Source organism: Sphingobium cupriresistens LL01 (genome assembly GCF_001046645.1).
GTDB classification, from domain to species: Bacteria; Pseudomonadota; Alphaproteobacteria; order Sphingomonadales; family Sphingomonadaceae; genus Sphingobium; species Sphingobium cupriresistens.
Window position 1 is genome coordinate 404,392 of record NZ_KQ130436.1, and the last position, 55,300, is coordinate 459,691.

General features: G+C 64.1%; 60 protein-coding genes and 2 pseudogenes (2 of these 62 running past the window's edge). 31 read left to right on the plus strand and 31 right to left on the minus strand.

Annotation, left to right across the window (positions count from 1 at the left end; translation table 11 throughout):
• Window positions 1–979 carry the 5' portion of an acyl-CoA dehydrogenase family protein gene (locus V473_RS18410; protein ID WP_066608472.1) on the minus strand. Its footprint begins 182 nt before the window's first position, so 979 of the gene's 1,161 nt are visible here — the first part of the coding sequence; it begins with the start codon at window positions 977–979; its stop codon lies off the left edge, out of view.
• 102 nt (window positions 980–1,081) lie between these two features.
• Complete coding sequence (locus V473_RS24180; protein ID WP_216628558.1) at window positions 1,082–1,477, minus strand: MarR family winged helix-turn-helix transcriptional regulator; 396 nt, start codon at window positions 1,475–1,477, stop codon at window positions 1,082–1,084.
• A gap of 175 nt (window positions 1,478–1,652) precedes the next feature.
• Between V473_RS24180 and V473_RS18420 the strand changes: the two genes are divergently transcribed.
• Window positions 1,653–2,672, plus strand: a complete 1,020-nt coding sequence (locus tag V473_RS18420) for an NAD(P)H-dependent flavin oxidoreductase (protein ID WP_066608477.1) — start codon at window positions 1,653–1,655, stop codon at window positions 2,670–2,672.
• Between the two features lie 46 nt (window positions 2,673–2,718).
• On the plus strand, window positions 2,719–3,969 hold the full coding sequence (locus V473_RS18425; protein ID WP_082679211.1) for an MFS transporter: 1,251 nt from the start codon (window positions 2,719–2,721) through the stop codon (window positions 3,967–3,969).
• Here the strand turns inward: V473_RS18425 and V473_RS18430 are convergent.
• The 4 genes from V473_RS18430 to V473_RS18445 form a co-directional block, all read right to left on the minus strand.
• Window positions 3,966–4,733, minus strand: coding sequence for a thioesterase family protein (locus tag V473_RS18430; RefSeq protein ID WP_066608482.1), 768 nt, complete (start codon window positions 4,731–4,733; stop codon window positions 3,966–3,968). The two genes, V473_RS18425 and V473_RS18430, sit on opposite strands and share 4 nt — an antisense overlap.
• A 23-nt stretch (window positions 4,734–4,756) precedes the next feature.
• A complete protein-coding gene (locus tag V473_RS18435) occupies window positions 4,757–5,536 on the minus strand; it encodes an enoyl-CoA hydratase (RefSeq protein WP_148648451.1) in 780 nt (259 codons plus the stop codon).
• Entirely contained in the window at window positions 5,533–7,107 is a 1,575-nt protein-coding gene (locus V473_RS18440) for an AMP-binding protein (protein WP_066608483.1), read from the minus strand. Before V473_RS18440 ends, V473_RS18435 begins: the two co-directional genes overlap by 4 nt.
• A 173-nt stretch (window positions 7,108–7,280) precedes the next feature.
• Window positions 7,281–7,910, minus strand: a complete 630-nt coding sequence (locus V473_RS18445; RefSeq protein ID WP_066608486.1) for a TetR/AcrR family transcriptional regulator — start codon at window positions 7,908–7,910, stop codon at window positions 7,281–7,283.
• Between the two features lie 74 nt (window positions 7,911–7,984).
• Between V473_RS18445 and V473_RS18450 the strand changes: the two genes are divergently transcribed.
• A complete protein-coding gene (locus tag V473_RS18450) occupies window positions 7,985–9,772 on the plus strand; it encodes an acyclic terpene utilization AtuA family protein (protein WP_066608488.1) in 1,788 nt (595 codons plus the stop codon).
• A 55-nt stretch (window positions 9,773–9,827) separates the two neighbouring features.
• On the opposite strand, the gene V473_RS18455 is transcribed toward V473_RS18450, so the two are convergent.
• The gene (locus V473_RS18455; RefSeq protein WP_066608492.1) at window positions 9,828–10,241 is read right to left on the minus strand and encodes a hypothetical protein; all 414 of its coding nucleotides are present in this window, start codon (window positions 10,239–10,241) and stop codon (window positions 9,828–9,830) included.
• Between the two features lie 112 nt (window positions 10,242–10,353).
• Window positions 10,354–11,145, minus strand: a complete 792-nt coding sequence (locus tag V473_RS18460; protein ID WP_066608494.1) for an SDR family oxidoreductase — start codon at window positions 11,143–11,145, stop codon at window positions 10,354–10,356.
• Window positions 11,146–11,218: 73 nt separating this feature from the next.
• Here V473_RS18460 and V473_RS18465 point away from each other — a divergent pair, with 73 nt between their 5' ends.
• The 3 genes from V473_RS18465 (at window position 11,219) to V473_RS18475 (ending at window position 14,839) form a co-directional block, all read left to right on the plus strand.
• Window positions 11,219–11,932, plus strand: coding sequence for a TetR/AcrR family transcriptional regulator (locus V473_RS18465; protein ID WP_066608496.1), 714 nt, complete (start codon window positions 11,219–11,221; stop codon window positions 11,930–11,932).
• Window positions 11,929–13,209, plus strand: coding sequence for an MFS transporter (locus V473_RS18470; RefSeq protein ID WP_244884493.1), 1,281 nt, complete (start codon window positions 11,929–11,931; stop codon window positions 13,207–13,209). Before V473_RS18465 ends, V473_RS18470 begins: the two co-directional genes overlap by 4 nt.
• Window positions 13,210–13,294: 85 nt before the next feature.
• Window positions 13,295–14,839 (plus strand): long-chain-fatty-acid--CoA ligase, encoded by a 1,545-nt coding sequence (locus tag V473_RS18475; protein WP_066608501.1) that lies wholly within the window; start codon window positions 13,295–13,297, stop codon window positions 14,837–14,839.
• A 135-nt stretch (window positions 14,840–14,974) separates the two neighbouring features.
• Here V473_RS18475 and V473_RS18480 read toward each other — a convergent pair whose 3' ends face one another.
• From V473_RS18480 to V473_RS18490, 3 genes are read right to left on the minus strand one after another with little or no spacing between them, the layout of a single operon-like run.
• The gene (locus tag V473_RS18480; protein ID WP_066608507.1) at window positions 14,975–16,120 is read right to left on the minus strand and encodes a CaiB/BaiF CoA transferase family protein; all 1,146 of its coding nucleotides are present in this window, start codon (window positions 16,118–16,120) and stop codon (window positions 14,975–14,977) included.
• Window positions 16,117–16,560, minus strand: a complete 444-nt coding sequence (locus V473_RS18485; protein WP_066608510.1) for an acyl-CoA thioesterase — start codon at window positions 16,558–16,560, stop codon at window positions 16,117–16,119. The genes V473_RS18480 and V473_RS18485 overlap by 4 nt, the downstream gene beginning before the upstream one ends.
• A 25-nt stretch (window positions 16,561–16,585) precedes the next feature.
• Entirely contained in the window at window positions 16,586–17,362 is a 777-nt protein-coding gene (locus tag V473_RS18490) for an SDR family NAD(P)-dependent oxidoreductase (protein WP_066608513.1), read from the minus strand.
• Between the two features lie 208 nt (window positions 17,363–17,570).
• On the opposite strand from V473_RS18490, the gene V473_RS18495 reads away from it, so the two are divergent.
• From V473_RS18495 to V473_RS18515, 5 genes are all read left to right on the plus strand, one after another.
• Window positions 17,571–18,335, plus strand: coding sequence for a thioesterase family protein (locus V473_RS18495; RefSeq protein WP_066608515.1), 765 nt, complete (start codon window positions 17,571–17,573; stop codon window positions 18,333–18,335).
• Window positions 18,336–18,405: 70 nt separating this feature from the next.
• Window positions 18,406–19,188, plus strand: a complete 783-nt coding sequence (locus V473_RS18500) for an enoyl-CoA hydratase/isomerase family protein (protein WP_066608518.1) — start codon at window positions 18,406–18,408, stop codon at window positions 19,186–19,188.
• Between the two features lie 28 nt (window positions 19,189–19,216).
• Window positions 19,217–20,272, plus strand: coding sequence for an NAD(P)-dependent alcohol dehydrogenase (locus V473_RS18505; RefSeq protein ID WP_066608798.1), 1,056 nt, complete (start codon window positions 19,217–19,219; stop codon window positions 20,270–20,272).
• Between the two features lie 113 nt (window positions 20,273–20,385).
• Window positions 20,386–21,015: a glutathione S-transferase family protein gene (locus tag V473_RS18510; RefSeq protein WP_066608520.1), complete on the plus strand. Its 630-nt coding sequence runs from the start codon at window positions 20,386–20,388 to the stop codon at window positions 21,013–21,015.
• Between the two features lie 11 nt (window positions 21,016–21,026).
• The gene (locus tag V473_RS18515) at window positions 21,027–21,815 is read left to right on the plus strand and encodes an enoyl-CoA hydratase-related protein (protein WP_066608800.1); all 789 of its coding nucleotides are present in this window, start codon (window positions 21,027–21,029) and stop codon (window positions 21,813–21,815) included.
• A 5-nt stretch (window positions 21,816–21,820) separates the two neighbouring features.
• On the opposite strand, the gene V473_RS18520 is transcribed toward V473_RS18515, so the two are convergent.
• The 5 genes from V473_RS18520 to V473_RS18540 all read right to left on the minus strand — a co-directional run bounded on the left by V473_RS18520 (window position 21,821) and on the right by V473_RS18540 (window position 26,288).
• Window positions 21,821–22,630, minus strand: coding sequence for an acyl-CoA thioesterase (locus V473_RS18520; protein ID WP_066608523.1), 810 nt, complete (start codon window positions 22,628–22,630; stop codon window positions 21,821–21,823).
• 13 nt (window positions 22,631–22,643) lie between these two features.
• Entirely contained in the window at window positions 22,644–23,123 is a 480-nt protein-coding gene (locus V473_RS18525; protein ID WP_066608524.1) for a PaaI family thioesterase, read from the minus strand.
• A 9-nt stretch (window positions 23,124–23,132) separates the two neighbouring features.
• Window positions 23,133–23,927 carry an SDR family oxidoreductase gene (locus tag V473_RS18530; RefSeq protein ID WP_066608526.1) on the minus strand — a complete coding sequence of 265 codons (795 nt, stop codon included), beginning with the start codon at window positions 23,925–23,927 and terminating at the stop codon, window positions 23,133–23,135.
• A 165-nt stretch (window positions 23,928–24,092) separates the two neighbouring features.
• Window positions 24,093–25,256, minus strand: a complete 1,164-nt coding sequence (locus V473_RS18535; protein WP_066608528.1) for an acetyl-CoA C-acetyltransferase — start codon at window positions 25,254–25,256, stop codon at window positions 24,093–24,095.
• 48 nt (window positions 25,257–25,304) lie between these two features.
• Window positions 25,305–26,288 (minus strand): NAD(P)H-dependent flavin oxidoreductase, encoded by a 984-nt coding sequence (locus V473_RS18540; protein WP_066608531.1) that lies wholly within the window; start codon window positions 26,286–26,288, stop codon window positions 25,305–25,307.
• A gap of 126 nt (window positions 26,289–26,414) precedes the next feature.
• Between V473_RS18540 and V473_RS18545 the strand changes: the two genes are divergently transcribed.
• From V473_RS18545 to V473_RS18560, 4 genes are read left to right on the plus strand one after another with little or no spacing between them, the layout of a single operon-like run.
• Window positions 26,415–27,386 (plus strand): NAD(P)H-dependent flavin oxidoreductase, encoded by a 972-nt coding sequence (locus V473_RS18545; RefSeq protein WP_066608803.1) that lies wholly within the window; start codon window positions 26,415–26,417, stop codon window positions 27,384–27,386.
• Entirely contained in the window at window positions 27,383–27,814 is a 432-nt protein-coding gene (locus tag V473_RS18550) for a nuclear transport factor 2 family protein (protein WP_066608533.1), read from the plus strand. Before V473_RS18545 ends, V473_RS18550 begins: the two co-directional genes overlap by 4 nt.
• A gap of 12 nt (window positions 27,815–27,826) precedes the next feature.
• Entirely contained in the window at window positions 27,827–28,606 is a 780-nt protein-coding gene (locus tag V473_RS18555; protein WP_066608536.1) for an enoyl-CoA hydratase-related protein, read from the plus strand.
• Complete coding sequence (locus V473_RS18560) at window positions 28,606–29,595, plus strand: NADPH:quinone oxidoreductase family protein (protein WP_066608806.1); 990 nt, start codon at window positions 28,606–28,608, stop codon at window positions 29,593–29,595. Before V473_RS18555 ends, V473_RS18560 begins: the two co-directional genes overlap by 1 nt.
• A gap of 23 nt (window positions 29,596–29,618) precedes the next feature.
• Here V473_RS18560 and V473_RS18565 read toward each other — a convergent pair whose 3' ends face one another.
• The 4 genes from V473_RS18565 to V473_RS18580 form a co-directional block, all read right to left on the minus strand.
• Window positions 29,619–30,674, minus strand: coding sequence for a DUF2889 domain-containing protein (locus V473_RS18565; protein WP_066608543.1), 1,056 nt, complete (start codon window positions 30,672–30,674; stop codon window positions 29,619–29,621).
• Window positions 30,668–31,738 (minus strand): acyl-CoA dehydrogenase family protein, encoded by a 1,071-nt coding sequence (locus tag V473_RS18570; RefSeq protein ID WP_066608548.1) that lies wholly within the window; start codon window positions 31,736–31,738, stop codon window positions 30,668–30,670. Before V473_RS18570 ends, V473_RS18565 begins: the two co-directional genes overlap by 7 nt.
• Window positions 31,735–32,931 (minus strand): acyl-CoA dehydrogenase family protein, encoded by a 1,197-nt coding sequence (locus tag V473_RS18575; RefSeq protein ID WP_066608807.1) that lies wholly within the window; start codon window positions 32,929–32,931, stop codon window positions 31,735–31,737. Before V473_RS18575 ends, V473_RS18570 begins: the two co-directional genes overlap by 4 nt.
• 198 nt (window positions 32,932–33,129) lie before the next feature.
• The gene (locus V473_RS18580; RefSeq protein ID WP_216628559.1) at window positions 33,130–33,936 is read right to left on the minus strand and encodes an enoyl-CoA hydratase-related protein; all 807 of its coding nucleotides are present in this window, start codon (window positions 33,934–33,936) and stop codon (window positions 33,130–33,132) included.
• A gap of 143 nt (window positions 33,937–34,079) precedes the next feature.
• On the opposite strand from V473_RS18580, the gene V473_RS18585 reads away from it, so the two are divergent.
• Window positions 34,080–34,349 (plus strand): hypothetical protein, encoded by a 270-nt coding sequence (locus tag V473_RS18585; RefSeq protein WP_066608552.1) that lies wholly within the window; start codon window positions 34,080–34,082, stop codon window positions 34,347–34,349.
• A gap of 3 nt (window positions 34,350–34,352) precedes the next feature.
• Here V473_RS18585 and V473_RS18590 read toward each other — a convergent pair whose 3' ends face one another.
• A complete protein-coding gene (locus V473_RS18590; RefSeq protein ID WP_148648452.1) occupies window positions 34,353–35,156 on the minus strand; it encodes a FadR/GntR family transcriptional regulator in 804 nt (267 codons plus the stop codon).
• A gap of 119 nt (window positions 35,157–35,275) precedes the next feature.
• On the opposite strand from V473_RS18590, the gene V473_RS18595 reads away from it, so the two are divergent.
• The 3 genes from V473_RS18595 (at window position 35,276) to V473_RS18605 (ending at window position 37,889) form a co-directional block, all read left to right on the plus strand.
• Window positions 35,276–36,070, plus strand: a complete 795-nt coding sequence (locus V473_RS18595) for an enoyl-CoA hydratase/isomerase family protein (protein WP_066608557.1) — start codon at window positions 35,276–35,278, stop codon at window positions 36,068–36,070.
• Window positions 36,071–36,084: 14 nt separating this feature from the next.
• Window positions 36,085–36,597 carry an SDR family NAD(P)-dependent oxidoreductase gene (locus V473_RS18600; RefSeq protein WP_066608559.1) on the plus strand — a complete coding sequence of 171 codons (513 nt, stop codon included), beginning with the start codon at window positions 36,085–36,087 and terminating at the stop codon, window positions 36,595–36,597.
• Between the two features lie 638 nt (window positions 36,598–37,235).
• Window positions 37,236–37,889 (plus strand): TetR family transcriptional regulator, encoded by a 654-nt coding sequence (locus tag V473_RS18605; protein ID WP_066608562.1) that lies wholly within the window; start codon window positions 37,236–37,238, stop codon window positions 37,887–37,889.
• Between the two features lie 222 nt (window positions 37,890–38,111).
• On the opposite strand, the gene V473_RS18610 is transcribed toward V473_RS18605, so the two are convergent.
• Both V473_RS18610 and V473_RS18615 read right to left on the minus strand, forming a co-directional pair.
• Complete coding sequence (locus V473_RS18610; protein ID WP_082679216.1) at window positions 38,112–39,035, minus strand: acyl-CoA dehydrogenase family protein; 924 nt, start codon at window positions 39,033–39,035, stop codon at window positions 38,112–38,114.
• A gap of 3 nt (window positions 39,036–39,038) precedes the next feature.
• Window positions 39,039–40,178 carry an acyl-CoA dehydrogenase family protein gene (locus tag V473_RS18615; RefSeq protein WP_066608809.1) on the minus strand — a complete coding sequence of 380 codons (1,140 nt, stop codon included), beginning with the start codon at window positions 40,176–40,178 and terminating at the stop codon, window positions 39,039–39,041.
• Window positions 40,179–40,288: 110 nt separating this feature from the next.
• On the opposite strand from V473_RS18615, the gene V473_RS18620 reads away from it, so the two are divergent.
• The 3 genes from V473_RS18620 to V473_RS18630 are packed head-to-tail and all read left to right on the plus strand — an operon-like array spanning window position 40,289 to window position 42,802.
• Window positions 40,289–41,122 (plus strand): SDR family NAD(P)-dependent oxidoreductase, encoded by an 834-nt coding sequence (locus V473_RS18620; RefSeq protein ID WP_066608568.1) that lies wholly within the window; start codon window positions 40,289–40,291, stop codon window positions 41,120–41,122.
• On the plus strand, window positions 41,119–41,889 hold the full coding sequence (locus tag V473_RS18625) for a FadR/GntR family transcriptional regulator (protein WP_066608569.1): 771 nt from the start codon (window positions 41,119–41,121) through the stop codon (window positions 41,887–41,889). The genes V473_RS18620 and V473_RS18625 overlap by 4 nt, the downstream gene beginning before the upstream one ends.
• 28 nt (window positions 41,890–41,917) lie before the next feature.
• Window positions 41,918–42,802 carry a crotonase/enoyl-CoA hydratase family protein gene (locus V473_RS18630; protein ID WP_066608575.1) on the plus strand — a complete coding sequence of 295 codons (885 nt, stop codon included), beginning with the start codon at window positions 41,918–41,920 and terminating at the stop codon, window positions 42,800–42,802.
• Between the two features lie 122 nt (window positions 42,803–42,924).
• Here the strand turns inward: V473_RS18630 and V473_RS18635 are convergent, their stop codons facing one another.
• The 5 genes from V473_RS18635 to V473_RS18655 all read right to left on the minus strand — a co-directional run bounded on the left by V473_RS18635 (window position 42,925) and on the right by V473_RS18655 (window position 46,136).
• Complete coding sequence (locus V473_RS18635; RefSeq protein WP_066608577.1) at window positions 42,925–43,710, minus strand: HvfC/BufC N-terminal domain-containing protein; 786 nt, start codon at window positions 43,708–43,710, stop codon at window positions 42,925–42,927.
• The gene (bufB, locus tag V473_RS18640; protein ID WP_066608579.1) at window positions 43,707–44,549 is read right to left on the minus strand and encodes an MNIO family bufferin maturase; all 843 of its coding nucleotides are present in this window, start codon (window positions 44,547–44,549) and stop codon (window positions 43,707–43,709) included. The genes V473_RS18635 and bufB overlap by 4 nt, the downstream gene beginning before the upstream one ends.
• A gap of 90 nt (window positions 44,550–44,639) precedes the next feature.
• Entirely contained in the window at window positions 44,640–44,912 is a 273-nt protein-coding gene (gene bufA2, locus V473_RS18645) for a BufA2 family periplasmic bufferin-type metallophore (RefSeq protein ID WP_066608582.1), read from the minus strand.
• Window positions 44,913–44,958: 46 nt separating this feature from the next.
• The gene (locus V473_RS18650) at window positions 44,959–45,600 is read right to left on the minus strand and encodes a DUF1109 domain-containing protein (protein ID WP_066608584.1); all 642 of its coding nucleotides are present in this window, start codon (window positions 45,598–45,600) and stop codon (window positions 44,959–44,961) included.
• A complete protein-coding gene (locus tag V473_RS18655) occupies window positions 45,600–46,136 on the minus strand; it encodes a sigma-70 family RNA polymerase sigma factor (RefSeq protein ID WP_066608586.1) in 537 nt (178 codons plus the stop codon). Before V473_RS18655 ends, V473_RS18650 begins: the two co-directional genes overlap by 1 nt.
• Before the next feature lie 229 nt (window positions 46,137–46,365).
• On the opposite strand from V473_RS18655, the gene V473_RS18660 reads away from it, so the two are divergent.
• The 8 genes and pseudogenes from V473_RS18660 (at window position 46,366) to V473_RS18695 (ending at window position 53,133) form a co-directional block, all read left to right on the plus strand.
• Window positions 46,366–46,635, plus strand: coding sequence for a BufA1 family periplasmic bufferin-type metallophore (locus V473_RS18660; protein ID WP_066608588.1), 270 nt, complete (start codon window positions 46,366–46,368; stop codon window positions 46,633–46,635).
• A gap of 27 nt (window positions 46,636–46,662) precedes the next feature.
• A complete protein-coding gene (locus tag V473_RS18665) occupies window positions 46,663–47,118 on the plus strand; it encodes a DoxX family protein (protein ID WP_066608589.1) in 456 nt (151 codons plus the stop codon).
• A gap of 135 nt (window positions 47,119–47,253) precedes the next feature.
• Complete coding sequence (locus V473_RS18670) at window positions 47,254–47,988, plus strand: isochorismatase family protein (RefSeq protein WP_066608812.1); 735 nt, start codon at window positions 47,254–47,256, stop codon at window positions 47,986–47,988.
• The gene (rutC, locus tag V473_RS18675; protein ID WP_066608590.1) at window positions 47,988–48,371 is read left to right on the plus strand and encodes a pyrimidine utilization protein C; all 384 of its coding nucleotides are present in this window, start codon (window positions 47,988–47,990) and stop codon (window positions 48,369–48,371) included. Before V473_RS18670 ends, rutC begins: the two co-directional genes overlap by 1 nt.
• Window positions 48,364–49,146 carry a pyrimidine utilization protein D gene (rutD, locus tag V473_RS18680; protein WP_066608593.1) on the plus strand — a complete coding sequence of 261 codons (783 nt, stop codon included), beginning with the start codon at window positions 48,364–48,366 and terminating at the stop codon, window positions 49,144–49,146. The genes rutC and rutD overlap by 8 nt, the downstream gene beginning before the upstream one ends.
• 5 nt (window positions 49,147–49,151) lie before the next feature.
• Window positions 49,152–50,219, plus strand: coding sequence for a pyrimidine utilization protein A (gene rutA / locus V473_RS18685; RefSeq protein WP_066608595.1), 1,068 nt, complete (start codon window positions 49,152–49,154; stop codon window positions 50,217–50,219).
• Between the two features lie 578 nt (window positions 50,220–50,797).
• A pseudogene (locus tag V473_RS18690) lies at window positions 50,798–51,876 on the plus strand (family 43 glycosylhydrolase).
• Between the two features lie 123 nt (window positions 51,877–51,999).
• Window positions 52,000–53,133, plus strand: coding sequence for a glycoside hydrolase family 43 protein (locus V473_RS18695; RefSeq protein ID WP_201785553.1), 1,134 nt, complete (start codon window positions 52,000–52,002; stop codon window positions 53,131–53,133).
• On the opposite strand, the pseudogene V473_RS23085 reads toward V473_RS18695, so the two are convergent.
• Window positions 53,058–53,672 (minus strand): annotated as a pseudogene (locus V473_RS23085) (SMP-30/gluconolactonase/LRE family protein); the annotation flags it as partial. The gene V473_RS18695 and the pseudogene V473_RS23085 overlap by 76 nt on opposite strands.
• An 8-nt stretch (window positions 53,673–53,680) precedes the next feature.
• On the opposite strand from V473_RS23085, the gene V473_RS24185 reads away from it, so the two are divergent.
• Window positions 53,681–53,836 (plus strand): hypothetical protein, encoded by a 156-nt coding sequence (locus V473_RS24185; RefSeq protein WP_165363678.1) that lies wholly within the window; start codon window positions 53,681–53,683, stop codon window positions 53,834–53,836.
• A gap of 21 nt (window positions 53,837–53,857) precedes the next feature.
• Here the strand turns inward: V473_RS24185 and nhaA are convergent, their stop codons facing one another.
• Window positions 53,858–55,060: a Na+/H+ antiporter NhaA gene (gene nhaA / locus V473_RS18705; RefSeq protein ID WP_066608600.1), complete on the minus strand. Its 1,203-nt coding sequence runs from the start codon at window positions 55,058–55,060 to the stop codon at window positions 53,858–53,860.
• Between the two features lie 140 nt (window positions 55,061–55,200).
• Window positions 55,201–55,300 carry the 3' end of a MarR family winged helix-turn-helix transcriptional regulator gene (locus V473_RS18710; RefSeq protein ID WP_201785558.1) on the minus strand. It continues 389 nt past the right edge of the window, so 100 of the gene's 489 nt are visible here — the last part of the coding sequence; its start codon lies beyond the right edge, outside the window; the stop codon is at window positions 55,201–55,203.

A 55,300-nucleotide genomic window follows, 5' to 3' on the forward strand; every position in this document is an offset into this window, starting at 1 on the left:
TTGCCGACGTCGTATCGTCCAGCGTGCCGTCAATGGCCTTTTGGATGCAATCGTTGATGAAGGTGCGGGCGATGCGCGCCTTGCTGTACATTTCGGCGATCTTGAACTGGCTGTTCTGGAAATCGAAGATCGGCTGGCCGAACGCCTTGCGCTGCTTGGTATAGTCGATGGTGAGCGCCAGCGCCTTTTCCATGACGATGACGCTGGTGATCGCGATCAGCAACCGTTCGCGGGGCAATTCGGCCATCAGTTGAAAAAAGCCCTTGCCCTCTTCCGCGCCCAGCAGATTTTGCGCGGGCACCCAGACGTCATCGAAGAAAAGCTCGGACGTATCCTGCGCTTCATTGCCGATCTTGTCGAGATTCTGACCCCGGCGAAAACCCTCCACCTCATCGGTTTCCACCACCAGCAGCGACACGCCGCGCGCGCCCTTGGTCGGATCGGTCTTGGCCACGACGACGATCAGGTCCGCGATCTGGCCGTTGGAAATGAAGGTTTTGGACCCGTTGATGCGATAGCCGTTGCCATCCTTGAGCGCGGTGGTGCGGATCGCCTGAAGATCAGAGCCCGCGCCCGGTTCGCTCATGGCGATGGCCGTGACCAAATCGCCGGCGACCATGCGGGGCAGCCAGCGCTGCTTCTGTTCCTCCGTCCCGTGAAGCTGGATATAGGGGGCGACGATGACATTGTGCAGCGAGGCCGCGAAGCCATCGGTGCCCTTGCGCGCAATCTGGTCCACAACGACGAGGTCATGGCGGAAGTCGCCGCCATGGCCACCATAGGCCTCCGGCACGGAGACACCCAATAGTCCCGCCGCGCCCGCTTCACGCCAGAAGGCGCGTTCGACCTGTCCGTCCTCGCGCCATTTTTCCATCCGTTCGGCAGGGGCATGTTGATCGAGGAATTTCCCGACCGCATCGTGGAACATGGTCAGTTCTTCATCGGCCATATAGGCGGGCTGGGAAAATTCGAGCGTCATCGCAGTGCCTTTGCAGCATGGGGCGAACCTGTCGCCATCGGGGAATCGGGTAATCCCATCGCAAAGAAATAGCAAAAGAGCAATGTGACTTAGTGATATAGGTTATTCGATTGCCATATGGTCGGGTGTCAGCAACGGCATGTCCGCCTGTTCCAGGTTGGCGATCATCCGGTCCAGCACGTCGCTCATGCGCGCAAGCTCCTGCGCGCTTACGCCAGTCAGCTGGTTGCGCTGCTCATCTTCGCCCAGCATCGACAATTGTTCCAGCAACGGCCCGGCGGCGGGGGTGAGATACAGGCGGTGCACACGGCGATCGTCAAGATCGACGCGCCGCTCGATCCAGCCCTTTTCGGCCAGGCGATCGACCAGACGCCCGGCGGTCACGTCGCCCACATCCATCGCTTCGGCAATGGACCGCTGTGTCGCGCCCTGCGCGCGGCTGATCGCGTAGATTGCGCGCCATTGCGCCAGGGTCATGCCCATGGTGCGCGCGCGCATGTCGAACCGCTTGCGCTGCAACCGTGCCACGAGGCTGATACGCAGGCTGATCGTGCGTTCGCAATCGGTCAGTTGCTCAGAGATGGGCGCATACTCCTGTAACCTAGTTAAATATCTTGCCTCATAACGGGATGCGCGGCAAGAAGGATCAAAGATGAATAGCGGGAGGGAGCGCATGTCGCCAGTCGAATCACAAACCATCGCCCCGCACACCGGCGCGCGCATTCGCACGCGCTTCACCGAACTGGCCGGGATCGAGCATCCGATCGTGCAGGGCGGGATGCAATGGGTAGGCACGGCGGAGATGGCGGCGGCAGTATCCAACGCCGGCGGACTTGGCATGATTACCGCCCTTACCCAACCAACGCCCGACGATCTGCGCCGTGAAATCGCGCGATGCCGCGCCATGACCGACAAGCCGTTCGGCGTGAACCTGACCATATTGCCGTCGATCAGCCCGCCACCCTATGCGCAATATCGACAGGCGATCATCGACGAAGGCATCGGCATCGTCGAAACCGCCGGATACAAGCCGCAGGAGCATGTCGACGCCTTCAAGGCCCACGGGGTCAGGGTCGTGCATAAATGCACGGCGGTGCGCCATGCGCTGTCGGCGCAGAAAATGGGCGTCGACGCCATTTCGATCGACGGGTTCGAATGTGCGGGCCATCCGGGCGAGGACGATATTCCCGGCCTGATCCTGATCCCCGCAGCGGCGGACAAGGTGACCATTCCCATGATCGCCAGCGGCGGCTTTGGTGACGGACGCGGGCTGGTCGCCGCGCTGGCGCTGGGCGCAGAGGGCATCAACATGGGCACGCGCTTCTGCGCCACCAGGGAAGCGCCGATCCACGACAATATCAAACAGGCGATGGTGAACGCGGACGAACGCTCCACCGCGTTGATTTTTCGCACCTATCGCAACAGCGCGCGCGTGGCGAGGAATGCGATCACGCAAGAGGTGCTCGCCGCCGAAGCGCAGGGTTTGCCCTTTGAAGCGGTGGCCCATCTTGTCAAGGGCGCGCGCGGCAAGGAAGGGCTGGACAATGGCGATCCCGATCATGGCATCTGGACCGCGGGCCTGGTCCAGGGGCTGATCCACGACATTCCAAGCTGCCAGGAACTGATCGACAGAATCATGGCCGACGCAGTGAACATCATGAACGGGCGCCTGGCCGCTTTCCTGTCCCGCTAACGCGGGCGCGGGAAAGGCGGAGCGCGCGCCAGCCAAGGAGAGCAGGATGCACAGTGCCGACCCCGCCCATGCCGATACCGGCCCATCGGCCGCGCGCCAATTGTCGCCTGCGCGGCGCAGCCTGCTGATCGCGGCGATCCTGAGCGGGAATGCCGCCGCTGCGCTGCTTTACGACGCGCTGCCGCCGATTTTGGCGGATCTGGCCGACATGCTGGGCGGCGGCGCGCACGGGCAGTTTCTGGCGCAATTGGCCAGCACCCTGCCGATGCTGGGGGTGATGATTTCGGGCCTGTTTTCGGGCCTGCTGATCGCATCGGTCGGCATCCGCCCGGTGCATCTATGCGCGCTGGTCCTGTTCGCGCTGTTCGGCAGCGCGGGCGCCTTTATCGATCAGCCGCTGCTGCTGCTGGGCAGCCGTTTCGTCATGGGATGCGCCATCGGCACGATGATAACATGTGGCACCACGCTGATTGCGGCCTGGTTCAGCGGCGAAGATCGCGCGCGCATGAACGGCTGGCTGGTGAGCGCGGGCGCCATTGCGGCGATCGGTTTCCTGTTCATCGCGGGGCAGGTCGCTTCGCTCTGGTGGCGCGCGCCCTTCCTGCTGCATGGGCTGGTTGGCATCATGCTCCTGGCGCCGGTGCTGTCGCTGCACGCCCTGCCCGCCGCCGCGCCGCCGCCGCTTGGCACGCAGATGGGTCATGTCGCGCGGCTGCGCCGGCTGGCGCCGGTGACGCCTGTCTATCTGATCGCGCTGGGACTGTTCGTCCTGATGCTGTTGTTCAACGTGCAGACGACGTTCCTGATGAGCGACGCGGGCATTACCAGCCATGCCCGCATCGCCGCCGTGTTCATGGTCAATGCCGCCGCCGTCACCCTGGCGTCGGTGGGCTTTGGTTATGTCGCCAGTCGATTTACGCCGGTGAACGCGATGCGGATCGTGTTTCTGATGGTGGCTGGATCGATGCTGATCGTCGGTTCCGCGCAGGCGCAATGGCAATTCGCGCTGGGGCTGGGCATCAGCGGCATCGGGGTCGGCATGGGACTGACGACCTTGTGGACATGGACGATGCAGCGCGCGCCCGCCGATGTGGTGCCCCATGCGGTAGGGCTGATGATGACCTGCATGTATCTGGGCGGAGCGGCCAGTCCATTCGTGCTGGCCCCGGTGCGGGCGATGTTCGGGCTGCGCGGGCAATATTTCGCGATGGCGGGGTTGGTGGTCGCCGTCCTGCTGCTGCTGGCCATGTTGGGGCGCGGGCGGTCCATGCGACCGGCGCCGCAGGACGGGCGTTAACGCCGCTCGTTCGCGAGCGCGGTGCAGGCGATAAAGCCCAGCGCGCCGTCGCGATCGTGTATGCGGCAATGGCCGACCGCGATGCCGCCCGACGCCTCATGCCCGGTCGCTTCGAACCCGATCCATTCGCCCTTGGGCAGGCGGTGGAGGTGCAGGGTGACGTCGCTGTTGATATAACGGATGCCCGCATCGCCGGCATGGACGAAGGCGCTGACGAAATCGGCGGCCAGCGCGGCGCGCGCATAGGGACCAAGCGGCTCGCCCGCGACCAGCGCAAGCGTTTCGCGCATCCACAGCCGCTTGGGCGCCACGGCGCCCAGATGCCCGGCAAATGTGCGGATCTCGAAATGGCGAATATGTTTGCCATTTGACAGAGGCGACAGGCTTTCGGGATCGGGCGCGTCCCAGGGCGCCGGTCCCCAGACCTGGCCGGGCGGCGGATCGGCAGGACGCAGAAACTGCATCGTCGCGCGCGCGACCGCCTCATTTTGCACGACCATCGTCGCTTCGACCAGAGCCATGCGTCGGCCCGTGCGGACGACATGCGTGTCGATCCGCGCCGGGGCGAAGGGCGCAAGCCGGAACATATCTATCGTGAAACGGGCGGGCAGCATGTCGGCGGCCCCATGCCGGTCTGCGATATGCGCGCCCATCAGCCCCACCAGCGCGCGTCCATGCAGCGAATCATGTCGCCACCAGCCGCGCGCAGCCTCCTGCGGAACGAACGACGAACCGTCCCGTTCGAAAAAGGCCGTTTCGTTCACCCGTCCCCCGATTCTGCTGTCGCTTACTGCCCGCGACCGCGCGCCTGTACCGCCAGACGGCGTGCCTCCACATCTTGCGGCGTCACCTTGCCATTGGCTGACGATGAAATGCAATGTTCGATCGCCAATCCCTCGCCAAAGCTGGCGGCATAACCCTTGTCGATCAAGTCTTTATAGGCGACCATCATGCGTGGTTCGACACTGGCCATGTCGGCGGCCAGCCTGCGCGCGAGCGGCATCAGTTCGTCCGGGGCGACGACATGATTGACAAGACCCCAGCGTTCCGCGGTGGCTGCGTCCAGAAAATTGCCGGTGAACGACAATTGCTTGGCCCGGCTGATGCCGATGATACGCGACAATTTCTGCGACAAGCCCCAGCCCGGCAGGATGCCGACGCGGGCATGGGTGTCGGCAAAGCGGGCATTGGTCGACGCGATCAATATGTCGCAGGCCAGCGCCACTTCGAAGCCGCCGGTGATGGCGACGCCGTTGATCGCGCCGATCACCGGCTTGGAGCAGATTTCGATCGCCTTGACCGGATTTTCGTCCGCCCCTTCCGCATTGGCCGCACCCAGCGCGCCGGGTTCCGACCCCAATTCCTTCAAATCCAGACCCGCGGTGAAGGCCCGTTCGCCAGCACCCGTCAGGATGACCGCGCGCACATCGTCGTCGCCGTCAATCTGCTTCATGACATGATAGAGCCGCGCGCGCAGCGCTTTCGACAGCGCGTTCATCGCGCCTGGTCGGTTCAGCGTGACGATAGCGACGCCATCTTCCTTTTCGACGGTAACCAGATCGCTCATGCCGCTTCCTTTCCTGCCTGCGCACGCGCCTGGGCGCGCAATTCATGTTTCAATATCTTGCCCGTGCTGTTGCGCGGGAAATCATCCACGACGATCAACCGTTCGGGTGTCTTTTGCCGGGCGATGCCGGCCTGCGCGAAATGAGTGCGCACCGATTCCAGGTCCACGCTGGCGCCGGGCCGGGGCACGACATAGGCGCACACAATTTCGCCCATGCGTTCGTCCGGCGCGGCGACCACGGCTGCTTCCGCGATAGCGGGATGCGCAAACAACAGATCCTCCACCTCGCGCGAGGAGATATTTTCGCCACCGCGAATGATGACATCCTTCTTGCGGTCTGTAATCATCAGGAAGCCGTCCTGGTCCAGCCGCCCGATATCGCCGGTGCGGAACCAGCCCCCCGGCAGAAAGGCGGCGGAGTTGAGCGAATCGTCGAGATAACCAAGGAACAGTTCGGGACCGCGCACGACCAGTTCGCCCTCCATCCCTTCGGGAACCCGCTGACCGTCATCATCGACAAAGTCCAGTTCCGTGCCGCGCATCGGCAGCCCTTCGGTCGTCAGCCGCTTTTCCATGATATCGTCGGGATGGCCGGTGGTGACGGTGGGATGTTCGCTCGATCCGTAGCAGCGATATGTTTTCAACCCTTGCGCTGAACAGCGGGTGATAAGGGTGGGTGGCACAGGCGCCGCGCCGACCATGCAGCTGCGCAGGCTCGACAGATCGCGCCCGTCCCGCTCGGCCGCATCAAGCAGGCCGGACAGGTGGAAGGGCGTGAAGGAGGAGGAGACGATGCGATATTTTTCGACCAGCATGGCCGCCTCGCCCGGCTCCCACTGATCCATCAGCACTACCGGCGTGCCGGTGACGAGAAAGCGCATGAGTTGCAGCGCGCCAGCGACATGGCCGGGCGGCCAGGGGCAGAAGGCGACCTCCGCCCCCAGATCGCGGCGGGACCAGGCGACGGCGTCGATTTCCGACAATATGGTGCGGGCGGAATGTTTGACGCCCTTGGGGTCCGCGGTGGTGCCGGACGTATAGACCAGCAGCGCCAGCGCGTCTGGGCTGCGCGGCGCTGCCGGTCCGACCGCTATGGGCGCCAGCATCGCTTCCCAGGGCACGGTGCCGGGCGCGGCGTCGCCGATCATGACGTGGGTGGCGAGCGCGGGAAGACGCCCCACCTCCGCCAGCGTTTGCGCATAGTCCGCCTTGCGCCAGCGGTCTGGCGTGACGATCAGCTTCGCGCCCGACTGGGCGAGGATGAACCGCAGTTCCTTTGCGCCATAGATGGATACGACCGGCAACAGCACCGCGCCAGCATGGGCGATGCCGACCGCCGCGATCATCCATTCGATCCAGGCGGGCAGTTGCACCGCGACGATGTCGCCCGGCCCGATGCCGTGGGCGCGCAGATGTTCGCCAAAGCGCAGCCCTTGTTCATGCAGCTGGGCCAGCCTCTGCGTGCCCGCGCGCACCTGAGACGACACCGCCGCCCAGCTTGACGCATGGGTGCGCGCGCCCAGGGCAAAAGCCTGGCTCAGGCTGCGATCGGCAAAGCTTTCGGCATCCATCGGCGTCTCCCACTCCCATACTCTGTCGTTCGCGCCCGCACTACGGATCGGCGGGCGCTCGGACCTATATCGGAACAAGGTATACTTAGCTAGTGATGTTGGCTCCCCTGACGATCCTCGATCGGCCGCTCCATGCGCGCGGCTGATAGGTGCGGTCATGCCATGATAGGCATTCAGCCGCCGGCCAGTCCTGCCCCCATTTCCTGCGCGAAAATGTCGATCAGGCGCAGGATTTCGCGGTCGCGATCGCCCGCGAAGCGGCGCATGAGGAAGGACAGAGAGAGCGATTGCCATATGACCAGTTGAGCAACGCGCGCTGTGTCCGCATCAGCCCTGACCTTGCCCATGGCCTTGAGCGCATCCAGCCGATCGGCCAAGATGACGGCGCCGCGCTGGGTGATGCCATTGTCGAAACCGGGCGCAAGCGCGGGGTCGCGCACCAGTTGCGGCAGCACGATCTGCATCAGGCTGGCGATGGCGTGCAGATGCTCATGCTTCCAGTGCAGGAAACGCCCAATCTCCTCGCCGGCCGAAGCGGCCAAGGGCAGCGCGGCATAGGCGGCGTCATTGTCGCGCTGTTCCAGGAAATGCGCGTAGACCGCGGTGAGCAGCCCCGCCTTACCCCCGAAATAGCGGGTGATGAGTTGTTCGTTGAGGCCCGCACGGGCGGCGATGGCGCGGGTCGTCGCCGCGTCATAACCCTGCTGCGAAAACAGCGCGATGCCCGCGTCGAGCAACGCGCGACGGCTCGCCGCACGGTCCCGCCGCCGGGGTGGAGCCTTAGCCGCCGGAGCATCCGCCATGCAAATTCCTTTCTTCCCGACATCAAATAGCATAAGTATGTATTCACATACAAAAGCCGCACTGGAGAGTCGATATGACCAAAGCCCCCATCCGTGTCGCCAATTTTTCCGGCGCGCTCGGCGATTATATCGGCGCCTTCGCCGATGTGATCGCCGACGAGACGATCGACGTGGCCATCGGCGACTATCTGGCGGAAATGACGATGGGGCGCGTGGCGGAGGGTTTTTGCGGCGCAGGCAAGCCGCAAGCGCTGGCGGGCTATTATGCCGACATCTTCCTGCGCCAGATCACGCCCGAACTGGGGCGGATCGCCGAACGCGGGGTCAAGGTCGTGACCAATGCAGGCGCGTTCAACCCTGCCGGGCTGGCGACTCTTATCGCGCGCGAGGCGGCGGCGCAGGGACTGGCGTTGTGCGTCGCCTATGTCGAGGGCGACGACCTGCTGGGCCGGGTGCCCGTGCTGGCGGGGGGAGGACAACTCACCCATCTGGACGATGGCGCAGCGATCGGACCGATTGCCGGCAGGCTGCTGGCGGCCAATGCCTATCTGGGCGGCTGGGGCATCGCAGCCGCGCTGGAGCAAGGAGCGGACATCGTGATTTGCGGGCGGGTGTCGGACGCTTCGCTGGTGCTGGGACCAGCGGCATGGTGGCATGGCTGGGCGAAGGATGATTGGGACGCGCTGGCCGGCAGCGTTGCGGCGGGCCATATCATCGAATGCGGGCCGCAGGCGATGGGCGGCAATTTTTCGGGCTTTACGCAACTGGGCGCGCCTACGCGACTGGGCTTTCCGATCGCGGAAATTGGCGCGGACGGCAGCGCGGTCATCACCAAGCGCGCGGGCGACGCAGGCGTAGTCACGGTCGATACCGTCACCGCGCAGTTGATGTACGAGATCCAGGGCACGCACTATCTGAACCCCGACGTCGTGCTGCATATCGATTCGGTCGCGCTCAGCCAGCAAGGCCCGGACCGGGTGCAGATGAGCGGCGTTCGCGGCGGCCCGGCGCCGGAGACGACCAAGGTCGGCTGTTTCTACCAGCATGGCTGGCGGGCGATGATCTGGGGATTTGCCACTGGCCCGGACTGGCGCGAGAAAGCAGAATGGCTGCGCGTGCAATTGGAGGCGATGAAAGCCGATCTTGCGCTCGACGAATTCCATTTCGAGCCACTGGGCCAGCCCATAACCGATCCGGCGAGCGAGGCGGAAGCGACCGTCGCGATCCGCATCGCCGCCGCCGCACAGAACCGGTCGAGCCTGTCGAAACTGCTGGCGGGCTATGCATCCTTCGGGCTGGGCGGCATCCCCGGATTTCAGGGCGATGGTGCAGGACCGCCACAGCCGCGCGTTCATTTCTGGCCGGGGCTGGTGCGGCAGGCGGACCTGGACCATCGGGTCGTCTTTGTCGACGGGCCGCAGATGGCGGTGGCGATGCCGCCTGTGACGCCCTTTTCCGCCCCTGCCCCCGCCGGTCCTGCGCCCGCGGCGCCGCCGGGCGACACCCGCGCCGTCCTGTTGGGATCGCTGGTCCATGCGCGATCGGGCGACAAGGGCGCGAACGCCAATATCGGCCTGTGGGTGCAACGGCCGGAGATATGGCCGTGGTTGCGCGACACGCTGGACGCGGACAGGCTGGCGCAGCTTATGGGGCTGGACCCGTCTGTGACGGTCGAGCGGCACGACCTGCCCAACATCAACGGACTGTTGTTCGTGCTGAAGGGCTATTTCGGGACCAGCGGGACCGGCAATATCGCGCTGGACCAGATCGGCAAGGCAGCGGGCGAATTTCTGCGCGCACGTATTGTGCAGGCGCCCACAGCGCTTGTGGGCGACGCCATGCCGCTGGCCGCCAGCCGGTAAGGCGAGCGGCCTTTGATGTCATTTGGAGCGTCCGCCCAGTGCCGACGCCACGGCCTCAGTCGAACATGCCGCCATCGCCCTCATGCGTGGCGCGGATGACGACTGCGGCTTCGTCGGGGAAGCGAGCGCGGGCTTCCGGGCTGTCCCATATGACCGCAGCATCGCCATCGCGGCGCAATTGAGAGACGAAGAACATCGCAAGATCGGCGCGCTCCAGCGTGGCGAGCGGGCGGGCGTCCGGCCCCGCGCCCGATATGATTTCCACCCGCACGCGAAAACGGGGAAGCTTGACGATTTCTTCGTCCAGCCGGTGCCACGCTTCATTTTCCTCGCGCCAGCCCGCATCCCATGCCGCCGCCTTGTCGGTGCCCGACGGATAGGGATTATAGGCGCTGGTCAGGCGTTGGGCATGGTCGGCACGGGCCATCGCGCGGATGGTGTCGAGTTCGCTCTGCGGAGTCGGGGTCAATTGAGGTTCCTCTATTCTGCCGCATCCATATCGGGTGTCGTCGCGAAGCGCCACCCCCACGCGCAGCCGCGGTCGGTGATGGTGTCGCCGGTTGCGGGGCGAACCGACATCCTCATCCCATGCCGCGTTCAAGGCTCTGGCGGCTGGCGTCGCCCAGTTGCGATCCCCCGTCGCAGTCCAGGATCGTGCCGGTGATGAAGCCGGCCGACGGACTGCTCAGGAACACCGCCGCTTCGGCGATTTCATCAATCTCGCCCCAGCGACGCATCGGGATACGCTCATAATAGGCCGCGCGGCTGGCGGCGTCGGGGGCCAGGCGGGCCATGCCTTCGGTATTTTCGATCGGGCCGGGTGAAATGCCATTGACGCGCACGTCCGGCCCCCATTCCATCGCCAATACGCGCACAAGCTGATTGATGCCCGCCTTAGCGGCGCAGGCATGGGCCTGAAGCGGCGAAGCGTTGATCGCCTGGCCGGCGGTGATCGCAATCAGCGACGCACCCGGTTTGTTGAGCAGATCATGCGCGCCGCGAAACACGTTGAAGGTGCCATTGAGGTCGATGTCGACCACCGTCTTGAAGGCATTGGCGGACATATTGAGCGCGGGGGCGAGGAAATTGCCGGCAGCGCCCGATACGACCACGTCGAACGCGCCATGGGCGGCGGCCACCTGCTCCATTGCGGCGCGGGTGGCCGCATAATCGCGCACGTCGGCGGACAGGCCAAGCGCGCCCTCACCGATGCTCGCCGCGGCCCTGGCCGCCCTGTCAGGGTCGCGCCCTATCACGCCGACCTTGGCGCCCAGCGCCGCGAAACGCTGCGCGATTCCCAGATTGATGCCGCTGGTGCCGCCTGCGACGAACACGCTTTTGCCGTTGAACAGACCATCCCTGAATGCGCTCATGCCCTTGTCCTCTCCGAGATACTAAACACTGTTTATCATTGCATAACGAACGGTGTTGATTATGACAAGCGGCATGGCCGTTCTGCTCACCGAGGATCAGGTTCTGGAATGTCGCGCCCGGATTCGGGCGGTGGCTGAAGAACAGTTTGCGACGCGCGGGCTGGCCGCCACGTCGCTGCGTTCGATCGCGGCGGAACTGGGCTGGACCGCAGCCTCGCTCTATCGCTATTTCCGTAACAAGAATGAATTGCTGGCCGTGACGCGCGCGGCCGCGCATGATCGCTTTTCCGATCGGGTCGAGGCGGCCTATGCCAGCACGACGGACCTGTGGGATCGTTCCCGCGCGGTGGGACAGGCCTATGTCGACTTCGCCTTTGCCGAACCCCATGCCTATCAACTCATGTTCGCCTTTTCCCAGCCGGAAGCGGAAAAGACCGAGGCGCTGCGCGTCGCCGAGCGGCGGTCCCGCCGCACATTGACCGCCTATGTCGATGACATGATCGCCGCTGGCCTGGTGCAGGGCGACCCGGTCGTGCTGGGTCACGCCTATTGGGCCGGCATCCATGGACTGATCGTGTTGCAGATGGCGGGCAAGCTGGACCCCGCGATGCCGTTCGATACGATCCGGCACGAAATCATGCGGCTGGTCACCAGGGGCGCGCAGCCGCCGATCGGTGAAGCCGGGATGGCGCGACGACACGTTCACGAGACGCCTTCGCCGCCTGCTTCCGCCATGCCAAATGCCAGCACCGAACATCCGGGCCGGATACACAAGGAACCATCGTGACATTCACCCGAAAAGATGCGCGGCATGACCAGATATTGCTGTTCTGCGTCATGCTGTGCGTGGCGATCGGCAATACCGGCCTGCAATCGGTGCTGCCCGCTATCGGGCGGACGATCGGGCTGCCCGACGCGCTGATCGCGATCGCATTTTCGCTGTCGGCGCTGCTGTGGGCGGTGGTCGCGCCTTTCTGGGCCAGGCGGCTGGACGATCGCCGGGCAAAACCGATGGTGCTGATCGGCATGGCGGGCTTCACCCTGTCGATGATGATCTGCGCCCTGGCGCTGACGGCCGGGATAAGGGGCTGGATCTCCGCAGCCGTCGCCTTCATCTTGTTCGTGATCGGACGGGGCTTTTATGGCGGCTTCGGCGCCGCCGCGCCACCCGCCGCGCAGGCGATGGTGGTCGCCGGGACATCGCGCGGCAACCGGACGGCGGCGCTCAGCCTGCTTGCTTCCGCCTTTGGCCTGGGCACCATCATCGGCCCGGCGCTGGCTCCCTTTTTCGTGCTGCCCTTCGTCGGGCTGGCCGGGCCGCTTTATGCCTTTGCGCTGCTGGGCGTCGCCATGTTCATTGTCGTGCAGATTCGCCTGCCGCAGGGCATGGGGACGGCGCGCGGCAGAGCGGCGAGCGATCCCGTCATCGGATATGAGCCGGGCGACGAAGCGATAATCGCCCGCAATCAGGTGCCTGGCGCCGTGCGCGTGCCCATGTTCGACCCGCGCATCCGCCCCTGGATCGTTGCGGGGCTGGTGTCAGGCCATGCCCAGGCCATCGCCGGGCAGACGATGGCGTTCCTGGTCATCGATCGCCTGGCCAATTCCCCTGGCGAGGCGCAGCCGTTGATCGGCATGGTGCTGATGGCGGGCGCGGGCGCGGCCTTGCTGGCGCAATGGGGGATCATACCCCGGTTGCGGATGCAGCCGCCGCCGATGCTGATATGGGGATCAATCATGGCGGCGGTTGGCGCGGCGGGGTGCGCGCTGGCGCATGACCTGCACGCGCTGGCCATCGCCTTCGCCATCGCCTCGCTCGGCTTTGGCTTTCTGCGACCGGGCTTCACCGCCGGAGCATCGCTGGCCGTCCGGGAAGAGGAGCAGGGCGTCGTTGCGGGCCATGTCACCGCAGTCAACGGCCTGTGTTTCGTCCTGGGACCGTCGATCGGCATCGGCCTGTACCAAATCGGCCAGCCCCTGCCCTATCTGCTGTGCGCCAGCGTCATGGCCGCACTGGCGGTCTATTGCTATGCCATAGTGGGGCGGGCAGCCCGTCGGGGCTGATGCCGAGAGGCTTCTCTTTGCGGGGCGGCTGTGCCTAAGATAGGTCATTCCAGCGCCCGGACAGAGGCGCGGGACGGAGAAGCGGATGTACCTGACTCAAAGCCTGCACCGGATGATGCAACGCGCGGCCGATGCCCCTGCGGCGCGCGACCGGCATGGCATGATGACATGGATTGCGCTACGTGATCGTGTCGCGCGCTTTGCGGGCGCGCTGCGCGCGGGCGGATTGCAACCGGGCGACCGGGTCGCGATGCTGGCGCCCAATGGCAGCGATTTCCTGGTCTATCTGCTGGGTACGTGGTGGGCAGGCGGTGTCATCAACCCGGTCAATCTGCGCTGGACCCCGCAGGAGATCGGCTATTCGCTGGACAATTGCCAGACCCGCTTCCTGATCGTCGACCCGCTGTTTGCGCCGATGCTGCCCGCCATCCGCACCCATTGCGAAGGGATCGAAACGGTGGTGGTGACCGGGGACTGCGGTGATGGCGCCATCGCGCTGGAAGCATGGCTGGCACGCGCCGACCCCGTCGAGGACGCAATGCGCCGGGGCGAGGATCTGGCCGCAATCCTCTATACCGGCGGCACCACCGGCTTTCCCAAGGGCGTGATGCTGAGCCACAATAATCTGGTGGCGTCGGCGCTGGGATCTATGGCGAGCGGTGAAGGCCATGCCAGCGCGCGCTATCTGCATAGCGCGCCGCTATTCCATATCGGTGCGCTGTCGGGCCTGTTGATCGCGCTCCATTCAGGTAGCTGCAACCTGTTCCTGCCCGCGTTCGAACCGCTGGCGATGCTGGAAGCGATCGCAAGCTGGGACGTGACCGAATTTTTCCTGGTGCCCACCATGTTGCGGATGATGGTGCAGCATCCGCGCTTTGCCGATTTCGACGTCAACGGCGTGCAGCGCATCCGCTATGGGGCGTCCTCGATCGACGAGGCGCTGCTGGATCGGGCGATGGCGGCCTTTCCCAATGCGCAATTCTGCCAGGCCTATGGCATGACCGAATTGTCGCCGGTCGCGACCGTGCTGGGGCATGAGGATCATGGACCGGCAGCGCGCGCGAAAGGTCGGCTGCGATCGGCGGGCCGGGCGAGTGCGACCTGCGAGGTGCGGATCGTCGATGGCGAAGACCGCGAAGTGCCGCGCGGCGATGTGGGCGAGATCGTGGCACGCGGGCCGATCGTCATGATGGGCTATTGGAACATGCCAGAGGCTACGGCGGAGGCGACGCGCGGCGGATGGATGCACACCGGCGACCTGGGCCGGATGGATGCCGAAGGCTATGTGACCGTGATCGACCGGCTGAAGGACATGATTATAACCGGCGGCGAAAATGTCTATTCGGCGGAGGTCGAGAATGCGCTGTCGAGCCACCCCGACGTCGCGCAGGTCGCGGTGATCGCCGCGCCCGACGAGACATGGGGCGAGCGGGTTCATGCCGTGATCGTGCCGCGTGCCGGGACCAGCCCGACGCCCGAAGCGCTCACCGCCCATTGCCGGAACCTGATCGCCGGGTTCAAGCTGCCACGCAGTTTCGATTTTCTCGACGCCCTGCCCCTGTCGGCCGCAGGCAAGGTGCAGAAGAATGTGCTGCGCGAACGGGCACGGGCGCTGGCGGCCGACGGCTGAACCGATGGGAGACTATATAGCGATGCGCGGGTAGCGATTGCTCAAGGACCGTTTTGCCATACCGGATTTGGCCGAGTGGATCGCCAGTTTCCGCGAGAAACGCCCGCCCTGATTCACCGGGGAGCCTAGTGCGCCTTAAAGGACCACCCCCGACGCCAGCAGCGTTGCGATCCGATCGTCATCATAGCCGATGGCGGCCAGCACGTAGGCGGCATCTTTGCCCGCAGGCCGTGTCGGGCGCGGCGGGTCGGCCGGTGCGCCCGAAAAGCGGGGCGCGGGCGCAGGCTGGGGCTGGCCGCCGACATCGATGAAGGTGCCGCGCGCCCGGACATGAGGATGATCCAGCGCTTCATCGGGGGACAGGATGGGGGCAAAGCAAATGTCCGTGCCCTCCATGACCTCGCACCATTGGGCGCGAGTCCGGGTGGCGATGATGGTGGCGACCCGGTCCTTTAGCGCTGGCCAGGCGGTACGGTCCATCTGCGCGTCGAAAGCCGGATCGTCGGCGACGCCCAGCGCCTGACGCAGCAGTCCGTAAAATTGCGGCTCGATCGCGCCCAGGGCGATGAATTTGCCATCAGCGCAGGCATAGCTATCGTAGAAATGCGCGCCGGAATCCAGCCAGTTCGCGCCCGTGCTTTCATCCCACAGGCCCGCGCCCTTGAGTTGCCAGACCATGCCGGCGAGCAGCGCGGAGCCGTCGATCATGGCGGCATCGACCACCTGCCCCGCCGCGCCGTTCTTCACCGCGAGCAGCGCAGCGACCATGCCGAACGCCAGCACCATGCCGCCGCCGCCGAAATCGCCGACATAATTGACCGGCGGGGTCGGTTTGCCGCCTTGCCGCCCGATCGTATGGAGGACGCCATTGATCGCGATATAGTTGATGTCGTGACCCGCCGCCTGGGCAAGCGGGCCGTCCTGTCCCCAGCCGGTCACGCGGCCATAGACCAGTGCGGGATTGTCCGCGATCAGCCTTTCGGGACCAAGGCCGAGCCGTTCCATGACGCCGGGTCGATAGCCTTCGACAATGCCGTCGGCCGACCGGCACAGGTCGCGCACCACCGCCATGCCTGCGTCGGTCTTCATGTCGACATTCACAAGACGGCGGGAGCGGGCCAGCACGTCATGGCGGTCGAGATCATCGAACAGGCCGGGCGCGCGCGGGCGGGCGATACGGATGACGTCCGCTCCATGATCGGCCAGCATCATGCCGCAAAAGGGGCCGGGACCAAGGCCGGCAAATTCGATGATACGGATGCCCGTCAGCGGGCCGCTCATGATCGGTCTTCCATGCGCACCCGCATCCGATCCAGCGCCGCGCGGAATGTTTCGGGCAATGGCGCGCCCTTGCCGTCCACTGTTCCGACCAGCACCGCCTTGGCAAAGGCGCACACCCGCCCCTCCTGCGTGGCGAGACAGGCCAGCGTCCAGCTCGACCGGCCCAGGTCGAGCACGCCGACATACATGTCGAGCGGGGCGGGATAAAGGGCTTCACCGACATAGTCGATATGATTGGCCACGATCATCGTGCGCGCGTGGCCCATGGTCTCCAGATGCCCCTGCGCCACGTCGAACCGGGCGCGGGCGTCTTCGAATGCGGCGGCCATCGCCACATTGTTGATGTGGTGATTGGGATCGATGTCGGCAAAGCGCGTCGTGATGACATGGCGAAAGGGATAGCGTGTCAGATCGAGCAGGGCGGGATCGGGTCGGGCCATCGAGCGAAATCCTTGAACGCGAAGGTCAGAGCGACTGGCCATCATCGATCGTGATATGCGTGCCCGTCACCGCGCGGGACGCATCGGACGCCAGGAACAGCAGGATCGCGTCGAGATCGCTTTCCTCCATCATGCGACGGCGGGGAAATTTCTGGATCTGGCGCTCGCCCGCCGGCGTATCGAACCAGGCGCCGTTGATCGCGGTCTTGATATAGCCGGGGCAGATCATGTTGACGTTGATGCCCTTGCGAACCCAGTCGCGGGCCATGACCTTCCCCATCTGAAGCACGCCCGCCTTCGATCCAGAATAGACGGCGAGCCCGGCGTCGACCTTGTGCGCGGTAACGGAGGAGGTGATGACGATGCGGCCATGCTGTTTTTCCGGGCTGCCCGCCGCCATCAGCCGACGTGCCCCTTCGCGCGCGGTCAGGAACGGGCCGCGCAGGTTGACGGCCATGACGCGATCAAACTCCTCCACCGGCAGGTCGGTCGTCATCCCTTCGCTGTTCATCCCCGCATTGGCAATGATCGTGTCGACCGTGCCGAACGCCGCCTCGGCCGCGTCATAGGCGGCGATGGTCGATGCTTCGTCGGCGACGTCCATGGCGACGGCGATGGCGCGGCCCCCCTTGGCCTGGATCGCGGCCCTGGTCGCCTCCAGCAGGTCCGTGCGCCGCGCCGCCAGGACAACCGCGGCGCCCGCATCGGCCAGTATGTGCGAGAAGCGCTCGCCCAGGCCAGACGACGCGCCGGTTACGAGAGCAACCCGGCCTGTGAGGTCAAATATCGGCGCTGCGGTCATCTTAGTCCTTTCCAAGGGAAGCCATCCTGTCTCGTCGCGTTGCGGTAAACCGGCACACCGTTCGCCGACAAGGTAAAAGTTGCGCGCGACATAGACATAGGTAACGTAGTCAACTTTATAAGGGCATATTCGTGCCAGTAGGGACAGCGATGAGGGGGATAATGGAACAGCTTGCCATCAAGACGAGGGCCGTCATCGGCGTGCGTGCATGACCGCGCATTTTTACGCAGCCGATGGCGACGCCTTTGTGCCGACAGAACTGGCCGCCAGTCCCTGGGAACGGGGCAAGCAGAACGGCGTCGCGCTTGGCGGATTGCTGACCCATCTGATCGAACAGGCGCCTGCGCCTGCCACGATGAGTACCGCCCGCCTGACGATCGACATATTGTCCGCCGCCGATCTGGCGCCCACCATCGGTCGTACACGGATTGTGCGCGAAGGGCGGCGCATCCAGATGGTCGAAGCGGAACTGCTGATCGCCAGGCGTGTCGTCGCCCGCGCGACGGCGCTGCGCGTGCGCAAGGCCGATACGCCGGTCATCGCCGTTCCCGGCGACTACCCACCCCCAGAGACCGTCCCGCCCAGCGATTTCATGGGCGACAAGGCCTTTGGCGGATCAATGGAAACGCGGCTGATACAGGGCGGGTTGCGCGTGCCCGGCCCCGGCGTCCTATGGGTCAAATTCGGGCATGAGCATGTGCGGGGCGTCGCATTGTCGCCGCTGGTGCGTACCGCGATCCTGGGGGATTTCGGCGGCGGCCTGGGCAGCGAATTGGACGGGGAGACCTGGACCTATGCCAATCTGGACATTGCGGTGCATCTGGTGCGCGAACCCGTTGGCGAATGGCTGTTGATCGACGCGCGCACGGCCAGCGCAGGCCAGGGGGTTGCGCGATCGGACATGATATTGGCCGACCGCGACGGTCCGTTCGCCCAGGCGCATCAGACCCTTTTCGTCGCGCCGCGCGAATGATTCATTCCCGCTGGACTTATCTACCTATGTCCTGCAAGACCAGCCATAGTTTCGACAGGAGCGCCACGCCATGACCCATCTCGTCACCGGAACCCTGGAAGACGGGCTTGCCACCATCACGCTCAATCGGCCGGAGGCGGGCAATGCGATGAGCTGGGAACTGATCGACGGATTCAGTCATGTGGTCGAACGGCTGACCGGCACGCCCGGCGTGCGCGCTGTGCTGATCCGGGCGGAAGGCAAGAATTTCTGCGTCGGCGGCGATATTCGCAGTTTCGCCAGCGAAAGCGATCCGGCCGGTTTCATCGAGCGCCTCGCGCGGCGGCTGCACGAAGGGCTGGCGTTGCTCGCGCAGCATCCCGCACCCATCATCGTCGCGGCACAGGGCGCGTCGGCCGGGGCGGGGCTAAGCCTGGTGGCGAGCGGCGACGTGGTGCTGGTCGGTCGGTCGGCCTCCTTCGCCATGGCCTATACCGGCATCGGCCTGACCGCCGATGGCGGCGCGACCTGGCTGCTGCCGCGCCTGATCGGGCTGCGCGCGACGCAGGAAATGGCCTATCTGGGGCGGCGACTGGATGCGGCGGAAGCCGTGGATCTGGGCCTGGCGACGCGCGCGATCGCCGATGAGACGCTGACAGAGGAAGCCGCCGCGATTGCCACGCGCATCGCCGCCGGGCCGACTGGGGCTTTTGGCGGGGTGAAGCGATTGCTGGCACAAAGCTATGTCACATCCCTGCCGAACCATCTGGATGCTGAGGCGACCGCGATCGGCGTGGCGATGGCCGGAGCGGACGCGCGCGAGGGCGTCGCCGCATTTCTGGAACGGCGCAAAGCGACCTATCATGGCGTGTAACGAACGGCCATCGAACGGAGAAATGACGATGACCCATGCGACCGGCTATGCCGCCCTGTCCGCCGACAGCGCGATGGCCCCCTTCAGCTTCACGCGGCGCGCGCTCCGCGCCAATGACGTAAGGGTGGACATCCGTTATTGCGGCGTGTGCCATTCGGACCTGCATCAGGCGCGCAACGACTGGCATAACAGCCTTTACCCCTGCGTACCGGGTCACGAAATCATTGGCCAGGTGACCGAAATCGGCGCGGATGTGACCCGGTTCGAGGTCGGCGACATGGCCGCGATCGGCTGCCTGGTCGACAGTTGCATGGAATGTTCGGAATGTACGCGCGGACAGGAACAATATTGCGCCAGACGGGCGACCCCGACCTATAATGGCAAGGATCGCACCGACGGATCGCCCACCTTCGGCGGCTATTCCAACCATATCGTCGTGCGCGAACATTTCGTCCTGAAACTGCCCGATGGACTGAACCCGGAACGCGCGGCGCCGTTGCTGTGCGCAGGCATCACGACATGGTCGCCACTGCGCCACTGGCGGGTCGGACCGGGCAGCCGGGTGGCGGTCGCCGGGCTGGGCGGCCTTGGCCATATGGGCGTGAAACTGGCGGTGGGACTGGGCGCGGAAGTGACCGTGGTGACGACCTCTCCGAGCAAGGCGGACGATGCGCTGGCGCTGGGTGCGCACAAAGTCCTCATATCGTCCGACAAGGACGCGATGAAGGGCGCCGCACGCAGTTTCGACATGGTGCTCGATACGATTCCCGTGGCGCATGATGTCGGCCCCTATCTGATGTTGCTGGCCCCGCGCGGCGTGCATGTGGTCGTCGGCGCGATCGACATGATCCCGTCATTCCATGGCGGCCTGCTGGTGGGCGGCCAGAAATCCGTGGCGGGATCGGCCATTGGTGGTCTGCCCGAAACACAGGAGATGCTGGACTTTTGCGCCGCCAACAACATCCTGCCCGATACCGAAACCATTGCGATCCAGGACATCAATCATGCTTTTGAGAGGATGGAGAAATCCGACGTTAAATATCGCTTCGTCATCGACATGGCGTCATTAGGCGATGAAAACTGATCGCATCTATCGGTGGCGAACTCTTGGTTTTGGTCGGCTTACGATGGCCGTCCATGCCTGTGCCGCACCGACGCGATTTACAGGCACGAGCATCAAATTAGTGGAGAAAAGCCATGGTGAAGGTTCATCACTTGGATTATTCGCGGTCGACCCGCATCCTGTGGCTGCTGGAGGAATTGGGCGAGCCTTATGAGATGGCGACCTATCATCGCGACCCCAAAAGCTTTCGCGCCCCGCCTGAATTGAAACAGGCGCATCCGCTGGGCAAGTCGCCGGTGATCGAACATAACGGCGCGGTGATCGCGGAATCGGGGGCGATCTTGGAATATCTGGCCGCCAAACTGGGCGGCGGACGACTGGGCCGGTCGCCCGCCGACGCCGATTGGGCGGAATATCTGGAATGGCTGCACGCGGGGGAAGGCACCGCCATGATGGGCGTCATCATGCTGATGATGGCGGGCGGCGGCGACACGCCATCGCGTGGGCGCGCCTATGGGCTGGAAATCGTCGACGGGGCGATGGCGGAGATCGAGGCGAAGCTCGACGGCCGGGACTATTTGCTGGCGTCCGGCTTTAGTGCTGCCGACATCCAGTTCGGCTATGTCGTGGCTGTAGCGGACCAGTTCGGTGCGGTCGGCGCCAGGCCCCGGCTGCGCGCTTGGCTGGCGCGGGTAACGGTTCGCCCAGCCTATCTCGCCGCCATCGAAAAGGGTGGTCCGTGGCTGCTGCCGATCGCGCGCTGATCGGAGAGCCCATGACCTACGACCATATCGCCTTCGCCATCGCGGACGGCATCGCCACGCTGACGATCGACCGGCCCAAAAAGCTCAACGCCCTGTCGCAGCAGTCGCTGGATGAGATGATGCACGCACTCGACCGGGTTGCCGACGAAGGCGCGCGGGTGCTGCTGATGAGCGGCAATGGCCGGGCTTTCTGTTCGGGCGCTGACCTGTCGGCGGAAGGGCGCGGCGGCGCAGACGCGGCGCGAGACATGGGCGCAGGGCTGGAAAGCGGGTTCAATCCCGTGCTGGAACGGTTGGTGCGCTTGCCCTGTCCGCTCGTGACGGCGGTCAACGGCGCCGCGGCCGGCGGCGGGTGCGGCTATGCGCTGGCAGGCGACATCGTCATCGCCGGGCGATCGGCCTATTTCCTGCAACCCTTCGCCAATATCGGGCTGGTGCCCGATGTCGGGGCGACATGGCTGCTCCCGCGCCTGGCGGGTAAGGCGCGCGCGACCGCAATGATGATGCTGGGCGATCCTGTTCCCGCCGATCTGGCGCTGGAATGGGGGCTGATCTATCAGGTGGTCGAGGATGCGGCACTGATGGACACGGCCCGCGCCATGGCCGCGCGGCTGGCGGCCGGACCAACCGTCGCCTATGGCCTGATGCGCCAAGGGATTGCGATGGCGATGAACCAGTCGCTGACCGACACATTGCGGATGGAGCGCATCCATCAGCGCGAAGCGGGGCGAACGGCCGACCATGCAGAAGGTGTCGCGGCATTTCTGGAAAAGCGCAAACCCGTGTTCCGGGGCGCATAATCGCCTCAGCCGCGCATACGGATCATCGCTTCCTGCGCGACTGACGCGACCAGCAGGCCGTCGACGTCGTATATCGTGCCCCGGCTGAGGCCACGTTCCCCCGCGCTGATCGGCGTGTCCAGGCTGCACAGATGCCAGCGGGTGAAGTCGAACGGGCGATGGAACCAGAGGCTATGGTCGAGGCTGGTGAACTGAAAGCCCGGAGTACGCCAGGTGACGGGATGCGGCTGCACGATGGTCGGCAATTGCGGATAATCAGACGCATAGGCAAGCGCCGCCTGATGCATCGCCGGATCGTCACCCAATGGCAGGCGACTGCGGAACCACATTGCATGATGGGGCGGGCGCACGTCCGCCGTCATGCCCGGACGCGGCAGGCAACTGTTGCGCAATTGCAGTCCGATCGCCGCGCCGCGCAGGTCATCGTCGCTCAGCGCATCCACGCCAGGAACGTCGGCGGGCATCGCATGTTGATGATCGAACAGGCCGGTGGCCGTCGCCTGAAAAGAAGCGGCCATGTTGAGTATCTGACGCCCGTCTTGGAGCGCGACGACGCGCCGGGTCGCGAACATGCCGCCATCACGGGCGCGATCGACCTCGAACAGGATCGGCCTGGTCCCATCGCCAGGGTGAATGAAATAGGCGTGCAATGAATGGCAGGCGCGTCCGTCCACCGTGGCGGCGGCGGCCATCAACGCCTGCGCGACCACGCTGCCACCGAAGATGCGCGGCGCGTCCGGGTTGGCCGCCCAGCCACGAAAATTGTCGGGACCGGACCGTTCGAGCGTCAATATATCGACGAGCGAACGGCTCATGCTACGCCCCGCTTCATGCCTGCCTGCCCGATTGTTCAAGAAGGGTCGGCGGCGCGGGCGGGCCGATGCGGAAGATGCCGCTGCCCCGCGCGGTCAGCGCACCATCCACTTCCAGCGTCCCCTGGATGAAGATCATGCGCCTGGTCGTGCGCAACACCTGCGCGCGCCCTTCGATCCAGTCGCCCAGTTTCGCACCAGCCAGATAATCGACACCCATCTGCACGGTCAGCAAAAAACGCTCCTCGAACCCCGCCGTATAACGCGCCGTCAGCGGCAATATGACATCGAACAGCGTGGCCACCCAACCGCCATGAACGACGCCCATAGGATTGCACAAATAGGGCAGCACCCGGCAGCCGAACAGGACCGTGTCGTCCACGCGCCGTGCGTAGATGGGACCATTATGCCCCAGAAAGCCGTCGGTGAAGGAAATGGGTACGAAGCCGGGCGGCGGATCATGCGCCGCCGCCCGGTCTTCGAAAGATCGCGCCATGTCGGACGCTTAACGGGGCGGCATACGGATGGCGCCGTCGATCCGCAGATTCTGGCCGTTGAAATAGCTGTTCCTGACCAGTTCCACGATCAGCGAACCAAATTCTTCCGGCTTGCCGAGACGCTTGGGGAAGGGCACCGACTTTTCCAGATTTTCGAAAATCTGCGGCGCGCTGTCCTTCACGCCCAGCATCGGCGGAGTGGCGAAAATGCCCGGCATCACCGAATTGACGCGGATGCCCAAATCCATCAGATCGCGCGCCATCGGCAGCACCAGGCCGTTTACGCCCGCCTTGAGCGAACCATAAGCGATCTGGCCAACCTGGCCATCCTGCGCGGCGGCAGAACTGGTCAGCACGATCGAGCCACGCTCGCCATCGTCATTGAGCGGTTCGACCGCCGCCATGCCCATCGCGGAAATCGACGCCATGCGATAACTGGCGACCAGGATGCCCATCGCGCTGAAGGCGTAATCTTCGGTCGAAAAACGCTTGAAGCCACCAGTTTCCCGGTCGCGGCTGACGGTCTTGCCGCCTTTGGACACCTGCGCGCAATGAATCAGCGCGCGCTCCTGTCCATGGGCGGCGCGGGCCTTTTCAAAGCCGGCCAACACCGAATCCTCGTCCAGTATGTTGACCTTGCAGAACAGGCCGCCAATGTCGCTGGCGACCGCTTCGCCCGCTTCCTCGTTCAGGTCGAAGATCGCGACCTTCATGCCCGCGTCCGCAAGCGCCCTGGCCGACGCCTTGCCCAGGCCCGAAGCGCCGCCGGTGACGATGGCGGCCATTCCATTGGTGATCTGCATGGCGAAACGCCCCTTTCCGTAAGAATCTGTGCCACCTATTTAACTAGGTAAGCGAAGGACGCAAGTCTTGTCCTTATGCGCCGACATAGAAAGGACCGACGCCCCCTGCACGAGAGCGCCGGCCCAGCTCCAGGGCGGGCGATGGCTAAAGCCACCGCCTTCCCGTCAGAGCGCCTCCACGATGGTCACGTTGGCGACGCCGCCGCCTTCGCACATCGTTTGCAGCCCGTATTTCTTGCCCTGCGCCCTTAGCGCATAGACGAGCGTGGCCATGAGTTTCGTGCCCGAAGCGCCAAGCGGATGACCCAGGGCGATCGCGCCGCCATTCACGTTGAGCTTGGCCGGATCGGCATCCAGATGCTTCAACCAGGCCATCGGGACGGGTGCGAAGGCTTCGTTGACTTCGTACAGATCGATGTCGCCAATCTTCAGCCCGGCCCGCGCCAGCGCCTTGTCGGTCGCAAACAGCGGTTCTTCGAGCATGATGACCGGATCGCCGGCCGTCACGGTCATGTTGACGATGCGCGCGATCGGGGTCAGGCCATAGTCCTTCACCGCCTTTTCCGACGCGATCATCACCGCCGAAGCGCCATCGGTGATCTGGCTGGATGTTGCAGCGGTGATAACGCCCCCTTCGACCAGCAGCTTGACCGCCGCCATGCCTTCGGGCGAGGCATCCCAGCGGATGCCTTCATCCATCACATGCATTTCGCTGGCGCCGTCCGCGCCGATGATCTCCAGAGGCAGGATTTCGGCGTCGAACGCCCCCGCCTTGGTCGCGCGCTGGGCGCGCATATGGCTTTCCAGGCCAAAAGCGTCGAGCATGTCGCGGGTGAAGCCCCATTTTTTCGCGATCATTTCCGCGCCGCCAAACTGGCTGAACCCTTCGATCCCGAACCGTTCCTTGATCGACGCGGGCAACGGATCGGACCCTTCGGGCGACAGCGCGGCCGAACCCATCGGCACGCGCGTCATGCTTTCGGTGCCCGCCGCGATGACGATGTCCTGCGTGCCGGACATCACCGCCTGGGCCGCGAACTGGATCGCCTGCTGCGACGATCCGCACTGGCGGTCGATGGTGACGGCGGGAACGCTTTGCGGCAGGCCCGACGCCAACACGCAATGGCGGCCGACATGCAGAGACTGTTCGCCCGCCTGGGTGACGCAGCCGACGATCACGTCGTCCACCGCTTCGCCCGGCACGCCCGCACGGGCGACCACCGCGTCGATCACCTTTGCGCCCAGATCGACCGGGTGCCAGCCGGACAGGCGACCACGGCGGCGACCACCGGCGGTACGAACGGCGGCTACGATATATGCTTCTGCCACTTCACTTGCTCCTGAAAAGAGGATGGGAATAGGGTGAGAGAATGCCGATCAGCCGGCCAACATACTGGCCAGGCGAGCGTTGACGATCGCCTTTGCGTCGCCCACGATACGATCGATCAACTGCTGGCATGTCGGAATGTCGTTGATCAAGCCCTGGATCATGCCGGCCCAGAAAATGCCCGCGTCCATGTCGCCCTCCTCCAGCACGACCCGGCCCTTGGCGCCTGCGACATAGGCTTGCACATCCTTGAACGTCGCGTCGGGTTGCGCCAGGATTTCGACGACCTTGTCCGACACCGCGCTTTTGCCGACGCGCGCGGTATTGTGAAGTTTGCGGAAGATCAGGTTCGTGCCGCGCTCGTCATTGTCGATATAGGCCTGTTTCACATTGGGATGGATCGGCGCTTCGACCGTGGCGCAGAATCGCGTGCCCATGTTGATGCCCTCCGCGCCCAGCGCCAGCGCGGCGACCAGACCGCGCCCGTCGCCAAAGCCGCCCGACGCAAGCATGGGGATCGTCACCTTGTCCGCTGCCGCCGGGATCAGGATCAGGCCGGGAATATCATCCTCGCCCGGATGGCCCGCACATTCAAAGCCATCAATCGAAATGGCGTCGACCCCTTTTTTCTGGGCGGACACTGCATGGCGGACCGCGGTGCATTTGTGAATGATCCTGACGTCAGCCGCCTTGAACATTTCCCAGATTTCGGCGACCGCAGGCGTACCGGCGGTTTCCACGGCCTTTATCCCCATGTCGATGATCGCCTGCGCATAGGCCTTGTAATCGGGCGCATTGATCGTGGGAAATACGGTCATGTTGACGCCGAACGGCTTGTCGGTCATCGACCGGCAGCGTTCGATTTCCTTTTTCAGATCGTCGGGCGTGGGCTGGGTCAGGCCGGTCAATATGCCAAAACCGCCCGCATTGGACACGGCCGACGCGAGTTCGGCGCGCCCGACCCCCTGCATACCGCCCTGGACGATGGGATGTTCGATGCCAAGCATCTGGGTGATGCGTGTTTTGAAAGCCATATTTCTGCCCGTCCCACTCTATGTCTGTGCAAAGCCCCTCGACGGGCTTATTACACCTAGTTACCTATGATCTGAGAAATGCGCTAGCCACTTTGGTGCGGCAGGACAATGGGGAAGGATGAAGGCATGTCTATCGACTGGTCGCAACTGGCATTGCCGGTCATGCAGGCGCCGATGCTGATCTGTTCCAGCCTGGAGCTGGTGATCGCATCCTGCCGCGCGGGGATCATCGGCGCCTTTCCCACTGGCAATCCGCGCGGCGACCAAAGTTTCGAAAGCTGGCTGTCGGCGATTCGCGATGCCGAGGCCGAATCGCTGGACAGGGGGGAGCGCTTCGCTCCCTTCTGCGTCAACCTGCTCGCCAGCCGCGCGATCGACCAGCAGACACGCGCGGACCGACTGGCCACCTGCCGCAAGGCGAAGGTGCCTCTGATCCTCACCAATCTGGGCGATCCCCGCGCCGAGGTGGAGGCGGCGCACGAATGGGGCGGCATCGTATTCCATGACGTGACGACGATGAAGTTTGCGGAAAAGGCCATCGCGTCGGGGGTCGATGGGTTGATGCTGGTCGGCGGCGGCGCGGGCGGCCATGCCGGTACGCTCAACCCCTTTTCCTTCCTGCCGCAGGTGCGGCGCATGTTCGACGGCACGATCATGCTGGCGGGCGGCATCGCCGATGGTAACGGCATAGCGGCGGCGCTGGCGTTGGGCGCGGACCTGGTGGTGATGGGCACGCGCTTCATCGCCACAAAGGAATCGGGCACGTTCGACGCGCACAAGCAGATGCTGGTGGATGCGCGGGCCGAGGACGTGCTGTTCACCGATGCGATTGCAGGGATGCCGGCCAGTTTCCTGCGTCCCTCCATGATCGCGAACGGGCTGGACCCCGACAATCTGCCGCTCCCCAAGGGGATGCACAGCCCCGACCTGCCCAACGGTCTGCGCGCGTGGAAAAATATCTGGTCGGGCGGTCATTCGACCGGGCTGGTCGACGATGTGCCCAGCGTCGCCGAACTGGTCGACCGGCTGGGCGCGGAATTTGCGGCGGCGCGCGATCCGCGCGACTGGCGCGCGGCATTGGCAAGGAGCCTGACATGACGATGGAAGAGATGCTGGACCGCGCGGCGATCCACCTGCTGATGGCGACTTACACGATCAATGGCGACCGGGGGCGGATCGCCGCGCTGGCCGACGTTTTCGCCAAGGATGGCCTGTTGGAATTTTCCGGCGAGCAGAGCCGGGGACGCCAGGCGATCCTGGATCGGTTGGGCACACCCGGTCAGCCCCGCGACCCCCGTCACAGCTTTACACGGCACAATCTGACCAGTTCGCTGGTGGAACTGGATGGGGACGGAGCGTCGGGCCGGACCTATTTTCAGGTCATGACCGACATCGGCATGGACCATCACGGCCATTATGCCGACCGCTTCGTGCGGACGGACGCAGGCTGGAAGATCGCCCATCGCCAGGTGCGGATCGACTGGCAATCGCCCGATTCGCTGTATCCGACATTTCCGAAACGCTGAAGGAACCGCGTCATGGACTTCATCACGGTCGACAAGGCCGATCGCGTCACCACCGTGACCCTGAACCGCCCGGAAGTGATGAACGCCATCAATGGCGGGATGCACCATGAATTGCAGGCCGCGTTCGACGATTTCGCCAGCGATGCCGAACAATATGTCTGCATCGTGACCGGCGCGGGTGACCGCGCCTTTTGCGCCGGGTCTGACCTGAAAGCGGTGGCGGAACGCGGCGCGCATCCGGCCTATCCCGCCAGCGGCTATGCCGGTCTGATCGAACGGTTCGACTGCGACAAGCCAATCATCGCCGCCGTCAACGGGCTGGCGCTGGGTGGCGGGTTCGAAGTCGCGCTGGCGTGCGACATCATCATCGCGGCGGACCATGCCAGCTTCGGCCTGCCCGAACCGCTGGTCGGCGCTATCGCCTTTGGCGGCGGGTTGCACCGTCTCGCGCGCGAGGTCGGCACGAAGCAGGCGCTGGGGATGATCCTGACGTCGCGCCGCGTGAGCGCGCAGGAAGGGCTGCGCATGGGCTTCGTCAATGAGGTCGCCCCGCCGGAGGCGCTGATGGCGACGACGCATCGCTGGGTGGGCGAGATATTGCGGGCGTCGCCCATGGCGGTGCGCGCGTCCAAGCAGGTCGTCTATCGCGGGCTGGAGGAACCCAGCCTGGCCGACGCGCTGGCTCATCAGGCCGATTATCCCGCCTACGCCGCCTGGCGTGCGGCGGAGGATACGATGGAAGGCCCGATCGCCTTCGCCCAGAAGCGGGCGCCGCAATGGAAGGGCCGCTGATGCGCCGGGCGGTCGTCATCCGCGCATTCGGGCCGCCGTCCGGCTTTGCGCTGGAGGAACATGATCCGGGCGCGCCAGGACCGGGCAAGGTCCGCATCGCCATCCGCGCGGCGGGCATCAGCTATGTCGATGTGCTGGTCGCAGCCGGGCTGTACCAGTTGAAACCACGCCTGCCCTTCGTGCCGGGCAGCGAATTTTCCGGCGTGATCGAGGCGGTCGGCCAGGGCGTGGACCCGACGCGGATCGGCGAGCGGGTGCTGGGCAGCGCTTTTGGCGCGGCGATCGGCGAAGCCTGCGTCATTCCCGCCAAGCTGGCGCTGCCCATTCCCGACGCGATGGATTTCGTGACGGCGTCGGTCTTTCGCGTCAGCTACGCCACCGCCTATCACGCGCTGGTGCAGCGTGCGCGCCTGCAAGTGGGCGAAACTGTCTGCGTGCTGGGGGCGGGCGGCGCGGTCGGCTATGCCGCGGTCGAGGTGGCCAAGGCACTGGGCGCCAAAGTGATCGGATCGGCATCGACGCCCGAAAAGCGCGCGCTCGCGACACAGGGCGGGGCCGACGCGGTGATCGACGCCGCTTCGCCGACCTGGCGCGAGGATCTGAAGGCCGCCAATGATGGCAAGCCGGTCGACGTGATCGTCGATCCCGTGGGCGGTACGGCGACCGAACCGGCCTTCCGCTCGCTCGCCTGGAACGGGCGACATCTGGTGATCGGCTTTGCCGGTGGCGCGATCCCCAAACTGCCGGTCAATCTGGCGCTGCTGAAAGGGGCGTCGCTGATCGGCGTCGATGTGCGCCAGTTCGGGGATTATGAGCGCGACCTGTCGGACGCCAATGTGCAGGCGCTGCTGACCCTGTTCGCGCAGGACAAGCTGCATCCGTCGATCGCCCGCACCTATCCGATCGAAGATTTCGTGGCCGCAATGGAGGAAGCGCAGCGCGGCGTCACCGCCGGGCGTATCGTCATCACGATGGGAGCGCTGACATAAGCCATCGCGCCATGGCGCGGGCGTCAGGGAAGATGTTTTTCCAGCGTCGGCACTTCGGCCAGCGCGCGCAGCATGTCGTTGAGATGCGTGCAGCCCGCTGTCCTGCGCAGGGTCAACAGCACCTGTTCGCGCAGGTGGGCGAGCGGCACGCCGACCAGCGCATCGGCATTGACCGGCGCGGCGCGACATTCCTTGTACGGCAGCGTTCCGGGTGTCGCCGCCACGCTGCGCAGGCGATGGGTGGCGGCGTCGGCTGTCGCGACGAGTCGATATTCGTGGATCGCGATGCGATCGCCCCCATCGGGCGCACTGGCGCTGTCCTGAAAACCGGATTCGATATGGATCACATCTTTTTCGCGCCAGACGTCGATACGGCGGGCACGGCGAAAATTGACGCCGCCGCGATCGATGAGCGGATGCCAGCCTTCGGGATCATGGGGATTGACCAGCGGCGCGACGCGCGATGCATTCTGGTCCGGCACCGCCCTGCCACCGACGGACAACGCATCCGATCCGGGTCGAAAGCCGATGCAGATGCCCTCCATACGGACGGCGTGGTCCGCCCGTTCCTGCACCGAAAGGCGCGACAGCCAATCCTGCGTCCAGCGCGACCAGGCCCATCCGCCGACCAGCGATGCGCCAGCCAGATCGTCGAGCAACAGATAGAGCGGCGTGCCGTCGCGCTTTTCGCCCGGCAGCGCCTTGTCAATTTCCGCGCGCAGATAGCCACCCGCCCGCGCGCCCGACAATCGCGCCAGTTCGGGGCGCGGCGGGGTACTGGCGACCGACAGCATCACCCGATGTTCGGCCACCACGTCGATATGCGCCGTCGCGACGATGGCGGGCGGACCGCCCTGCCAGCCGGTGACGATGTCGCGCGCATCGCCGGTGAACAGAACGTCGCCATCCTGACCGTCCGGCCACGTCGCATCCAGCGTCATCGTGCGGCGCACCGATCCCGGTCGCCGCAGCGGCGACGGCCCCCAGGGCTGACTGACCGGCGCGTCGAACAGCGGCAAAGGCGCGCCCGACAGCGCCAGGCCCTGCGCTGCGGCTTTCGGGCCGACGTCGTTCACCATCCCGCCAGATCGGCTGCGCGGGCGCGATGCGCGGTCGGACTGCCGAGATAGGCGCGGTCGAACAGCGAACGGCGGAACCAGATGTTCAGGCTATATTCCCAGGTATAGCCGATGCCGCCATGCGCCGCGACCGCCGCGCGGGCGACCGATACGAAACGATCGGCGATATGCGCCTTGGCCATGGCGGCGGCGCGCGATGCGTCATGCTGTTCGCTGTCCCAGGCATAGGCGGCGTACCACATCAACGCACGGGCAGGCTCCACCTCCAGCGCCATTTGCGCCAACTGGTGCTTGAGCGCCTGAAAGCGGCCGATCGCGACGCCGAACTGTTCGCGCTCCTTGGCATAGGCGACCGACAGGTCGAGGCAATATTGCGCCCCCCCCAACGCATCGGCCGATGCCAGCACCAGCGCCGCGTCGAAAATGCGCGCGACTCGCGCATCGCCCGGTTCGAACAGGACCGTGGCCGACGCGCCGTCGAAGGTCACGCGCGACAGGCGGCGGGTGCGGTCGGCGGACTGGACGGACTCCACCGCCACCCCCGCGCCCTTTTCCACCAGCGCCAGCCCGCCGCCCTGCGTGCCGACCAGGATCAGATGGGCCGCGTCCGCGCCGGGGACGAAGCCGATGCTGCCGCTCGCCTTGCCACCCTCCACGGTCACGGTCCAGCTTTCGGGCAGCCAGTTGCCGCCCAGCGCGACCGTCGCGACGGCTTCGCCACTGGCGATCCTGCCGAGCCAGGTCGCCTTTGCATCCCCGTCATCGGCCAGGTTGAGCGCCAATCCCGCAACGCAATGCTCCAGCACCGGGCCGACCAAGCCGCCCTGCCCCAGCACTTCCAGCCCCATGGCGAGATCGAGCAGGCCAAGGCCCGCGCCACCCACGCTTTCGGGCAGGGCGAGGCCGCCAAGCCCCAGCGCCATCAGCGCGTCCCAGCTGTCGCGGTCGAAATCGCCACCGTCATTGACGATCTTTTCCAATCGTTCGCGCGGCATGGCGTCATCCAGCGTGCCCTTGAGCGCATCCTGGATCGCCAATTGTTCCTCGGTCGGGTGGAACCTCACTTGTCCGCCTCCATGGCCAGGTCGCGCGGCAGGCCAAGACCGCGCTCCGCAATGATGTTACGCTGAATATTGGTCGTACCGCCCGCGATGGAATTGCCAAGCGTTCCCATGATCTGATCGAGCCATTTTTCCGGCCCGCGACCACGGGTTCCCGCAACCGCCGGTTCGATCAGCGCGTGATCGCCGATCAGTTCCTGCGCCAACAGCGCCATTTCATGTCCGGTTTCGGTCAGCAGCAACTTCATCATCATGCCCATGATGCCGGGCTGTTCCTGCGCCGCGGCCAGGCTGAACAGCCGAAAACTGGAATAGCGATGCGCCATCACCCAGCCTTCGATCCGGGTCAGCGCGTCGCGGATCTTGGCGTCCTTGATCGCGGGCTGGCCGTCAATCTCCATTTCCTGCGCCAGTTCGACCAGCTTGCGGAAGGTGCCGCCCAGCGCGTCGGCCGACCCGATCGAGGCGCGCTCATGCTTGAGCGTGGTGCGCGACACATTCCATCCGTCGCCCCGCTCGCCTACGATCCAGCTGGCGGGCGTTTTGGCGTTGTCGAAGAAAAATTCGTAGAAGCCCGCCTCCCCCGTCATCTGACGAATGGGCCGCCGCGTAACGCCGGGTTGGTTCAGGTCCAGCATCAGATAGGAAATGCCGCCATGTTTGGAGGCGTTCGGTTCGGTTCGGAACAGGCCGAACATGTGGGTCGCGCGATCGCCCTGACTGGTCCAGATCTTCTGGCCGTTAATGACCCATTCGTCGCCGATCAGTTCGGCGCGCGTGCGCACCGACGCCAGGTCGGACCCGGTGCCCGGTTCCGAATAGCCCTGCCCCCACATCATGTCGCCCGCCATGGTCTGACGAATGAACATATCCTTCTGTTCGGCCGTGCCCTTTTCCAGCAAGGTGGGGACCAGCATCGACATGCCGTTGCCGCCGATCTCCATCGGCGCGCGGGCGCGGGCGAACTCCTCGCGGATCACCTGCGCCTTGACCACGTCGGCCGGTTGCTCCGACCCGCCATATTGTTTGGGAATGGCGCGATAGAGATAGCCAGCATCTGTAGCCTGCGTGCGGAAATCGCGGATGAACGCTTTTAATTCATCCTTGCGCCGTTCGCCCGGCTGCCATGCGCTTTTCAGGAAGCTGCGCACGTCCTGACGAAAGACCTCGGCGCCTTCCCCATAGCTCAAATCCATCTGACCCATTCTCCCAGGGCTGTCGTTCGATACCGTTGCTGGCAATGTCATGGCACTTCTTATACAACTTAGTCAAACAACTCTATGTCGAACATGGGGGCATGGCGTGGTCATTGGGTGGGAAGCGGCAGGCATCGTGGACGCGCACGGCGTCGCGCCCTGCCCATACGGGCCGCATCGCACACCAAAAGCAGTTGTTCAGCCGCCCTTGGCGTCCTGCATCGCCTTGTAGATTTGCGCCGTCGCGGTGGTCGACAGCCCCATATTCAGCGCCTCATGGTCGAGCGCGGTTTCGAACGCGCTGTCTTCGGCGATATTGAGGTTCGCCTTCATATAACGATAGCCCATGCGCGGCCCGTTGGCGAGACGATGGGCGGCCTTGAGCGTTTCCGCGCGCAGCGCCGCATCGTCGAAGAGGCGGGTATAGATGCCCTTGGCAAGCGCCGTTTCGGCATCATATTTTTCGCCGAGCAGGAAGATTTCGCGCGCCACGCCTGATCCCACGATCTTGGTCCAGAAATAGCTGGAGCCGAAATCCCCGCCGGCGCCGATCCGGTCGAATGCGGACAGGAACGTCGCGGAACGCGCGGCGAATCGCAGGTCGCACGCCCCGGCGATGCCGATGCCCGCACCCGCCACCGGCCCGTTCACCATCGCGATCGTCGGTTTTGGCATTTCGTGCAGCAGGCGGGATGTTTCCATAAAGCCGCGCAACCGGGCGAAACCCTGCTCCACCCGGCCGCCGACGTCATTGTTCGCGGGCAGAGGCTTTTGCGCCCCGCCTTTCAGGTCGCCGCCGGCGCAAAATCCCCGCCCCGCGCCGGTGACAACGACGCACCCCACGGTGGGATCGCGCGCGGCGTCGGCGGTGGCATCGACCAGTTGCGTCATGATGCCGTCTGCCAGCGCATTGAGCTTGTCGGGACGGTTGAGCGTAATGATGCGAACCCCACCGTCATTGTCCACCAGCACTTCGGGGGCCAGCGCCTCATCCTTGTCTGCCACGCTTTCAGTCTCCACTATCAATTGACCATCGATGTCAGTCATGGTTCACTAAGTGATATAGCAAAAAGCGCAAGACGCTTGAAATCATCGGGAAAGGAAACTGATGGCTATGGACGAAAATCTGTCGCGCATGATATTTCTGCATGGGGGGCAAACAGGGCGGCTGGATCTGGAACGAGTTGATCGCGGCGCTGGTGATGCAGGCGCCGGACATAGAGCCGCCACTGATCCTGGACATCCCCGGCTGCGGCGCGAAGCGGGGCCGCGACACAAGCGGGCTTGGCCTGGATGCCGTCATTGAGGAACTGGCGCACGACATCGCATGGCCGGGGTCGATCGCTGCGTATTTGTCGGCCACTCGCACTGCGACACATACTGCGGGATCGAGCCGCAGTATGACGGTTGGACTGTAGCGATCAATCTAACACGTCGATCAAACTATCTTCCTGATCCGGCTCCAGCCACGACTTGTTTGCATTGATGACGTGCAGCCGCCAATGGGCCTCCGCCTTGTCGCCATCCCCCGCTTCGATCAACGAAACCAGCTTGCGGAAGGAGCGAATGCCGCCCAATGCGCGCTTGCGTTGAACATCACCGGAGACGGGACGTCGCTCCAGATGCTCGACCTGATAACGGGCGACTACGCCATGCAAAATGGTCGTCAAGAATAGCAGCGTATGATTGCCGCCCAGTTCGACCAGAACCCGGTGGAATTCGGCAAGGCCGATCATAAAATCGACATAGCGCGCTTCTTCGACCATCGCCTGCAATCGGTCGATTTCTACAGTCAACCGGGCGACGACGTCCTTGGGCGGCTTTTCCGCCAGACGGCGCGCGATATAAGGTTCGATCGCCAGCCGGGCTTCGTAGATGTCGCCGACGGTCGTGCCCTGCGACTGCAACACGAAGCCGGCATAGCGCGATACGCTGTCCACCCGCGGCGCATGAACGCGCGCGCCGGTGCGCGATCCGCGCCCGACGCTGATGAGCATTTCTGCCTCCAGGATGCGAAACGCCTCCCGCAATGTGGGGCGCGAAATCCCCAGCGTGACCATCAACTGGCCTTCAGGCGGCAGGAAGTCGCCCTCCTTCAATTCGCCGCGCACGATGCGCTTGCGGATATGGTCGGCAACGACTTCGGACGTCTTGGGTACGCGAATGGACACGCGGCCCGCTGTTGCCGGCGCCTGTTCTGTCATCTCGTTACGCGCGCGGGACAAATTCTTCTCCCTAAAAAGATAAACTTCGATCTAAAGCCGGCTATGGGCAGTTGGCAAGCTTGCACATATCATCTTGGCGCAATATGCCCTATCTAACCTAGTTAGAGGGGAATGTCCCGATGGAATATGAAACGATCATAGTCACCAAGGCCGATCATGTCGCCACCGTGACGATCAACCGGCCAGATGCGATGAACTCCTTCACCAAGCGGATGCTGGAGGAGTTCGATTATCTGTGGAAGGACATGTCAGACGACGACGATGTTCATTGCGTCGTGCTGCGCGCGGCCAAAGGCCGGGCCTTTTCCACGGGCGTCGACGTCAAGCAGAGCCAGACACCCGAAGGCAAGATCATGCACGACAATATCTGGACGGCGCGCGATCCGGGCGAATTTCTCGGTCCCAAGGCCAATCGCTGCTGGAAGCCGGTGGTCTGCGCCGTGCATGGCATGGCGGCGGGCGGCGCCTTCTACTGGATCAACGAAAGCGATATCATCATTTGTTCGGAGGAAGCGACCTTCTTCGACCCTCATGTGACCTATGGCATGACATCGGCGCTGGAGCCGATCGGCGCGACTTACCGTATGCCGCTGGGCGATGTCCTGCGCATGGCGTTGCTGGGCAATGACGAGCGGATCGGCGCGGAAACCGCCAAGCGGATTGGATTGGTGACAGAAATCGTCACCCTCGATCGCCTGTGGGACCGCGCCGACGAACTGGGCAGGCAGATCGCCGCCAAGCCGCCCGCCGCCACGCAGGGAACGGTGCGCGCCATCTGGGAATCGCTTGACCAGACCCGCGCTGGCGCATTGCAGACGGGCCTCAAATATTGTTTCCTCGGCAACCCCATCGGCACTGCGCAGGTCGATCGCTGGGCCATCATGAACAACAGCAAGAAGTGGGAGGTCCGCTGATCGGCGCAGGGGGAATGGTCGGGCGGGTCGCTGGCGAGAAGGCGCTGATTACCGGCGGCGCGCAGGGACTGGGCGCGGCAAGCGCATGGATGCTCGCCCGCCATGGCGCCAAGGTCGCGATCGCCGACCTGAACCTGCCCGGCGCAACCGCGGTGGCGGACGCCATCAATGCGGAACTGGGCGCAGGCACGGCCAGCGCCTTCTTCCTCGACGTGACGGACGAGGAAAACTGGCCACCAGTCATTGACGCGGCGGCGGCGATGGGCGGCCTGTCGGTGCTGGTCAACAATGCCGGCATCGCCCCCATGGGCACGATCGAGGACATGCCGACAAACGTCTGGGACCGGGCCATGGCGATCAATGTCGGCAGCGTCTTTTTCGGCAGCCGTTCCGCGCTGCGCGGGATGCGCGACCATATGCCCGGATCGATCGTCACCATCTCGTCGATCGCGGGGCCGATCGCGAGCGCCAATTTTGTGGGCTACAACACCTCCAAGGCGGCGGTGTGGATGGCCGCGCCAGCGTGATCCTGACATGATCGTCCGCACGCTCGATCTCAACCTGTGGCCTGTCGGCTTGTTCGGCCATCGCACTGGAGCGCGCCTGACGCTGCCGCCATGTGCGGAATTCATCGCTGCCCAATAGGGTGGAATAACCCAGAGATTCCACCGCAATTCCAAGATCGAACGGCAAATGGTCGCAAGCGCGTGCAACATCCATCGCGATAGCGGCCGCCAGCGGCGCATCGGTGATACGCGCTTGGATGCCCGCGATGCGATCTTCCATCCGCCCCTCCGACACGGCGACCCAGGGGGGATGGCGGCGCCATAGCGCTCGTCAGTAATATGTCGAAGGGGTCCGGGTCGAGCGGCGGACATTGACCAGCCCGATCTATCCGGCCACGATAGCGCGCATGTCCTGGCGGTATCGACAGGCCATTTTGTCCGCGTCGGCGGTCTGGCAATCGATCCGGACGATCGGCCATGTCGTCGTCCATGGCCGCGACCCTATCCATGACCTTGCACAAACGCCGGCATGGCCGCACGGGGCCCCATCGGGACCGGAGGGTTCATCGGGATTTGCACGAGCCGGGCGCTTCTGCGAAGACGAATCGAATGATTGGGAAAGGCGCCCGATCAACCGTTCGGACGCTCCAGGGTAGATTATGAAAACCGCGCTCGCGCATCCAAAACAGAATCTGAGCGGACAACGGATGGGCGCCAAGGGTCTCAAGACCCGTCGCCGGTTGATCGACGCCACCGTCGATTTGTTGAACAGCGTTCCGATCCGCGACATCAAGGTTGTGGATATCGCCGCCCGCGCCAAGACCGCATCCGCCACCTTCTACCTCTATTTCGATAGTGTGATCGAAGTGGTCTGCGCCGCGAGCGCGGAACTGGCGCAGAGCACGCCGGATGTTATGGCCCTGTTCGACAGCGAATGGACTCGCGACAACAGCCTGGAAAAAGCCTCCAGTCTGGTTACATTGTATATCGGCTTCTGGGACGAACATCGGGCGCTGCTGCGCACCCGGAATCTGGCGGCCGAGGAGGGCGATGAACGGTTCGTCCATGTGCGCGAGGATTCGGTTCGGCCGCTGCTTGTCGCGCTTGCCGCTCTAATCGCTACGGCGCAACAGGCTGGGCGGTCCCCCGCTTTCGCCCCTGCGGCGGCGACGTCGGGCACGATCATGATGATGCTGGAGCGGCTGGGCGCATTGCAGCATGTCCATCGAACAGGCAGCGAGATCACCCTGGAAAGCATGGTAGCCGCGTGCGCGCAGCAGATCGCGATCAGCGTCGGCTTCCCGCCCGCTTGATCGGCGCAGGCCAGCCTCTGCTGCGTTCTGCGCCCGCACATCGATCATAGCTCTCCGTCCGCCTTCACCTGCTTATGCAGGTCGAATGAGAGAGCGGCCCGGCGCAAGAATTTCGCATCCTCGAAAAGAGTCGAGGAAAGCACAGGGGCTGGTGGCGTGTGACGACAAACCGCCAAGCCGCCGCGAAGGCGTCGTTCATCAACCGGACCGGCCGGCGGAAGCCTAAGCCGCCTTCTTGCTCCACAGTGCGTCAAATACCGAGATGGCGGCCGCATCCGCGCCGCCTAATTCGGCCTGGAGCGCGCGCAGGCGGTAAGTGAAGAAATGCAGCTTATGCTCGGCCGTCACGCCCATGCCGCCGTTGAACTGGTGCAGGTCGAAGGCGAGCTTGCCGACATGATCCTGCGCATAGGTCGCCGCGATGTCCGCCGCGACCATATCGCCCGACCAAGCCGCATGTAACGCCAGCATCCGCATGGCGCAGGCGATCTGGTGGCATTGGGCCAGGCGATGCTGCACCGCCTGGAACGATCCGACCGGGCGACCGAACACCATGCGGTCCTTGACATGGCGCACCGTCACCGCGACCGCCGCCTGCGCCGCGCCTGCGCATTCGACCGCGATGGCGACGCGGTGCCATTGGCGCAGCCGCGCTGCGTCCCCCACGGGCCGGGCGGACGCCATATCCGGCGTAGCAGCGAAACGACCATAAGGATAAGCGAGGATGGATTCGACCGGCGCCACCGCAACGCCCGAAACATCGATCAGCACCGCCTGTCCATCCCAATCCGCCAGCCCGTGACGCGCCACCGGCAACAGGCGCTGCGCCTTGGCGAGATCGCCCGACAGCAGCGCCACCGGCCCGTCCAGCGCCTCGCCCAGCAAGGCGGGCGCCACCAGCGCCGACGCGCCGACGCTCGTCACCACCGGCAATTGCGATATTTCCATCACCACCAACGCGGCTTCCAGCATCCCCATGTCGATCCCGGCGCGCAGGAAGCCACCTGCCGCCAGCGCATCCTGAAGATCGGCGGCGAAATGGCTATAGTCACGCTCATGCCCCGGCGGCATGTCGCGCCATGGCGCGCCCAGCGTGCGGACGGCATCGACCAGCATCTGCTGATCCCCGTTCAGTTCCATTTCCATCGCCTATCCTTTGGGCAGGTCGAGCGCGCCGCGCGCGATCAGGTTGAGTTGCAATTCATAGGTGCCCGCCGCAATGGTCGCGGCAATATTGCCCCGGTGGAATTCGCGTAATATCGCGTCCCCGCCGGTCAATATGTCGGGCAGATAGTCCATCAGGAAATGAGTGAGGTCGGTGCAGGCCTCCGACGCTGTGATGCGGCTGATATTGCCGTTGACGCTGGGCGGCGCCTGCCGCGCGCGTTCGTCCACCACGACATAGGTCAGCAGCCGCGCCGCCTCGAACTTCGCATGGATGCGCCCGGCCCGCGCCTTGATGATGGGATCGTCGCCGCGCCCCTCCACCGTCAATTGCGCGACGGCGCGGTCGAGCAGTTTCTTGCCGACATGATAGCGCGGAATCCCAACCCGCTCGAAACTGAGCGCATAGGTGATGATGTCCCACGCCTTGCCCTCCTCCCCCACCCGCGCGCGGTCGGGGACGAAGACGTCGGTGAAGAATATCTCGTTGAGATGCCCGTCGCTCACCAGCCCCGGAAATGGCTTCACCTCTATCCCCGTCGAATCCATCGGCACCAGAAAAATGGAGATCGCCTTGCGCTCGACACCCGTGCGGGCCAGCAAAAAGCAGAAATCGGCTTCGTGCGCATAGCTGGTCCAGATTTTCTGGCCATTGACGACATAGCCGCCATCGACCTTTTGCGCGCGGGTCTGGAGCGCGGCGAGATCGGTGCCCGCGCCGGGTTCCGAATAGCCCTGGCACCAGATCACCTCGCCCCGCGCGATCCGGCCCAGATGGTCCGCCTGTTGCTGGGGCGTGCCATATCGCATGAGCGTCGGACCAAGCCAGTTGACGTTCATATATTGGGGACCGCGTGGCTCCCCCCGCCATTTCATCTCCTCGGCCAGGATGAACTGTTCCCACGGGTCCGCGCTCTCCCCGCCCCATTTTTCGGGCCAGTGGCGCACCAGCAATCCGCGCTCGGCCAGTTGCGGGCAGAATGTCCGGCTGAACGCGATCTGATCCGCCGAACCATAGCCCTGCGGCGCATAATGGGTGTCCCAATCGGCCGGGAGCAATGCGTCCAGTGCGTCGCGCACCCTTTCGCGATAGGCGCGCTGATCGTGGGTCCAGGCGAACTCCATGGCCATCCTCTCCTTTTTTGATGCCGATACCGGGGCGGCCTGCCCGCATAGAACATTGACAGGGTTTCCATGTCAACGTCAGATAGTTTCCAGTAAATGGGAGAGAGGCAATGTTTGACCTGAAGGACAAAACCGTGGTGGTGACGGGCGGCGGACGCGGTATCGGGCGCGGCATCGCCCGCGCCATGGCGATGGCGGGCGCCGATCTCGTCATCAGCGGCCGCAGCCTCGGTCCGCTGGAGGAAACCGCGGCCGAACTACGCGCTTTAGGTGTCCAGGTCGTTGTCGCACCTGGCGACATCATGCGCCATGACGGCATCGCCGAACTGGTCACAACTGCGCTCGCTCTCAAGGGACGCGGGCGTATCGACTGCTGGGTCAACAATGCCGGCAGCGCCGCGCCCGGCGACGTCGGCCCGTTGATCGATATGGACGAAGGACAATGGGATCGGGTCGTCGACCTCAACCTCAAATGGACCTTTTTCGCGGCACAGGCGGCGGCGCGGGCGATGCGCGACACCGGCGGGTCAATCATCAACATCTCGTCGCGCTCAGGCTCGCAACCCTGCCCGATGACCGGCAATTATGGCGCGGCCAAAGCAGGTGTGGAAAGCCTGACCGCGACGATGGCGGTCGAATGGGGGCATCTCAATATCCGCGTGAATGCCATTGCGCCCGGCGTCGTTCTGACCGAAAGCTCCTCGGCGATGACCAGTGAGAGCCGCCGCCGCCGCCAGATCGAAACCGTGCCTTTGCTGCGGCTGGGCGCCGTGGACGATATCGGCCCGCTCGCGGTCTATTTCGCCGCCGACGAAAGCAGCTGGACGTCGGGCACGGTCGTGCAGGTGACCGGCGGCAGTCGTATTCCGGTCGGCGCGCTATCCTATCTTCACAAACGCAGCCAGGAAGCCTTCGCCCGCCAGGAAAGTCCCGGCACGCCATGAACGACGACGCCCCACCCCGTCAGCGCGCATCCGACGCGATCGCCGATCAGCTGCGCCGCGAAATCGCAGCGGGCCTCTTTGCCGACGGGCTGCTCGATCCCACGCCACGGCTGATGCAACGCTTCGGCGTCTCGCGTCCCACCCTGCGCGAGGCCTTTCGTATGCTCGAAAGTGAGCGGCTGATCGAGGTGCGCCACGGCAGCCGCGCGGGCGTGCGCGTGCGCCAGCCCAGCGGCGAGGGCGCGGCGCGTGTGACCGGCCAGAGGCTGCAAGCGGCGGGGACGACGATAGAGCAGCTATATGAGGCGCGGCTCGCCTTCGAACCCTTTGCCGCGCGCCTGGTCGCGCAGCGCCGCGATCGCCGCGACATCGGCCATTTGCGTGCCGCCCATGCCAACCTAGATGCGCTGCTCGACGCGAAGCATTGGCCTGCGCTGGGCGCGGCTATGGCGCGGTTTCATCACCTGCTGGTCGAATTGACCGGCAATCAGTTGCTGACCCTCACCGCTGATACCATCGCCACCCTGCTCGAACGGCACCAGCGTAATCGCAACGCAACTCTGGACGAGCCTGTCGATCCCGACGCGGCCTGGCTGTCCTTTCGCGGCCTCGGCGTCCGGTCTGTTGCGCGGCTGATCGCACTGGTCGAGGCTGGCGACGCAGATGCCGCCGAAACCCACTGGCGGCTCCATGTCGAAGGCGCCAACGATTATTGGCTCAAGAATGCGGATCGCTATGCCGTCATCGACGTCATCGGCGCCCGCTGACTATTCCCGACATCAGGAGAAAAACCCCATGTTCGAAACGATCCGCTATGACGTGGCCGACGGCATCGCCACCATCACCCTCAACCGGCCCGATCGTCTCAACGCCTTCAATGCCACCATGGCGCAGGAATTGATCGCCGCCTTCGACCGCAGCGATGCCGACGATATGGTGCGGGTCGTGATCGTCACGGGCGAAGGCCGTGGTTTCTGCGCCGGCGCGGACCTGGAAGCGGGTGCGGACACTTTCAACTATGCCGTGCGTGAAGATGGCCCCGTAGGCGCCGACGGCAGCATCGACTGGTCCCACCCGGATGTGCGCGACACTGGCGGTCTGGTCAGCCTGCGCATCTTCAACAGCCTTAAACCCGTGATCGCGGCGATCAACGGCCCGGCGGTCGGCGTGGGCATCACCATGACCCTGCCGATGGACATTCGCATCGCCGCCGAAGGCGCGAAGATCGGCTTCGTCTTCGCCCGGCGCGGCATCGTACCCGAAGCGGCGTCAAGCTGGTTCCTGCCGCGCCTTGTCGGCATCAGCAAGGCGATGGAATGGTGCGCCACCGGCCGGGTCATGCTGGCGGACGAGGCGCAGGCGGGCGGCCTGTTGCGCTCCGTTCACGCGCCCGATACGCTGCTCGACGTCGCGCGCGGTATCGCGCGGGAAATCGCCGACAACACCGCCCCCGTTTCGGTGTCGCTCACCCGGCAGATGCTCTGGCGCGGTCTGGGTTTCAGTCATCCGATGGAGGCGCACCGCATCGACAGCCGCGCCGTCTATGGCCGTGGGCGCAGCGCCGATGCAAGCGAAGGCGTAACCAGCTTTCTCGAAAAGCGCACGCCCGTTTATCCCGACAGCGTCAGTCAGGACATGCCGGGCTTCTATCCCTGGTGGGAAGAGCCGGAATGGCGTTAAAGCTAAGAGGTCGATCCATCTCTAATTTTTATTCGCACCCGACCTATTGAGCGAGTCGGGCGTTGCGGGCTTGGCCGCATTGGTCCACCCTCGCCTTGCACCGTAAACGGGGCAGAATTGCGCTATGGCATGAAAGGCGGCGCGATGCGGATCGAACTGGCGTGAAAAATATCGGTGATCAGCCCTTCTCCGATCCATTGGCCCAGCAAGGCGCCGGCCGCCCTCACGCCAGCTTCCTCGCCCAGCCGATCGATCAGCGACGCGCATAATGCGCTAAAGCTGGCGCCCGCAACGGCATCAGCCAAAATGTCGGCTTCGACCGTTCCAATCGCGCGAAAACAGGGTGTGAAGCCCTGTCGCCACACCAGCATGGCGCCGGGTTCAGGGAGCATGGCCGCGGCCGGCGGTTGTTCTTGCGCCGCCAGCGCCGACCAGATCGCGCCTGCATTGGTGATCGCTGGACCAATGCTGAGCGTCGGCACGAAAATCAACGATGCTTCATCCCAATCCACCCCCGCCAGCCTCTCTGCGCTGACCGGATCGGCATCGCGTCCCTCGAACGTCCGAGTCAGCGCATGGTCCAGCCAGGTCAGTTCCTCCACTTCGCGATCGTCGGGATAGAGCCGCGCCAGCGTCCGGTCGAACCCGTCACCATAGACGCCCAGCGTCCAGCCATGGGGCGGCCTACCGTCGATATGCGCGCGCGCGGCGGTCATGAACGCCTCGTCGCCCAGCCAGAGCGCCGTTTTTTCGAACATCTCATGCAGGCAATCGGCCAACCGCATATGGTAGGCATTATGATAGACATCCAGCCCGGCTTGCGCCGCGCCATCCACCCAGGCCGCCATCGATCCGGGCCGGTCGGTCAGCCATCCGGCGAAATCGCGCTGCATCGCGGCGAGGCTCATGCCGCCCGCCTCCGGTCCATCGTCGCGATCGCGCGGGCCATGTCGAGTTCGGCCAGCAAGTCGGCAAGCGGGGGAATGTCGTCGTCCCGTTCGATCATGGTCGCGACCGGCCCGACCCGGCGGCAGGCTTCGGCGTAGAGCGCCCAGACCGGCGGCGGCACGGGCTGGTCATGCGTGTCGATGAGGCAATCGCGGCCTTGGCTGTGTCCGGCCAGATGAATCTGGCGCACGCGGTCGGCCGGCACGCCATCGAGATAGGTCATGGGATCGAAGCCATGATTGATCGCGCTGACATAGATATTGTTCACGTCCAGCAGCAGAGCGCAGCCGGTGCGCGCGCACATCGCGTTCAGAAATTGCCATTCGGTCATGCTGTCGGCGGTGAATTGCAGGTATGTGGAGGGGTTTTCGATCAGCATCGGCCGTTCCAGCACGTCCTGTGCTTGCAGAATGTTGGCGCAAACCAGATCGAGCGCTTCCTCGGTATAGGGAAGCGGCAGGAGGTCGTGCGCGTTGAACCCCGCGATCCGGGTCCAGCACAGATGGTCGGACACGAATAGCGGATCGACATGGTCGACCAATGTTTTCAGGCGTGCCAGATAGGCGCGATCCAGCCCGTCGGCCGATCCGATCGACATCGACACGCCATGCAAGGCCACCGGATGCCGTTCGCGAATCTGATCGAGGATATGACGGGGACGCCCGCCATCGATCATGAAATTCTCGGATATGACCTCCACGAAATCGACCGGCGCCGTGCTCGTCAGGAAATCCTGATAGTGCGGCGTGCGCAGGCCAAGGCCGAAGCCGTCAAAGGAGGCGATGGGGGTGGCGGTCATCGGCACGCTCCGGGAAAGGGGGAGGCCCGGCCGGGGGTAAGCCGGGCCTCGATATCGCGCACGCGATGGGGGCGTGCGCGAAGGCCGATATTATTGAGCCGCGGGCTCGGTCAGGCTGCCGCCGGCGGCGGTGCATTTTTCAGCCGACATCTCCTTGAAGCCCTGCCCCTTGCAGCTGTTCAAGCCCTTGCAGTCATTCTTGGCGGTCTTGCAGTCCGACGTGCCCTTGCAGCTATTGACGCCATAGCAATGGGTGGTCTTGGCGGCATCGGCCGCAAAGGCCGGAGCGGCGGCCGAGATGCCGGCGATGGCGAGCAGCGCAGCGGTGGTGGCGATGCTGACGCCGGACTTGATGCTGGTCATGAGATGATCTCCGAAGAATATTGCCGCCGCGATGGTTACACATTATCTACCAACGCAGGAAACGCGGCCCGATCAGCGCACCGCTCAGCGTCGCCAGAACCATCCCCAGCGTGTACCAGGTGAGGACGAAGGTGGCGGACGCTTCCGGGCAATGCAGGCCATAGAGCGTTGCCGAACAGGCGCCGGACGCCAGCCCCGCCATTGCGCCCGCCAGACGCAACCGGGTTGGGGCCAGGCGACGAAAGGCCCAGAGCAGGCCGGCGAACAGCGGCACGGACAAGCTTGCCACCAGCATCGAACATCGCGTCCAGCTATGGCCCAGCCAGAGACGCTGCCAGCCATCAACCGGGGTTCGGATCAGTTCGCTCACGGCGGCGGCCAGCAAAAGGCCGAACGGCAGCGCCAGCAGCCAGAGCCAAGGCGCGCGCGCCGCATCCGGCCGGGCCAGATGCAGCGTCGCGGCGATCGCGCCGATCCCCAGCGAGAGCGTGTAGGCCCATTTCATCCAGAACGGGAAAGCCTGCATCGCGACCCCCAGATCGGGCCGGAACCCCAGCGCCGCGGCGATCGCCGCCAGCGTGACGATGCCGCCGCTGGCCAGGCCAATCCCGACCCTGCATTCCACCGCATGGCGCGGAACCGGGCGCGCATCGCTCGCCAGCGCGCGGATAAGGTCTTCGGTCTGCATCACCCCTGTCCCCTCAACCGCGCGGCCAGCGTTTTCAAGCCCCGATGGACGGAAACCTTGACGTCGGCTTCGCTCAGGCCGGCCGCCTGCGCGGCCTCCATCACGCTCAGCCCATCGACCTTCGTATCGCGGATCGCCTTCGCCTGCTTGGGCGACAGGCCGCCCAGCAACCGGTCGAGATCCATGCGCGCGGCGCAGGCATCCTCGAATCCTTCCGCGACCAATATCTCTTCCAGTCCCTCGATCTGCACCATGGGCCGGGTCCGGCGGAACTGGTCGATCATCTTGTAGCGCGCGACCGCATAGACCCAGGCGACAAAGGGCCGGGTCCGGTCATATGTCCCGCGACGGGCGTGAATGGCCATCAATGTTTCCTGCACCAGATCCTCGACATCATCGGCGGCGCCGCGCAGGCGGCGTCCGAAGAAGGATCGCAGCAACGGGACGAGCGCGCCGAGCAAGGCGGTATAGGCATCGGCGTCTCCATCAAGACCGCCGATCATCCATATCCTGAGCTGTTCTTCGCTCGCCCGCATACGCACTCCCGAACAACCATTCGTGGCTAGAGGCCCAATGGTTACAGCGATGCGGCGGAAAAATGCTGCGCGACCATTTTCTGCGCCATCTGTAACGTCTTTCCGTTCCGCCGCGAAGAAGCTTCCGTAACCCGGCCCGCTTGGCCTCCCAGGGTTGCCGTGCGACGGAGCCGCCGCAAACGGCTCTGTCGCATGTGAGGCCATCCCGCTTTTTCGACGGAGAAATATCATGTCATCGACCCCGGCCATATTGGCCGCCGCCCTCGCCATCGCGATCACGACCGGCGCCGCCCATGCCGCAGAGCCGACCAAGCCCATGGAAAAATGCTATGGCGTGTCACAGGCCGGCAAGAATGACTGCAAGGCGGGCGCGGGCACCAGTTGCGCCGGCACGTCGCGGATAGCCTATCAGGGCGACGCCTGGAAACTGGTGAAGGCCGGCACCTGCACCAAGATCAAGACGCCCAAGGGCTTCGGGTCGCTGACACCCAAGGCGTGATCCTTCCTGATCCTGCGGAGAAGAGCGATGATATCCTTTGCGCGCCATTATGCTGAAGCCTGCGATCGGCTGACCATGCTGATCCCCGACAATCTGCTGCTGCTGATCGCGCGTCTGGGCATCGCCGCCACCTTCTTCCTGTCGGGCCGGACCAAGGTGGAGGGTCTGCTGACCATCACGCCCTCCACCTACGAGCTGTTCCAGACCGAATATGCCTTGCCGCTCATTCCTCCGAACGTCGCGGCACATGTGGCGACCTATTCGGAGCATGTCTTCCCGATCTTGCTGGTTCTGGGCTTGTTCACCCGACCAGCCGCGGCCGCATTGCTGGGCATGACCCTGGTGATCGAGATATTCGTCTATCCCGACGCCTGGCCGACTCATCTTGTCTGGGCGGGATTGCAGCTCTTCCTATTCGCGCGGGGCGGGGGCGAATGGTCTCTGGACCGGCTGATGGGCATTGAACGCCGGCAGCAGAAATAGCGGAGTCCGAAACTCCCGATCATAGGTGGCGCCTGGCGCGCGGAAGGTCGGCTTCTGCGCGCCAGGCGCCACAGCGTCGAGCGAACAGGTCAAACCCCGCTTGACGATTTGCCGCACCTGCTCAATCCTGCGTCGGTGAACGATGCCATCATAGATCCCGCCCCCTCGCGTCCCGGCCCTTCGGCGGTGCTGTCGGCGCGACCCGAAGCGATCCGGCTCGATGCCGCGACAACGGCGGTCATCGTCGTCGATATGCAGAACGCCTATGCCAGCCAGGGCGGCTATGTGGACGAGGCCGGTTTCGATGTCGGTCCCGCGGCGGGCGTCATCCCGAAGGTCGTCGACGTCGTCGACGCGGCGCGCTTGGCGGGCATACCGGTGATATTCCTGCAGAACGGCTGGGATTCAGCCTATGTCGAGGCCGGCACGCCGCTCTCTCCCAATTGGCATAAATCAAATGCGCTCAAGACCATGCGCGCGCGGCCCGCGCTTGCCGGGAAGTTCCTTGCCCGCGGCGGCTGGGACTATGAGCTTGTCGATACGCTTCCGGTACAGGAAGGCGACCTTCGCGTGCACAAACCGCGCTATTCGGCATTCTTCAATTCGCAGCTCGATTCCGTGCTGCGGGCACGCGGCATCCGCACGCTGATCTTTGCCGGCATCGCCACCAATGTCTGCGTCGAATCGACGCTGCGCGACGGCTTTCATCTCGAATATTTCGGCGTGCTGCTGGAAGATGCGGTGCATCATCTAGGGCCGGACTTCGTCCGCCAGGCCAGCCTCTACAATGTCGAGACATTCTTCGGCTGGGTAAGCAGCGTCGCCGATTTCCGCACCGCCGTCGGCCAACTTCCGCCAAAGGAGTCCTGATGCCTTTCGAACCGATCAACCCGCCTCAGTTCCCCACGCCCATCGCGCCCTATTCCGCCGGGGCGAAGGCGGGCAATACGGTCTATGTTTCAGGCGTGCTGGCATTGGGAGAAGGCGGCACGGTGCTGCATATCGGCGATGCCGCCGCGCAGACGCGCCATGTGCTGGAGGTCGTCAAGACCACGATCGAGGCGGCCGGCGGTAGCATGGTGGATATCGCCATGAATCACATTTTCCTCAAAAACCTAGATGACTATGCCGCCTTCAACACGGTCTACGCCACATATTTTCCGGGTGACAAACCCGCGCGCTACTGTGTCAAATGCGAACTGGTGAAACCCGACTGCCTGGTCGAGATCGCCTCGGTCGCGCATCTTGGCTGAGGCGGCAGGGCTTTACTATGAAACACACGGGAGCGCGAATGCGCCCGCTCTGATCCTGTCCAGCGGCCTGGGTGGCTCGGCGCGCTATTGGACGCCCAACCTGGCGGCCTTGGCAGAACATTTCCATGTCATCGCTTACGATCATCGCGGCACCGGCCGCAGCGACCGCATCCTTCCCGACACCACATCGGTCGAGGACATGGCTGGCGACGTGATCCTGCTGATGGATGCTCTCCGCATCGCGCGCGCGCATTGCATCGGCCATGCGCTGGGCGGGGCCATCGGCATCCAAACCGCCATCTGCACGGAACGGATCGACCGACTGGTCGTCATCAACGGCTGGCGGTCGCTTTCGCCGCATACGCGGCGCTGTTTCGACGCACGCCTCGCGCTGCTGCATGGCGCAGGCGAGCAAGCCTTTCTGGAAGCGCAGCCGCTTTTCCTGTATCCGCCAGACTGGATCGCCGCCCATGACGACGAACTGACGGCAGATCTAGACTACCATATCGCAGCATTTCCCGGCATCGAGACGACCGCCAAGCGCATCGCCGCCGTCCAGGCCTATGCGCCCGATCCGGCGGCGCTGGCGGCGTTTGAACAGTTGCTCGTCATTGCCACCCGCGACGACTTTCTCGTGCCTTTCGCCACCGCCCTCGATCTCGCGGAGCCGGTCGCCCACGCGGCTGTCGCCACGTTCGAATGGGGCGGTCATGCCTGCAACGTGACCGATCCCGGCCATTTTAACCGCATCGCTCTCGAATTTCTCAGGAGTTGAAATCCATGCAGGTCGGCGTTTTCATTCCCATCAACAATAATGGCTGGCTGATCAGCGAGAACGCCCCGCAATATATGCCGAGCTTTGATCTCAACAAGGAGATCGCCCAGCGCGCCGAGAAATATGGGATGGATTTCCTGCTCTCGATGATTAAATTGCGCGGCTTCGGCGGCAAGACGCAGTTTTGGGAATATGGGCTTGAAAGCTTCACCCTGATGGCCGGGCTTGCGGCGGTGACGGAAAAGATCAAGATCTTCGCCACCTGCCCCACGCTGATCATTCCGCCCGCCTTCGCCGCACGCATGTGCAACACCATCGACAGCATCAGCCATGGCCGGTTCGGGCTTAATCTGATTACCGGGTGGCAACCGCCCGAATATACACAAATGGGCCTTTGGCCGGGCGACGAGCATTTTCGCAACCGCTACGACGTGCTCGATGAATATGCACGCATATTGCGCGAATTGTGGAAAACCGGCCGCTCCGACTTCAACGGCCAATATTATCAGATGGACGACTGTCTCGTCCGCCCCCAACCGCAAGCGGACATGAAGATCATCTGCGCAGGTTCTTCCGATGCGGGACTCGCCTTCTCGGCCAAGTGGGCGGATTATGCCTTCTGCCTTGGCAAGGGCGTCAATACGCCGACCGCTTTCGCCTTCAACAACGATCGCTTGGCCCAGTTCACCGCAGAGACGGGTCGCGACGTTTCAGTCTTCGTGCTGGTTATGGTGATCGCCGCCGAAACCGATGAAGAAGCCATGGCTAAATGGCAAAGCTACAATGACGGCGTCGATGTCGACGCTATCGCCTGGCTGGCTGATCAGGGCGCCAAGGACACTGTGAACAGCGACACAAACGTGCGCCAACTCGCGGCGCCCGAAGGGGCGGTCAACATCAACATGGGTACACTGGTCGGCAGCTACGAAAGCGTGGCGCATATGCTCGACGAGATGGCGCAAGTGCCGAATACCGGCGGCGTGCTTCTGACCTTTGACGATTTCCTCGAAGGGGTGGAAGCATTCGGCACCCGCATCCAACCGCTGATGAAGAGCCGTCCCGCAATGCCATGAAAGCGGCTTGACCGATATTGGGAAAGATAGGGATTGGACGGACCGTCCTTTGGTGACGATGATCCTTCCACCTATGCCGTCGGCGATGGCGTTGCGCAGTTGCTGACGAAACCATGTCAGGCCGATGTCCGCCGATCGCGCATGATGATATTGCAGCATTGCGCGCACGATAGGCAGATCGACGGGCGGCATCGGCGCGCTGATATTGTTATCGCGGGATGGCGCGGACTGTCTGCCGATGGACGCGCTCTGTCCCAATCTGCTGCGCACGATCGCCGATCGGGACGCCCTGCTAACGATGCCGCAGCCCATTCCGCCAAGTTGGAGGCAGACGGCGGCGAGAGCCTTGACCGCTCCTCGCCCCGCTGCCGCGCGTCCTTTCGGAACGGCGGACGTATCGCCATGCACCATCTGGACTTCCACACCGCCGGTTTCGAACCGCGGCGTAGAATCCGGCTATCCGTTCGGCATTTCATCCCAGTTTATGTTAGCGCTAACTACAAGCGTGGCGCACCAAAGCGCGGCGATTGAAGGAGAGATTGATCATGTTCCACCGGACCCTGCGCCTGTCTGCGCTTATGCCCGCGATACTGTCTATCTCGCTGTTCGCAGCACCGGCCCAAACCGCGCCGGCCCAAACCGCGCCGGCGCCGTTCGAACGCTTTACCTATGCGGGGAAGTGGGCCGAGAAGATCATGGTCAAGCCCGGCGAATATCGCAACCCGATCCTGACCGGCTATTATCCCGACCCGTCGGTTACGCGCGCGGGCGACGACTATTATCTCGTCAATTCGTCCTTCGCCCATTATCCGGGCCTGCCGATCTTCCGGTCGAGGGATCTGGTCAACTGGACCCAGATCGCCAACGCGATTGACCGGCCGGAACAGTTGGATTTCAAAGGCCGCCGCATCTCTCAAGCCGTGTTCGCGCCGGATATCGGCTATCACGACGGCCTCTTCTACATCGTCAACACCTGCGTCGACTGTAAGGGCAATTTCGGCATCACCGCCAAAGACCCGGCCGGTCCCTGGTCCGACCCGATCTGGTTGCCGTTCGAAGGGATCGACCCGTCCAGCCCAAACCCGCTGTACCCAGCAGCGGCGACTTCGCCTATGTCGAGGAATTTGACGGCACTAAGCTGCCGATGGAATGGATCGGCATCCGTACGCCGCAAAAGCCCTTCTATCATCTCGCGGGCGGCGCGCTGGCGCTGGACAGCGGCGCGCGCCTTGGCGATCTGAACGGCGTTCCCGCCTTCATCGGGCGGCGGCAACAGCATAGCAACGCCACCTTCTCCACGACGCTACGCTACACGCCGGACAGAGAGGGCGACCGCGCCGGCCCCGCCGCCGTGCAGAGCGACCACAGCAACCTGTTCTTCGGGCTCACCCGGATCGCGGACAAGCCAGTGGTCGCCCTCTACACCCGCGACGCCGCCGATACCGACGGGTTGGTCGCCTGCGCGCCTGTCGTCGCCAGCGGCCCTGTAACCCTGACCATCCGCGTGACCGGCGGGACGATCGGCTTCGACTATGGGGTGGGCGGCAGCACGAAGACGCTTAAGGACGATATCGACGCCACGCTGCTCAGTACGAAGAAGGCAGGTGGCTTCGTGGGCACGGTCATCGGCCTCTATCACTATAGTCCGGCCCGTTGACGAGCGACGCCATGATCCGCACCGCCGCTATCGACACGTTGCATGACAGGGATTGCGCGCGATTTATGATAGCGCTATCTTTCGATCTGATAAATGAATGTCGCACAATCGGAGAGGACAGCCATGCTCATGCCATTGCGAAAACTGGCGCCGCTCGCGCTTGCCACGACCTTGCTCGCAACCGCGTGCCAGCCATCGGCGCAGCCGGAAAACAAAGTGCAGGAATCCAGCGACAGCGGCGGCGACGCTTCCGACTATCTGTCTCAACCCTTGGTGAAAGACATATATACCGCCGACCCGTCCGCGCATGTGTGGAACGGCAAAATCTACGTCTATCCCAGCCATGATATCGACGGCCCGACGCCCGAAGACGATCTGGGCGCGCATTTCGAGATGCGCGACTATCGCATCCTGTCGATGGACAAGATCGGTGGGCCGGTAACGGTCGGACCGGTAGCCCTGGACGTCAAAGATGTGCCCTGGGCCGACAAGCAGATGTGGGCGCCCGATGCCGCATACAAGAATGGCACCTATTATCTCTACTTCCCGGCCAAGGATAAGGAGGGCGCTTTCCGCATCGGCGTGGCGACGTCGAAGAACCCGATGGGTCGATTCAAGGCGCAGCCCCAGCCAATCAAGGGCAGCTATTCGATCGACCCGGCCGTCTTCACCGACGATGATGGGCAGAGCTATGTCTATTTCGGCGGCATCTGGGGCGGGCAACTTCAACGCAATGTCGATGGCACATATGACGCCAATGGGTCGAAGACCGATTTGGGCCAGGACGACAAGCCCGCACTGGCGCCGCGTGTCGCCAAACTGACAGGCGACATGCTGGAATTCACCGAAACGCCCAAGGCGGTGCAGATCATGGACGAGAAGGGCAAGCCGTTGCTGGGCGGCGATCATGATCGCCGCTTCTTCGAGGCGTCCTGGATGCATAAATATATGGGTAAATATTATTTCAGCTACTCGACTGGCGACACCCATTATCTGGCCTATGCGATCGGCGATTCACCCTATGGCCCGTTCACATACAAGGGGCGCATCCTGGAGCCGGTCGAAGGATGGACGACGCATCATTCAATCGTCGAATGGAATGGCCGCTGGTGGCTATTCTATGCCGATACGCAGCTGTCAGGGCAGACCCGCCTTCGCAATGTCAAAGTGACGGAGTTGCGCTATAATCCAGACGGCACCATCCAGACGATCAATCCGCTCGTCGCGAAAAGTGGTAAAGACAGCGCAGCCCCATGAGGCACGCGAGGCGTGGGGCAGGCCAGGACGAACCGATTATCTGCCGCGCCTTCCATATCCAACTTCACGACATACACGCCATGATGAGACAGGATGAAGAGGGTGCGTCGATCCGGCCCGCCGAACGGTATCTGCAAGGGACGTTCGGGCACATCGATGCGGCCGATTTCCTTGCCAGTGGCAGCGTAGACGAAGACCTGGCCGTTGGCGACATAGACACGCTCGCCTGGCCGCCCCTGAATGAAGCCATAGCTGTCGAGCGAGTCCGAGAAGCGCAGGCCGCGATGGTCCGCCGGCCCTTGCGCGAGAACCCGCCAGGCGGGCAGGACCACGCTGCCGTCGGATGGCACATAATCCCGCGCGTCGCGCCGTGCCATATCGCGGGCGAACATCTCGACGAGGGTGGTGAACTGATAGGTGGCGGGGTCGATCTGATCCTTGAACTCGCCATTATTCCACCAGTTGACCGATAGCACAGTGGCCGCGCCATCATGGGTAGCGGTGGGCGTCGCCGGAATGACGGCGATGTCGCTGGCGGGGATCCGATGTGGAAATCGACAGGGCTGACGAAGCTATGCTGGGCGGAATGGAAACGGATCGCCGTGGCGGCGGGGTTGCCGTCCATGACGCGGAAATCGATATTGCCGAGCGCGGTGTAGAAGGTGCCGGGATTGGCGTAAAAATGGATCACGCCTCCGATTGAAGGCTGTGTGTTTGGTTGGGCTTAAACGATCGATTGGTTGTCGTCAGCACCCTCCGATCTCTCGCCTTTCGCCACCCTCAACAAAGCATAGCCCAGCAAGCCCGCCAGCAGAGATCCTGCGACAATGCCGATCTTGGCCTCTGCCTGAAGAAGCAGATCGTTTGAAAAGGCGAGAAGCGTAATGAACAGGCTCATCGTAAAGCCGATGCCACAGAGCAGCGCGGTACCCGCGAGTTGCAGGCGGCTGGCATGGGCGGGCATGTCGGCGATTCCCAATCGAATCGCAATCATGGACGTGCCGAACACCCCGATGACTTTTCCGACCAACAACCCAAGTCCCACGCCGATCGTGACCGGCGCGGTGAAAGCTTCTGGCTGGAGGCCCAATATCGGAACGCCGGCATTGGCCAGGCCGAATATCGGCACAATCAGGAATCCGACAGGCAAATGCAGCCAATGTTCGAGACGATGGAGCGGACTATGCTCATCGGCGTCCGGCTTGCCTGGGGTTCCTTGCAGCGGAATGGCAAAGGCCAGTATCACGCCCGCCAGAGTGGCATGGATGCCCGACCGCAGCACGAAAATCCACAGCACGGCTCCAATGAGCAGATAGGGCGCAAGGCGGCGCACGCCGCTCCGGTTGAGCGCAAACAGAAGCAAGGTGATAACCGCCGCCGCGCCAAGATCGAACAAAGAGATTTGCGCCGTATAGAAAAAGGCGATGATCACGACAGCGCCCAGATCGTCAATGATCGCGAGCGCTGTGAGGAAGACTCGCAGAGATATGGGGACGCGGTTGCCCAGAAGCGCGATGACGCCAAGCGCAAAGGCAATGTCCGTTGCGGCAGGGATCGCCCAGCCGCGGGCTGTAGCGCCACTGTTGAAAGCAAGATAGACAAGCGCTGGCACGGCCATGCCCCCCGCCGCGGCGATGCCCGGCAAGATCCGGCGCGGCCAGGAAGAAAGCTGGCCGTCCATGATTTCGCGCTTGATCTCCAGCCCGACGAGCAGAAAGAAGATGGCCATAAGGCCATCATTCACCCAATGATGAAAGGATAGCGGTCCGACCATGCTGTGAAGCACATGCTCGTAATCCGCTGCCGCAGGCGAATTGGCGACGACCATGGCGATGACGGCGGCACCCATTAGCACCAGTCCGGCGGAGGCCTGACCTTCGAGAAACTGACGCAGGGCGCTGAGTGGCTTGGCGCGCGATAAGGCCATCAGGGAAACTCCGGGCAAGGGACGTCGCACGCTGGCGGCCCGACCAACGACACAAACCTGCCCGCCTGCATCATGGCGAACACCCGACGGGCGCTATGCCAAGCCCGATGCGCCTGCGCAACCCGGCGCATCGCCAAATATCAATCCGGCTCGATGCGATCAATGCGACCACCATCGAGCAGTGGCGCGGCATCGATACTTTGCGCGTCCATCAACATGGCCAGCCGTTCCGTCGCAGCC

Excerpts from the sequence above, each read along its gene's own strand:
- V473_RS24180 (WP_216628558.1), bottom strand. The coding sequence starts at position 1,477 with ATGCGCGCGCGCACCATGGGCATGACCCTGGCGCAATGGCGCGCAATC.
- V473_RS18420 (WP_066608477.1), top strand. The coding sequence starts at position 1,653 with ATGTCGCCAGTCGAATCACAAACCATCGCCCCGCACACCGGCGCGCGC.
- V473_RS18425 (WP_082679211.1), top strand. The coding sequence starts at position 2,719 with ATGCACAGTGCCGACCCCGCCCATGCCGATACCGGCCCATCGGCCGCG.
- V473_RS18435 (WP_148648451.1), bottom strand. The coding sequence starts at position 5,536 with ATGAGCGATCTGGTTACCGTCGAAAAGGAAGATGGCGTCGCTATCGTC.
- V473_RS18440 (WP_066608483.1), bottom strand. The coding sequence starts at position 7,107 with ATGGATGCCGAAAGCTTTGCCGATCGCAGCCTGAGCCAGGCTTTTGCC.
- V473_RS18445 (WP_066608486.1), bottom strand. The coding sequence starts at position 7,910 with ATGGCGGATGCTCCGGCGGCTAAGGCTCCACCCCGGCGGCGGGACCGT.
- V473_RS18450 (WP_066608488.1), top strand. The coding sequence starts at position 7,985 with ATGACCAAAGCCCCCATCCGTGTCGCCAATTTTTCCGGCGCGCTCGGC.
- V473_RS18460 (WP_066608494.1), bottom strand. The coding sequence starts at position 11,145 with ATGAGCGCATTCAGGGATGGTCTGTTCAACGGCAAAAGCGTGTTCGTC.
- V473_RS18465 (WP_066608496.1), top strand. The coding sequence starts at position 11,219 with ATGGCCGTTCTGCTCACCGAGGATCAGGTTCTGGAATGTCGCGCCCGG.
- V473_RS18475 (WP_066608501.1), top strand. The coding sequence starts at position 13,295 with ATGTACCTGACTCAAAGCCTGCACCGGATGATGCAACGCGCGGCCGAT.
- V473_RS18480 (WP_066608507.1), bottom strand. The coding sequence starts at position 16,120 with ATGAGCGGCCCGCTGACGGGCATCCGTATCATCGAATTTGCCGGCCTT.
- V473_RS18485 (WP_066608510.1), bottom strand. The coding sequence starts at position 16,560 with ATGGCCCGACCCGATCCCGCCCTGCTCGATCTGACACGCTATCCCTTT.
- V473_RS18490 (WP_066608513.1), bottom strand. The coding sequence starts at position 17,362 with ATGACCGCAGCGCCGATATTTGACCTCACAGGCCGGGTTGCTCTCGTA.
- V473_RS18495 (WP_066608515.1), top strand. The coding sequence starts at position 17,571 with ATGACCGCGCATTTTTACGCAGCCGATGGCGACGCCTTTGTGCCGACA.
- V473_RS18500 (WP_066608518.1), top strand. The coding sequence starts at position 18,406 with ATGACCCATCTCGTCACCGGAACCCTGGAAGACGGGCTTGCCACCATC.
- V473_RS18505 (WP_066608798.1), top strand. The coding sequence starts at position 19,217 with ATGACCCATGCGACCGGCTATGCCGCCCTGTCCGCCGACAGCGCGATG.
- V473_RS18510 (WP_066608520.1), top strand. The coding sequence starts at position 20,386 with ATGGTGAAGGTTCATCACTTGGATTATTCGCGGTCGACCCGCATCCTG.
- V473_RS18515 (WP_066608800.1), top strand. The coding sequence starts at position 21,027 with ATGACCTACGACCATATCGCCTTCGCCATCGCGGACGGCATCGCCACG.
- V473_RS18520 (WP_066608523.1), bottom strand. The coding sequence starts at position 22,630 with ATGAGCCGTTCGCTCGTCGATATATTGACGCTCGAACGGTCCGGTCCC.
- V473_RS18525 (WP_066608524.1), bottom strand. The coding sequence starts at position 23,123 with ATGGCGCGATCTTTCGAAGACCGGGCGGCGGCGCATGATCCGCCGCCC.
- V473_RS18530 (WP_066608526.1), bottom strand. The coding sequence starts at position 23,927 with ATGCAGATCACCAATGGAATGGCCGCCATCGTCACCGGCGGCGCTTCG.
- V473_RS18540 (WP_066608531.1), bottom strand. The coding sequence starts at position 26,288 with ATGGCTTTCAAAACACGCATCACCCAGATGCTTGGCATCGAACATCCC.
- V473_RS18545 (WP_066608803.1), top strand. The coding sequence starts at position 26,415 with ATGTCTATCGACTGGTCGCAACTGGCATTGCCGGTCATGCAGGCGCCG.
- V473_RS18550 (WP_066608533.1), top strand. The coding sequence starts at position 27,383 with ATGACGATGGAAGAGATGCTGGACCGCGCGGCGATCCACCTGCTGATG.
- V473_RS18555 (WP_066608536.1), top strand. The coding sequence starts at position 27,827 with ATGGACTTCATCACGGTCGACAAGGCCGATCGCGTCACCACCGTGACC.
- V473_RS18560 (WP_066608806.1), top strand. The coding sequence starts at position 28,606 with ATGCGCCGGGCGGTCGTCATCCGCGCATTCGGGCCGCCGTCCGGCTTT.
- V473_RS18565 (WP_066608543.1), bottom strand. The coding sequence starts at position 30,674 with ATGGTGAACGACGTCGGCCCGAAAGCCGCAGCGCAGGGCCTGGCGCTG.
- V473_RS18575 (WP_066608807.1), bottom strand. The coding sequence starts at position 32,931 with ATGGATTTGAGCTATGGGGAAGGCGCCGAGGTCTTTCGTCAGGACGTG.
- V473_RS18585 (WP_066608552.1), top strand. The coding sequence starts at position 34,080 with ATGGGGGGCAAACAGGGCGGCTGGATCTGGAACGAGTTGATCGCGGCG.
- V473_RS18595 (WP_066608557.1), top strand. The coding sequence starts at position 35,276 with ATGGAATATGAAACGATCATAGTCACCAAGGCCGATCATGTCGCCACC.
- V473_RS18600 (WP_066608559.1), top strand. The coding sequence starts at position 36,085 with ATGGTCGGGCGGGTCGCTGGCGAGAAGGCGCTGATTACCGGCGGCGCG.
- V473_RS18605 (WP_066608562.1), top strand. The coding sequence starts at position 37,236 with ATGAAAACCGCGCTCGCGCATCCAAAACAGAATCTGAGCGGACAACGG.
- V473_RS18610 (WP_082679216.1), bottom strand. The coding sequence starts at position 39,035 with ATGGAAATGGAACTGAACGGGGATCAGCAGATGCTGGTCGATGCCGTC.
- V473_RS18615 (WP_066608809.1), bottom strand. The coding sequence starts at position 40,178 with ATGGAGTTCGCCTGGACCCACGATCAGCGCGCCTATCGCGAAAGGGTG.
- V473_RS18620 (WP_066608568.1), top strand. The coding sequence starts at position 40,289 with ATGTTTGACCTGAAGGACAAAACCGTGGTGGTGACGGGCGGCGGACGC.
- V473_RS18625 (WP_066608569.1), top strand. The coding sequence starts at position 41,119 with ATGAACGACGACGCCCCACCCCGTCAGCGCGCATCCGACGCGATCGCC.
- V473_RS18630 (WP_066608575.1), top strand. The coding sequence starts at position 41,918 with ATGTTCGAAACGATCCGCTATGACGTGGCCGACGGCATCGCCACCATC.
- V473_RS18635 (WP_066608577.1), bottom strand. The coding sequence starts at position 43,710 with ATGAGCCTCGCCGCGATGCAGCGCGATTTCGCCGGATGGCTGACCGAC.
- bufB (WP_066608579.1), bottom strand. The coding sequence starts at position 44,549 with ATGACCGCCACCCCCATCGCCTCCTTTGACGGCTTCGGCCTTGGCCTG.
- bufA2 (WP_066608582.1), bottom strand. The coding sequence starts at position 44,912 with ATGACCAGCATCAAGTCCGGCGTCAGCATCGCCACCACCGCTGCGCTG.
- V473_RS18650 (WP_066608584.1), bottom strand. The coding sequence starts at position 45,600 with ATGCAGACCGAAGACCTTATCCGCGCGCTGGCGAGCGATGCGCGCCCG.
- V473_RS18655 (WP_066608586.1), bottom strand. The coding sequence starts at position 46,136 with ATGCGGGCGAGCGAAGAACAGCTCAGGATATGGATGATCGGCGGTCTT.
- V473_RS18660 (WP_066608588.1), top strand. The coding sequence starts at position 46,366 with ATGTCATCGACCCCGGCCATATTGGCCGCCGCCCTCGCCATCGCGATC.
- V473_RS18665 (WP_066608589.1), top strand. The coding sequence starts at position 46,663 with ATGATATCCTTTGCGCGCCATTATGCTGAAGCCTGCGATCGGCTGACC.
- rutC (WP_066608590.1), top strand. The coding sequence starts at position 47,988 with ATGCCTTTCGAACCGATCAACCCGCCTCAGTTCCCCACGCCCATCGCG.
- rutA (WP_066608595.1), top strand. The coding sequence starts at position 49,152 with ATGCAGGTCGGCGTTTTCATTCCCATCAACAATAATGGCTGGCTGATC.
- V473_RS18695 (WP_201785553.1), top strand. The coding sequence starts at position 52,000 with ATGCTCATGCCATTGCGAAAACTGGCGCCGCTCGCGCTTGCCACGACC.
- nhaA (WP_066608600.1), bottom strand. The coding sequence starts at position 55,060 with ATGGCCTTATCGCGCGCCAAGCCACTCAGCGCCCTGCGTCAGTTTCTC.